This window comes from Sphingobacterium hungaricum (assembly GCF_015210005.1).
GTDB classification, from domain to species: Bacteria; Bacteroidota; Bacteroidia; order Sphingobacteriales; family Sphingobacteriaceae; genus Sphingobacterium; species Sphingobacterium hungaricum.
Genome location: NZ_MU158698.1, coordinates 519,043 through 575,048 on the forward strand (window position 1 = coordinate 519,043; position 56,006 = coordinate 575,048).

Here is a 56,006-nt window from a genome sequence, read left to right on the forward strand (position 1 = left end):
CTTCAACAACTCGCTAAACAGCGAACCTCTTTTGAAGTACAATCCTAATTCTTCTGTATTTTCTGCGTTTATATCAAACATTCCTAGACCTATAGATTAATTGCCGTATTTTTTGCTGACTGCTTTGTTGATGCCTTTTAATTCCGTCACGCTCGCTTCGTTACTTGTTGCAATTCTGTCCGTGTTACTTACTATATCAAAAGTGTTTAAGGCTATTTTCATAGCTTCTTGAGCTGTGTTGAAAGTATTCTGTTGTATTGCATTGAGTGACGCCAATCTAGCATTAGCATTTTGAACCAATTGTGATAAACTATCGTTCTGACGTTTATTGATGTCATAAGTAGCTCGGAAAAGGCCTAATAATTCTGTTCCAGTCTGCTCTGTAATGCGCTCTATTCCTGAAGATGATAGTTGAGATGAGTTGTCTTTATTTGCGAAATCGATTCCCGTTGCTTTCTTCAATTCTTCCCAGTCTTTTTGCGCACCGTCCATCAATGAAGAGTACATTTCCCGAAGCTTATCGATTTCCGTTTGGTCTAATCCATCCTCGCTGTATTGTGCAAAAAGCTCATACCACGGTTGCATCTGTTTTTCAATGCTGTCACGTGAGAATGCTTTAAGGATCGCTTGTTGCATCTGTTTTTCGAAGAAGTCAGTAAAATCTTCAACACTAGTTTTGCCCTGCTCAAACATTGAAACAATGCCCAGAGTTAAGCTTGAGAAAGAAACCCCTGTAAGCTCCTCGCGCATTTGGTTGAGGGCATCTTTCCAAAGCTCATACTGCTCTATGATGTTTTGAACTTGATTAGCAGTGACTTCATCAAATTGACCTTGATCGATTAGTTTTTTAAGGTTGATGATTTCCTCTTCCGTAATATCCTGTATAGATTTCCATTGAAATGTGTAGGCTTTCAAAGTGCCGTTTTTTGATGCATTTATAGCATCTTCCAGCCAAGCAATTTCTAATGAATAATCCTTAGCAAAAGGATTCCATCTGTTTTTTCTTTGCTTCTTTCTCCATTCTTCTAATTGGCGCTCAGCATCTTCAATTGATTTATAACCTCGTAAAGTTTCAGCCAAAGCATCGTTTTGGCGATTCCCGCTATTTGTAAGTATAGCTTTGTCACCAAGTGATTTTATGCTTTCGTTAACCGAATTGTAAGAGTTTCTTACTACGTCAGCATATTTAGTAACTCGTTCGGCGCCATATATATCCTTTATGATTTCTAATTGATACTCTAATGCTCTGGTTATAGAATCAATTTGCTTAATCTGGATATTATTTTGGTATTCTAAATTTTCTTTCTCTTTTTGAATTTTACGATCAATAGAATTTTCCATTGCTTCAACGATTCCGCCAACCATTGAGAAAACCGCCCCGACGATTCCGCCAATTCCTCCGGCAGATGACATTCCTTTACCAACACTTCCTAAAGTATCCCCAATTGATTTAGCCAACTGCCCGACCTGACTAACCATCGACCCAATAGTCTTTAAGCTGTTGCTCATTGATCCGTCGAATTTAGTAGCCATATCAACGAGCGACCCAAAACCCTGAACCAAACTTTCGACAGCCTCATAATTACCTGCTTCAGCATCAGTGATGCCCTTGTCGAAAAAATCCCCGAACAACTTTTTTAGATTAGATTTTTCTTCTTTGGTTGCCTTCTCCATACCATCGATCATTTTCATAATCGATTCTTTACCATTTTTGAAAGCAGACGCTAAAAGCCATTGTGAGGAATCGTCAATTTCTTCAAGTACTTTTTGAAATTCTGGCGAACTTTCAACTAATGCTTGCAAATCCTCCTGCAATCCTTTTTTAAGGATTTCACGTTGTTCATCGCTAGCATATTCTCCTAAGTCGGTGAGCAAGTCGCTATAACGCTTACGTATACGCAATTCAGCCTGTGCAAATGTTTCGGTAGCTTTTAAAGCTTCGGCAAGTCGTTGCCTCCTATCTACTTCCTCCTGTTTAGCAATAGCGTCAAGCATTGCTTTTAAAGCTTTTGCTCTTTCTTCCTGCGCTTGCGTTAGACTACCGCTGGCTCCAGCAAATCCGCCATCGCTTGCGGTTTGTTGGAGTGCAATAATGTCAAGATATTCCTTTTGCAAGCGCTCTTTGTAATCTTTGGCCAATTCCGCTTGCGCGCCAAACATTTCCTTAGCAGACTCAACCCCACTTTGTTTTACGTATGCGTTATACTCGTCATAAATAGCTTTTTGCGCATCAAGTGATGCAACCAATGCAACCGTTTCCTGCCTAGTAGTTGCCTCGCTAATCTCAAAACCTTCTGCTTGAGCCAATCCGCTAGAATTAACCTTCTGTCCTTTATTGCGACTATCACGGTTGAACTTTTCGATTTCCTCACGAATTTTAGCGTACTTATCGCGAATAGATTCGATTTCTTGTTGGTCACGTGAAATAGCGTTTCGGCTTGATTCAGCATTTAGTTGGTCAATCTTCAATTGCAATGAACGCTGGCGCTCAAATGCTTGCTCTTGTTGGCGTTGCAATGCTTCGGCTTCTCGCTTCGCTTTATCGGTTAATGTGGTATCAGGTTCTACAATTCCTGTTGTAGGATTGACAACTGCTTTACCTCCGATTTTAGAGCGCATTTTAGCGAGTTTTTCCGAGCTATAAAGGAAATCATCACGTTTCTTTGCGTTCGTAGAATCAAGCTGATATTCTTTCTTTTTAAGTTCAAAAATTCCTTCTTGATTCTTAAGCATTCGCTCCTGATCGGTAACTGATGCTCTATAAAATTCACGCATTGCCTTATATGGCACAATGCTTTTATCGTTTTGGTTTTCGGTGTCCGAAGCAAGTTTATAGTATTCGCCTAACACGTCAGCTGTCGCGCGGTCGCCTCTATTGCCCGATAAACCGCCCCATCTAACAAAAAATTCTTTCCATGATGTAGAAGTAACGAGTTTTGTTACGCCTTCTAAAATATCAGCGAATGTTCCAATAATAGCAACAGAAGCTTTGCCAATTGCGCCCGAACCGTTCTCAACACTTAGAACTAGATTATCCCACGCAATTCCTATTCGCTGTGTCTGATTTACTAACTTTCCTGATGCTGTTTCAAACTCTTCTTGCAACGCGCCGCTTGCATTTTTAACAGTGTCCATTGCGCGCGCAAGCGTATCGTATCCTGTCGCTAAAGTTCCAATTACACGTGTTTGGCGAATATCTGTGATTCCGTTTTTCTCCAATTGAGCCTGTACGCTTCCACCTGCCTTAAAGATTCCATTTAAACCTTTGATGTAGTCCTGAAATACTCCAGAAGCATCTTCACGGAAACGACGCTGTAATTCAGCAGATGAACCGCCAACAACCTTTAATATATCTGCAACGCCTTTGCCTGAACGTATTGATTTTTCGAATGTGCTTAATGTTTTTTGGAAAGTTGAGCCAACGACTTCCGCTTCAATACCTAGCGATTTCGTAGCGGTTGCATAAGCCAGTACGTCTTGACGTCCAACTCTGTATAATCCTGTATTTTGCGAAATAGCTTCCGCATTGGCTAATATTTCTGATTCAGTTGCAGCGAAGTTATTACCGAGATTTACAATCTCATCGCCAAATGCTTTAACGTTCTGCACCCCCCCATCGACAAGCGTCAACATTCTAGCGATTTCTGCTCCGCCCTTTTCACCCGATATATCCGAAGCGGTTTCTAGCTTAGCTAGCGCCTCGGTGAAGTTCATTATATTATCTGTGCCCTTAACACCCAACTGACCTGCGATAGTCGCGTATTCAAGCAATTTAGCTGTGCTTACCGTTTGAAGGGAACGGGATAATTTGACAATAGCGTCCGCCATCGCTTGCAATTCCAATCCTGCTAATCCAGTTGTTTTACTAACGTTTAGCAAACCGTTGTTGAAGTCGATTACAGTCTGTTTATTCCCTTTGAATAAGGCAAAAAGCGCTGCAAATGCTGTGATTGCTAAACCAATTGGAGACACAAGGAAGCTTAAAATCCCTTTTCCCATTGACATGAAGGCAGCGCCCAATTCTTTTATTGCTCCAGGCTTTCCGGCTAAATCATCAAGCGAAGTTCCGAGTAGGGAAAGCTTCTGATTGATGCTTGCTATTTGCGGACTTACCAATTCTAAAGCATCACCATAATTACCGACATTGCGCTGATGTAAGCCTAATGAAGCATCAATTTTTTTTATGCCCCTATCAAGTACATTTGTTTGTTTGGTTAGCGCATCCGCCTTTTTGGCCAAAGCTTCGTAACCTAAAGAATTCTTGTATCCTTGTCTTTCCAGACGGAACATTTCAGCTAGAACATCTTTTGTTTCTTTACGAACCTTTCCTAAGGCTCTGTTTAGTTTTTCGTATTCACTATTCTCCTGTTCTAGCTGTTTCTTTCTTTTTGCTGCTTCTTTAGATTGTTTAACAGCTTCTCGCTCTGCATCTTTACGAGCCTTTTCCGTGTCTCGAAGAACCTTTTCAGCTTTTCTTTCTTCTTCTGTAGCTTTTCGTCTTTCCTCGGCAGATCTTTTTAACTCTAAACTATATTCAGCTAAATCTTTTCTCCCCTGCTGATATTCAATCCTTTTTTGCTTTTCGGCTTGGATAAGTGATTCGGTCACATTTTTCTTTTCAGCTAAACCAACTTTAGCTTCTTGCTCAATTTGCTTGAGTATATTTAGGTCAGAAATTTCTTTCGATCGTTCTGCACGAAGCTTTTTTATTGTTTCGATTTCAGAAAGCTTGGCATCTCTAAGATTATTGTTCGCTGTGATTCTACCTAATACTTCTGCTTGCTTTGCTGCATTAGAAGTTTCTTTTGCAGTTTCTTTCATCGCTTTGGCTAATCCATTACTGATCGTTTTATTAAGGTCAGCGTTGAACTTTTCAGTCATTTCTGACTGCATTCTAGCGATATTCGCAAGCTTCTTACGCAAATCACTATCATCACCAATAAACTTAAATTTAACATCCGCCATACAGCTTCAAAATTACCTTTAAGGCAGGTTTAGAATGGTTTTATGATTCTGTAAACGAAATAATTACAAAATATTAAGTAATCCATTTGGATAATTTAAATTTTGTATTTACTTTTGGTTTATCAAGACAGCTGGATAGACAGTAAAATTGTTCTTTAACTTAATTCAAAAACCCCAACAGCGAGAAGCGAACGACACGTAGTCGGTTAGGGGTTAAGATAAAAACAACCGTTTCCGAAAGGTGAGTGAATCGAAGCGCAATAAGGCGACCGTAAATGCTCGGTCATGGATGGGCACATCCTGTTAGCCTGAGACGGTTGTTTTAAAAGAAATAAGTACAGCACGGAAAGACGTGCAAATCGTTCTTTATAATAATTAGTACCTCAAATTAAAGCTCGCATTATGCGATAGTATAACTTAGCAGACTGAAACTGCGGTACTATAATCAAGCTTGTGGAAGTGTGTTTACAGGCTTGATTTAAAAAAATAGAAACAACCATAATGCTTAAAACCATAAAGTAGCCTTTAAAGTCTTGGTGAAGCTTGGGTAAATCGTGAGGGAATGAAGAATGATGCCCGACAGGCGTGCCATAAAGTGGTTATATGGTTGTTTAAAAATATAGCAAGGTGGCGGAATAGAGACGCATGAGAGAGTGTAAATTCTAATTTATTAGTCTTTAGTTCAGTACAATAGCTGTTACACATAAGCGAAAGTACATGCAGGTATCAAATCCTGTCCTTGCTTTAAAAATATTTTTCACTCAGCTGAACAAAGTGAATGGGGAAAGCGAGCTGTAGCGAACCCCCTCCAAGCAACCACGGTGCAATAGTGTGGCAAAACAATTGTCCAGCAAGGTTGTAAAATCGTGACAATCGGGAAAGACCGATAATTTGAACAGATGGCGGAATGGTAGACGCTAAAGCAGGTATAAGATCGCGAGCAAGTAAGGCTTCCTGTCCTATAATAGGAAAAAGATAAAACTCATGCAGGTTCGAGTCCTGCTCTGTTCACACCCCTCACAGATAGCAGAATGGTGCTAACCGTGTTGGATTACATATAACTGGAGACGGTTGACTTCATGGACAGGAATAGAGACACGGACATGACCGGACGGGAATCTACTCGGCAACGATGAGTTAGCCAAAAAGAGTGGCAAATCGGAAAAACAATGGTTGGACTGTAAATCCATACCGAACGTTAGCACCTGACAGCCTGGAAAGACAGGCTTTATTAAGTTCATAATTTAGGTTTATAATTGGTTAGGCCGTGGCATTCTCCCCGTTTGTCACGGTTTTTTAAATATCAGTTAATATTAAGAACTACCAACTCAGTTTTTAATATTAAAATCCATTTTAATATTATCAATTAAATCATTTTTCAATTGATTAAAACTTCTCCCTGAAGTAAGATTGCTTAAACGTTCAAAATATATATTAAAATCTTTAAATTCGAAGTCGTTTTTTTTATGAAAATCCCGTTGAAAAGATAGGTCATATACATCTTGAAGCTCCTTTCGGATAAGATTTGTGTTCTCTAAAATATTTTTTGGATAAAATATTGAAGCCTGTTGATTAAATCTTATGAATGTATTTATATCTTTTCTAATTTCCATTGGATTAATACCAGAACTATCTCCTCCATGACCGTAATGAACAATTTTATCTTTTAATTCGTCAATAGAATTTAAAAGTTTCTTATAAATTTCAAGCTTTTCTTTAAATATTCCAGAATAAATTATTTTATGTTGTTCTATTTTTTTGTCAATATCATTTTTAACAAAACTGTAAAAAATTGCATTTGCAATCACTGTAAACGAAGCTGTTATTATCGGAATCCATATATTATCCATATATTAAAATTACAAGTTATTCATTTGATTAATTATCGAATTTATTGCTACTGGAATAATAGCCTTTACTGTTTCAAAGGTTAATGACATTCCACCTTTCTTTGCTATTTCCTTGGTTTTGCCCCAGATGGTATCATCAAGCATTTGTTTTAAGAAACCATGTCCGCTGAAAGATATATCTACTCTACTCCTACCTCCACTAAAAGCTTTTACTTGAAGATAACCTGCTTCCATTAACTTTTTTTGTTGGTACATAACAAAATCATCTGGATACCCCTCAATTTTAGGCATCCAAGTTAGACCGTTAACCCCACCCTCTTTTTCAATCTTTTGCAAAATCAGCCTGCAAAGCTCTATGTCCAATTTCATGATATTATTAAAATTTAAGTGTTTCAATTAATTAGAAAATTCTCTTTTCCAAAATTATTAATACTCTAAAATACAAATAACAGATCAAAATATACCATCCCTCATTTCAATAATCCAAGATTTTAGTTCTATATTCGAAGGTATACGGTTTCCCGTAAAAATAACTTAATTATGTTTTTATATCTTTATGGATTAATCTAAAAAATATATGAAAAGTTTTTTTTTACAAGCACCTGCTTCCGACGGAGGATCAGTAGTAACATTTATAGTAGTTTTTGCGATTGCAATTCTTGTTTTTTTTGTTTTGAGAAATGTTATTCTTTGGTATTACAAGCTTGATGTAATCTCTAGAAACATTGAAGGTCAAACAGAGATATTGAAAGCTATACTTAGAAAAATGGAATCGAAAAATGATGGACACTTTAATGCAAATAATAATCAAAAATCGGAAGGCGTCAATGAATAATTATGTTTTAATTTTTGCTTTTGCTAGCATGTTTTTATTAGCGTTTAACGTTAGGGGACAAGATTACGGAAAAAACGTTAGCGGTGTTTATGTTAAAATAAATGAACAAAACCCCAAAACATACATTGAAGAAGACAGTTTATTTTCATTTAAAGTAAAATATATAGATAATACGTCGGTGACTTTAGAAATTAAGAACAAAACAAATGATGTTGTAGAGCTTGATTTATCGAAAAGTTATTTTATTGTTGGTGGAAATACTACATCAGTATTGCCATCAGGAACACTTCAAAAAGACATAAATCTTCCTGTGCCTAATCAGATTATCGGTCCGTCTGCAAATCTTGTTATAAACTTGATGTCGAGGGACTATCTTTCTTTATTGAACCCACTTATAAGTAACAAAAGAGCTTCTAAAGCTTACAAAGATGGCAATGACTACGCTCGAGAGATATTAACGTTAAGTTTTAAGAACTCTGACAATTCTTATCAAACGAGAGCTTTTAATATTGATACATATTCAAATCATTACGTTGAAAATCAAAAAAGAGCTAATAAAAAGAAAAAATAAAATTTGTACAATCAAAAAATATTTATCATTATCGATGTCGTAGGAGAATGCGAGTTTCTTCTAAAAACTTTATCTAATAAGTTAGGTCAAAATATGTTTACCGAGATAAGTGATGCAATCTATTTGGCTAAGAATTATTTGTTGACGAAATAAATGTTATATAACGTATATTTTATTAAAAACTAACTAAAAATAAGAAAACCCGACAATCAGGGTTTTCTTATTTTACAGCCTTTCGTTATAATTGACTTTTATTAAATCTTTTGGTAAAGGCTTAGGAAGCATTGCGGTTGAGAATCAAAATTCAAGTATATCCAAAGCCGACTCTATTGGAAAGTGATTAAGTTTTCAGATTAATTATTTACCGTAAACGCTACTAACTAAACCATTCTGTATATAGAGCAAGTAATTATTTCTTTCGAATTCATTTGGATGGTTTTTTGGCATGTAATAGTATGCATCAGGAATTAAAGTGCTGAATGAGGCGCTAGTATACAACTTTCCATCCATAACATTATAGTGGATATCTGTAACCATTCGAGGATAAGCATACAAAGGATCCATTATATTTAAAAGATCAAGCTCATACATACAGAAGGTTGAATTGTAATTAATAGAAATAGGTAGCGCTACAGGAACTAAAGTGTGAGGAACTTCATTCATCCCTAAAAATGTTAAACCAATTTGTTTTGCTGCTGGATAAGTTAGATATTTTAAAGGATTTTGTGCTATAAATTCATTATAAAATGATTCGGGGAATTCAAATTCTCCCACTAAGTATTGAACAACTAATAATACATCGTTAGCGGCATAATCTGTATGACCGTGAGGAATATAGGTCACGAAGATTGTTGAATATCCCAAAGAATAAATAGCATTGATAACCGCTAAAGTTTTGTCTGTGCTACTAGGGTACAGTATGTTTACATTTGGATTATTATTGATTAAATTATAAGCTTCAATAATACAATCCAAATGAGTTTTTGATATTGTCGTCAACGATCTTGCTCTTAAGTTGCTGAGTGCATTGCCAAGGATAGGGTAATAACCTGAGGGGACTGGTTTGGGTCCTGAACCCATTTCCGCTACAGGTGAAGTAGGATGTTTTACACAGCTGTTGAAAGCAGTGACTAATGCTTTATATGCAGTTCTAAAGTTACTGATTGAGGTTGCCGAAGTATCATTCGCAAAGGTTAAAAATAAACTTGTGGAATTTATGTGAAAATCATTATGACATGCTATAAGTACGTCATTAGAATTTAAAGATTCTAATGATGTTTTTTCCTCAATTTGACGTTGACTATTCTCGTTGTTGTAAAGGTTAAGTTGACTTCTTTCACACCCATACAATCCAATGAAGATAAAAATAGTGGCTAATAATTTTCTCATAAATTTAGTTTTAATTGTGTAATTTATAAAATCCGTAACAGATTATTAATATGTATATTAAGCTAACGGAGATACTTCCATTTTGTTGGAATCCTTTCACTAAAATAAGAAATAATTACGATAAATTTTATTTCGATGGTAGATTTTTTATTCGGAATTATCCGGACCATCCATTTAAGCCTTCTTTATGTATTATTGAATAACATATATATGAAGAAAAGCCTTACAAATTACTGTAAAGCTTTTCTTATAACACACAATGTCGATATTGAAAGCATTTCATTTGGTTGGCGTCTAATCAGTCGCCAACCTTTTTCGACTAATAAATTATTCTTTTCCATATCTCGAGCTATTCCACTGCCCGAGGAATGACCGCTGTTTCCTTTCATCCAAATCCCTCCCTCCTGCTCAATTGCTATCTTAAGTTCTGGAATGGCATAATCAATACGAAACTGTCGTTCTGTACAAAAGTAAAACTCTGGCCATACTTCTAAATCTAATTCCAATTTGATAAGACGAATGAATGCATCTTGATGATTTTCTTTATTCCGAATATTTCGAGTATCGTTAATATCACCTGTTCGATTTATTTTTGACCGCTTCTTTTTTGGTGTGAGGCGCGATTTTGCTTCTGCAGTTGAAGGATGAAAAAAGCGATCGCCAATCCTGATAAAACCTTTATCAATGATTTCTTTAACGATCGATTTTCCCTGCCCGGGTCTGCCCCATTTTGCCATAAATAATAATTATACTCCCAAACCTTTTTCGAGTCTCATGCCTACATTGAAAAGTGATATTTCGCTGTTACTTGAAAGTGTTTTGGGTGTTGGAATATTGGCTCCTGAATTATCATTGTTGTCGGTGCTGTAATCTGGAATCACCGCGTTATACATCATCATATTTTTCCAGCTTAATTTCCATTTTACATCTTGTTCGCTCCATCCGTAATATTTACAGACGTTGCCGATGATTGCCCATGGGCTGGAGCTTCCAGGATATGGTTTAGATGCTGAAGATCTATTAGAGATCCCGTAATGCCGAAAAAAGTTTCTACGTCTAACCTCCGGTAGACTTCGATTATATAGGTAAGCAGTTCCTCGTTTGAAAATTGATAATTAATTGCATCGATCAGCCATTGTGGGTTTTTTCCAGACTTATTGTTAATTCCCGTTGCTAAGAATTCAATAAACAAAGGAATGTTGTGCTGGATCATCGAGTAGATATCGATATCCTGCTTTGATTTATGAACCTTTAAATCTGTGAGGATCGCAAGCAATTTAAAAACGGTTGCTGGCCATAAATCTGAAAGGTATAATCTTTTGTATTTTGGAAGAATAAAAAGGAATGAAAATAATTTTTGCCACCAAGTAGCATAAGTAATTTTAACCTTTCTAATAAATTTATTTTGATCTGTGATAGTTTGGACTATCTCTTTTTGTATTTCTTTACTCATTTTGGTTAGGGTAAAAAATCCCTACTAACCGCCTAACCTTCGGCTTTCAGGATTATTTAAGATTTCTGTTATTATCCTTCTGGAAGAACTACGTCGATGAATTTGTAACCCCATGGAGAAACAGCTTCACCAGATGCATCTACAGGAGTTGTAGCTTCACCGGAGAAACTAAACGCAAGGAAACCATCCTTTGTAAGCGCATTAGCAAATCCTGCGGACATCGCCAAAGAAGGGGCTTCCCACACCATTTGTTTTCCTTCGAAAGCATTAGATGTCAATCTCGCTGCTAAATAATAGATTTCATCTTGAGTTGGAGCTTTGAATTCAGTTGCGCCGGTAGTAACCAAGCCTTTGAAAAGCAAATTTGCTTTATCAACTGATAAATTCAATGAATTTCCTGCTAAAGATGCTGGATCTGTTTCTCCAGGTAAAACCCAGCGGATACCAGATTTGTCCTCAACACGAATGCGAACTTTTTCTAACGGTGGTACGGTGATATTCACGCTCCCCATTTCTAGATCATCTACTTTTATCCAACCAGCTACTGGCATTGCACCGTTGGCTGCGACAATAGCGAGTTCTAAAGATTTTATACCTGTGACTGCTGCCATAATTTATTTTAATTTGTGGCCTTACTAGGCCAGTTAAATATTCTTGTTAATTTTTGTCTCTACGCAAGTAGAGATACTTTACTTTGAAACCGTAAAACCAGTTCTTTCCGTCAGGAACTATCTCGCCACCGCTATCGAGATGAAGGGTAAAATCAAGGCCTCTGTAATCGTCAACGACTTCCATTAAAGTAGATCCAATTTCTTGCATACGAACGATATTCGGTTGTGTTGAATCAGTTGCAGTCGGATTGCCGCTAGGTTGATTTTTAAGATTTGGAACATGAGTATTAACATTGAAATACCCTTCGGTGACCTGTTCAGCACTAGTAACAATCGTATTAATAACAATATCCTCCTTCTCTGAATTCAAGCGTCTGTTCATTAGCCTAATCTCACCTGTCAATGAAGTATTTGTGATGACATCAGCCATTTCAAGTACATTCTTGATATCGTTCATCGCTTGAACAGCTGTTTTTAGTGTCTTTGTTCCCATAACTACTAAATTGACCCCATCTCAGCAAAGGCTTGCTTTAGCGCGCTATCTAAATTGATATAAGCCCCGCTCAAAACATCGAAGCCCTTTCTCTCTACCCAACTTGAATACTCCATACCAGAAACCAAAACCACTCCCCAGCCTGTCGATTCTCTCAATACATCTAGAGCAACCTGCAAACCTTCTTTTAATCCTGTTGCTTTATCAGTCCCGACTGGACTCTCTTTGAAGCTTTTGTGAACTACTTTACCATCTTTGTAGATGATGAAACCTGTTGAGCTTCTTAGATTGCCGGTATGATCATCGTAGGCTTTTCCATTGCTAATCTTGTTTCGAACCAACTCAACTCCGCGCTCTAATACCGCAGACAGATGTTTGATAACTTCATTATCAATTTCATTCTGCACTTCTTGTGCTAATGCTTTCATGTCTGTGGTGATTTGCAGTCCTATTTTCATCACATTTTTCCTTTACAGTGCAATTGCCCTTGATGAAACCATAGAATTTCTTGCTTAAAAACAATGTATGTTCCCGATTTATCTTTCCCGGTTACTTCTACGCCCGACAAAATAGGCTCTGTCTCCAATGGAAAAGCTATATCAAAACTGTATTGAACCTCAGTTCCATCCTGCTTTCTAAAAAAAGATGTTCCGCGAACAGGAACGAATCGACATTCAACAGTAACATCATTTCCATTTTGATCCTCGTAGGTCAATGTATCTGGATATTGATTTTCTACCATAAGTCTGAAACGCTTGTAATAATCGGAGTATCATCTTCTTCCATTTCGTCAGGCATTCCCCATTTTTTTAGGATTGCCCTTCGAAGCTTTAGCAAACCATCAATACTACGCTGAGTAAGTTGGAAATCTAATTCCTTGACAGATTCTGGTGATAATGCTACGACGAAGATTAGCGCTGCCAAAGCAAGATCAATCCCTTTTCTGCTTTCCTCATTTTGTGGAGTATATTCCTCTTCAGGATTAATATTTTGCTCCAATAGAACCGTCGTTACGGTGTCAGGTTTAACGGGAAAATTAACTTTGCTTAGCAGTGCCTTTCTGTTCGTCATATCTTATCCTTCCTTCACTAAATCGCGTTCTACAAGGCTTTTCAAGCGATCATCTGATAAGTGAGATACATCGTCACCTACGTTATAAACACCTTCACCTTCTTTATTGCCACGGAAAGAGTTGATAACTGTAAACTTACCCTCTGTTTTAGAAGGTTGCGTTTTTCTCGGTTCAGAATTCGCCAATTCACCCTGAAGTTTTTCGACTTGATCTTTTAAATCCTTGTTTTCTGCTTGAATCCTTTCGATTTCAGGCTTCAACTTATCTTTGAAAGATTGGTGCTCAGATTCTAACGTGGCAACATGCTCAGATTTCTTGCTTAACTCTTCTTTCAAGGAAAGAATTTCACTGTCTCTTGCGGTTAAATCTGCTTGAAGTTTATCAACTTGAGCTTCGCGTGCTACTTGAGCTTCGCGTGCTACTTGAGCTTCGGATGCTTGAGTTCCTTCTACTTTAGAAGGAGTAGCCGGAGTAGTTGCTCCGGCTTTCTCATTTTTATTTCCCTTATCCACCTGGTAAAATAGTTTTAAGAATGAAAACTGATTTACTGTTGTTCATTACTGGAGTACAGTAAGCCGTACCTTTAGTAACAACAGTGATAGGATCCTCTAAACCCCAAACTTTGATCAAGACAATGCCTGATTTAGTTTTGGTTGCAACGCCTGCTTGAACGTATTCGTCTGCAGAGGTTGTGTGCTGAGTATTTCCTAACTGTTCCGTTACGGAGAAAGTAACATTTCCTGGCTCCCATCCAGAAACAACAGTTTGAGTACCATCTTTAGATTCTTGAACCATTTCTGATTTCCAAATCTTAAATACTGGCAATCCTTTAGAGCGTAAAGCTCTGTTGATTTCTTCAAGTCCAGGCTCTTGCTGTAAACCAAGCGCATTAGCAACATAAGTTGCTGTGAACTTTTGAATCCCTGCATTTTGAGCTACTAAATCAACAGTTGACTCTTCACACCAAGCAAATTGCGGAACTGGTTTATTGGCCAACTTTGCAGCGGCTTTTACACGTTTCAAATCGCCAACAATGTCAGCAGTAGGATCAGTCCAGTTCTTTGTTGCGTTAATAAAGTTTGATGACGGGATAGCGAAATCTACGTCAGTGACAGTTTGAATACCTTGTTCGTTATTAACTTGAGTAAGCTTATACTTACCAGTAGAAGCAATACGCTTAGCTAACCATTCATTACGAGCCTCGATACCATTACGAGCAAATACTTGATCCTCATAATGCCAATCAAGAACACGTTGCGCAGCTTCTTTACGAGTTGGTCCCGCTGGTAATCTGCGAACTGCATCTTCAAGCTCACGTAATGTGTTAAAATCCGTTTCAACTTTATCTCGAGCAATTTCCAATTTAGGCATATCACCTTCGATCTTAGTCGGTAAATTACGACCAAAACGAGGTGCAGCACTATTAAAGTCGGTGACGGCCGCCATAACTTTTGCTCCAAATTGAGCCTCAAGTCCAGACCATTTTAAAGTTGGCTGAAACTGTAAAGGAAATGCAGTTTGATATTGCAACGCATCGAATGGATACGTTTCAATATAGGCCTGTGCATCAGCTCTACGGAATTCCGGCACTAATTCTTGTACATTTATCATTTTATATGATTGTATGTTTTGTTTTTAATTCTGTTAATTACACGAAGGTGATTCGCGGTAATGCAGTTGCTAAATCCTCAGCAATAGCCTGCAATGCAGTTGGCAAAGCTTTGATACGAACCGTACCGCTAATTACCACACCATTTGCAAACGTATTACCGCCATCAGTAACCTCAGACGCGCGATGAGTCAATCCGATAGGCTTAATAGCACCATCAGTAACCGCTAACACCTCACCAATTCCAGTCGCTGGATCTCGACCAACCAAAGAACCCTCAGGCACATAGCCGTCAGGATAATCTGCTTTAGCAACTTCGAGCATTAATCCACCTGGAAGAGTATCAATGACATTTTCAAAAACTACTTTTTGAAAACCTTGAGTACCTGTTCTTTTTACTCCAATTAAACCCATTTGATTTTTTTTATGCGCTTGCTTTAGCTTTCGCGTCGGCCTCGCGCTGTGCAACAATTTCTTTCATTGCAGGTGACACCTCGTCATCCTTCAATTTGCCACCGCCCGCACTTCTCGCGGGAGCATCATTTCCAAGACCAGCATCACTCGCAGCCTGTACTTCTTCAGCAACGTCTTGTTCCACATCAGCTAAGTAGCTTGTGAAATCTTCATCGGAATCAATCTTTAATCGATCGAAATCACGAAGAGCGCGAGCCTTGAATTTTTCAGGAGCATCTTTTAATTTGGTTTCAAGTTGTTGGCGACGAGTTTGGGTTGTATTGCCTTGTTTAATGGAAGCAAGTTCTGTTTGTAAAGCTTTGTTGCTTTCGATTAATGCAGATGCCCAAGCAGGAACATCATCCGCTGTTTTGGTTTTTCCAGCTTCAGCTGCTGCTGCTTCCTCCGCCTCTTTCTTTGCCTTTTCCGCTTTATCAGCATCTTGCTCAGCAGCCTTACTTTCGGCATTTCGCTTAGCATCATCTAATGATGCTAAGTCCTTGAAGCTTAAAATTTGATCTAGTTTGTCGATTTCACCGTCTATTTCGTCCTCGGTAGATATTAATGCATCTAACTTGTCCGCAAGTCCGTTGATTCTGACGTTTGAAAGATTGACACCCAAAGCGGTTGCCTTCGCTTTCAATTTGGAAATGATTTGTGCTTTTAATGACATGTGTTTTTGGTATTTAGAGTCTAGTCCAGAGAGCTATTCCGTCCAATCCTCGATTAATAACTTTAAACACAAAAGTAATCCGATTAGATTACTATGATGAGATGAATGATTTTGTAATTTTGGAGATTACAGAAAGTAATATATTTTTTTAATTTGTGAATGCTTTTTCATTAAAAAATACTATTTTTATGAAAAAGCCAATTATGAGACCGTTATCAAAAACGACTATTAAGGTTAAACCTCAAAAAGAATTACCTGTAAACGAAAGAAAACCATTTGATTTGATTATCGGAGAAATTTATTATTTTCCCTCAGGTCACAGGAATGTAGTAGAATGCCGATTAATTGAAATATACCAAGAGGGTGAACGAGAAAGAATTACAGTAGAAATTGATGCGCAAGTACAAAGCTTGGCGGGAACACTTAGTCTTTACCCATATGAAATTGGACAAACCCCTGAAGAGGCGTTACAGAATAGAATTACATAATTCAAAAAAAAACAATTATTAATTTATAAGGAATTCAAATACAGCAGAACAATTAAGCGTAGGTAATCTTGTGAAATTAAAAAGTGGAGGTCTCGTAATGACCGTTCAGGGTCTAATAGTAAGTAAAGGTGTAAAATCATTCCGTTGCTCGTAGTTTGTTAATTTTTCTCCAGACTCTTTGGCTAAGCAAGACTAAATCCAAACCTGCAACATACTTGTAACCTTCATTCTATACCGTTTTAAGAAATAAGCTCCACCGCGTTTGGAAATTTGAATATTATCATCCAATGCAAATGACTTGCCGTATCCATCGTAAACAATTCCATCATTGTAATAGAATAAATACCAGTATCCTTTTACTTGATTGCGACATCTTAGAATGCATGGATAAGGCGTTGCAGGATCAAATTTAATAAACCTAGGATTGGTATTAAATCCTAGGTTTTGAAATACTTTGATGTACGTTTGGCCTGACCAACCTTTTCTTCTCACATCCTTGACAACTTTGTCAGCTTCCTCAAAAGACAATCCTGTTAACGTGGAAATAACCGAATGATGATGAAAATCGGAACCGTAATTAATTACCTCAATTTCGTATTTATTTTTCATCTCCGAAAACATCTGCGTCTTCGATTATCTCTTTCTCATCCTCGATCAGCTTTAGTTCCTCCTCAGCATTTTTAGTCAATGGAGAATATTCAATCGCAGTTTTTTGCGATAGTAATTTTGCTCCTCCAGACGCTTTTTGGAGTAAACCAACGGTCTCAGCATCATCATTAATGCGGAATAAAGGAATATCAAACTTGATGCTTAGCGACTGCGCAGCTTTAACTAATGATGTATCGATCGCAGCACAAAATGATTTATTAAGATTAATATCTCGTTGAGTGCTTTGCCCATATTCACCATCGATCTCGTCTTGCGCGGCTAAGTGAGCATCCATGAAAATACGATCGTAAGCCACACCGGATGCAGCGCCCAATCCTTTTAAATCCTCCATTGACATTTGAGGTGTTTGAGTACATGTGAAAATGAAGTTGACTAAAGTATCCAACTCAAGCTTTACGGCCTCTGTTGCTTGTTCCCAAGTCACATATTTAGCATCACCTTTATCACCTTTGATCTGCAATGATTTTCCCTGCTCACCTTTTTCCAGAAATTGAGCACCGACATTACCTGTCATTACAAATACCGGTGATGCATGATAATCGTTGGTATCCCCAAAGTTGGAAACTAAAGTTTCAATGCGACTGATTGAGGCTTGCACTTCTGCCCATACTGGCTCAGGTTTCGAATAATAGATAACTGGAATTTTTCCGTAAGAATGAGCAGTAGCCGATTCCATTATCCAACCGTCACCACTCTCAGACTTCTCACCTGTTCGCTCCTGGCGAAACTTATAAATCATCTTGTCAGAGTAGATATCAAATCGCTTTTCTTTGGTAGTTGCTAGTTGTGCCAAAGTTGACGCATCAGATTCACCTGTGATTTCAGCTAAACTTCTTTTTGACTCATACACACGACCGAAATAAATCATGTTACCGTAATCATCAAATACAGGAAGAAGCTTATCGCCTAGCTTTGGAGATATCACTTTACAACGCATTCTAAAGCTACCTTTTGCTCCAATGCTTGACCAGTACAACGGGTCTACCGGTTCGGAATACCAAAGCTTAGCAACCTGCAGTTCGCTTAGCATGCGTCTAGCAATTTCTTTTTCAAGAAATTCAAGTTTATTATCCTCACGGTTTTTTTTCACCATGGCATACAAACGTTTCTCAGCATCATCAACGGGATTTGCTTCTAACTGCATCTTTCCGACGTTCATGAAGGACACTCTACGCTTAACGATCAATGCCTGAAGAGGAATTCCAATTCGATTTACTTCAATGCGCTCAGTTTTATATTGAGGTTTATTATCTTTACCTAAAATTGGATTACCATCACCATCTTTTTGAACTCGTTTAACCCTTTTCTTTGGCCTAAAGTTTTCGCTAAAAATGTTGTGTTGCGTTACATCATATTCCGCTTCCGCAGTCGCGTAAGTTGGCGCTAATGTAGTCCCAACCGCTTCAACAACAGCGGGCAATACTGGTGCAGGTAAATCTGCTACTTTTGTTTGTTTAGTTTCGTTTGCCATTATTAATTATTTTGCGGTTAGGTACTAGTACTAGAATAAATCAAATATTGAATCGTCAATTTCATGTCCATCAGTCAATCTTCTAAAGATGTATCTTATTGCATCGATAGCATGGTTCCATTTATCAATGGGAATACCTGCCTTTTTATCATTCCAAACGTAATTCCTAAGTTCTTTTTTGATATTTGTGGACCTAGGAGTCACTACGAGAGTATAGTTTGCAATAGCAGTTAATCCAGCAACAACAGAGCCTGGACCCTTCTCGCATTCTTGAATATTTAAACCCAATTCCTGTAAATCAAGAATTAGTCTTCCTTCTTGACTATCACCTATTATCAAATCATCTTGGCCGTGAATTCTCGATTTATTTATCTGATAAATAGCTTCCGTTCCAAGTTGCTTAGTTTCGTAATACTCCTCATCAACATAAATCCGCTTCAATCGCTTATCAACAGCAACCTTGATTAAGGTTGTAGGATCTACTGAGAAACCATAATCTTGACCATAACCATAAGGTAAGCTAAGGTCAAATTCACCTTCCATCCAATCGGTGATAATCACACCTTCTGCAGTGTCAGCCCAGCGTCCAATTACCACATAAGCGTATTTAGTTCTTTGGAAGGCCTTGTGAAATTCCTTTTTGAAAGCCTCTTCATCACCTAAAAGATTTTTCCCAATCAGCTCAGAATTTGCACTTCTAGTTGCTTGAGCAATGCTCTTCTGTTTGATGTTTTCAATCTCATCTAAAAACTTCTGATCAACATTTTTAATGTTATCTAGGTAAGAAGTATGGATATGCAAAACATCGGGGTGTGTACTAATTTGAACATCAATCCCGTCTATTGTCTCAATTCTATGAGTATGCTCAATATATTTTTTGTAAATAAAGTGATCAGAGTTCGTGGGGTTCATTACAAGAATGATTCTATTCTGAATCCCTTTTTTACGAATCGAAAGCCTTAATTTATCGTAATCATCCTCACTCTCCCACTCCTCCATCTCATCGCCCACGAAAGTCGTTAGGCCTTGAATAGATTTTAAATTTGCCGTTTGATTACCAGATGAGGTTTTGATCGGCCTAAACATGATCGCACTTCCCGAAAACTTATTTAGTATTTCAGTTTTAGTGATTTTAAAATGTTTTTGACCACCATCAAGTTGAATCTTTTCAATGAACTCCGGTATAACCGATATATTTGCAGCCGCCATTGTATAGCGACTAAAAAGCATTTTATGGCCTTTCTCATAAGAAAGCCTTTCAATATTCGTGGAAACATTAAATGATTTTCCGGATCCACGACCGCCAGTAACTAGCGTGACCGACTTATCTTTATTTTTGTAAAGAGGTTTATATTTTTTCTGGACTTTTATGCGACTGGTCATTATTCACCCTCCACCTCATCATCTACTTCCTCATCTGAATTCTCCTCAAGCCATTTATCAATCGATATACTTCCATTCATGCTTAAATCAAGATTATCTTTAAATCTTCCATAAATACGAGCCATATTTACAGCCATATCAGCCGCCGAGTAAAATTCTATTTCTGGCCCATATTTTCCATACTTGAAAGATTTAATCCTACCGCCTTCTTTATCTTTTTTAACTTTTACTAAATCAAGTTCAACTTCATCAACTAGTTCAGGATCTGAAAAATCTATGCGATAGGCTTTGGGATTACGCTCAAGTTCAATTTCATAACGAACAATTTCCCGTTGAAGCGATAGAATCATTTTATCAAACTTTTTTTGATCTTCTACGTCGGTGATGGGAACGCGACGGACAAATTCTTTTTCGAAAGATATTTTATCTTCAACTTCTTGAATAACAACAGAAAGAGGCTTTTTAATTCTCTTTCTTCTCTCAACCTTTCTAGTGACTAAGTAATCCTTTATGTCTCCCTTAGCTATATCAGAAATAATTTTTACTGTCTCTTCTGATGAAATAGTCTGTTCCTCAGCAAGTCTCTTAATTTCATCTCTTACCTTAGCGTTTTTTAGCAATCTATTTCCTTCTACAGAAGCACCTGATGCAGAATATCCAGCTTCTCTAGCGGCTTTCGTTTTGTTGAAATTGTTATCGAGATACAATTGACAAAACTTACGCTGCATTTCAGTTAGGGAATCATTAAGTTCACTCACCTCTCACCTCCTTCACGATTGAATCAACTTGATGTTTAAACACCTTGTCGACTTGATAAACTTCCCGAGCGACCTTGATGCGATAAGATGCACTTTGTTGGTTAACTACAAGGTATTTTTTGATAACAAAGCATACTCCGTTTTCAACTTTCTCGCTTAATAGAATTGATTTTGGCGAAAAAATTAAAAGGATTATTGCGGAAAATAGGATTTCAGAATTATTTGTTTTAGGGTTTGGCTTTACTTTTTGGAAAATTTTTTCAATGATTGATTCATCCATTTTGAGAGAAGTCAACTCGTCCCGATAATCCCCGAAAGGAACTTCAGGGTTACGCTGTTGAGCAAGCTTCAAAATAAATTTTTCCATGAAAGCAAAGCTAAATACAAAATTTAAGTAATCCAAATAGATTACAAATATTTTAAAATGGTGAATCATCAGGTGTTTCATTTCCAAAATTCCAGTTCGATTGATGGTTTAGGCTGTTAGCTGGGAGTTCCTTTGGCAAATTTACAAATGAAAAATCTGTAATTACTTCGGGTTCGATGTTGGAAAAGTTTGTGGTTGGACCATGAAAAATCAAATCGATTGTATCGGTTGCGCCATCTCTATTTTTTGCGATTATTGCTTCTGCTCTTCCTGCTGTAGACATTCCATCCTCATCTTCCGTGATGCCGTAGTATTCTGCGCGATAGAGAAACATGACCAAATCAGCATCTTGCTCGATGGATCCTGATTCTCTCAGATCCGATAATTGAGGTCGTTTACTGTTTCCTGGACGCGATTCTACGGCTCGTGATAATTGCGATAATGCTAGAATTGGAATTTGAATTTCTTTGGACAAGATTTTAAGCCCGCGTGAAATTTTGCTTATCTCATCAAATCTCTTTTCCCCCGGAATTGTGATTAGCTGCAGGTAATCGATGAAAACCATTTCGATTCCGTGAAGTCGCTTCATGCGTTTTGCTTTGGCATTTAGCTCAACCAAGGTCAACCCAGGTGTATCGTCCCAGACGATTGGCAATGATAAAATTTCATGTGCCTTACTGTGTATTACAGCCCAATCAACGCCATCTAATTTTGACGGAGTTTTAATTTTCGAAAGCGGAATTCCAGTTTCAAAAGAAAGAATCCTTTGTTGCAATTGCTCTTTTGCCATCTCTAGAGAAAATATTGCTACCGGTTTGCCTGACCGTGCTGCATTTACTGCTTTCTTGAGCATCAATGCTGTTTTACCCATTGCTGGACGTGCAGCGAGAATGATTAAATTTGCCTTTTGCCATCCGCCGGTTGCGGTGTTCATATCCTTGAATCCTGTATCAACGCCAGTTACTTCAAGCTCTCCGAGTGCGCTTTGCCTTTCCATCTCGACGATCATATCACGGAAAGCATCTTCTTGATTTACTTCTTTTCTGGTGATGATATTGTTTATCAATTCATCCCTTTTGGTTTCGTAGAGCGAGATTACATCAAAAATATCCTCTGTTTCATCGTAGCAATTATGGATTGTTTCGGACGAAACTTTGATCAATTCACGTTGCATGTATTTCTGCGCAATGATCCTCGCATGAAATTCGATATTTACCGAAGAAACAACTCGGTCTGTTAGCATGGTGATGTTGTAAGCACCCCCTATTTTCTCCAAATTTCCATCCTTCCGAAGCTTTGCGGTTACGGTTAACAAATCCAATGGCTCGCCTAAAATCGAGATATTTTGAGCCACTCGGTAGATAATTTGATTTGCTTCTTTGTAAAACATTTCTGGATGAAGAATATCTGAAATCATAATCAAAGCATCTTTTTCCAAAAGAATTGCACCCAATACAGCTTCCTCCAAATCGATTGCTTGAGGCGGTAGCTTTCCGTTTCCTAAATTCAAAATATTAGGGTTGTTGTTTGTTTTTCTTTGAGTCATTTCTAAATTTTTATGCTAGGCCGTTTCTTCTTTTTTGAGCTGGCGTGAATGTTGAAGTATCTCGCCATCCGTTATTCAGCCATGCCCATTTTCCGCTATTGTCCGGCGGTGTGCTCGGATTACTGACATCGCTAGGTTTCGGCGAATAACCATCATTCACATCTTTTCCGAGTTCGATTTGTCTTCTGGTCCAGGAATGGCAATGTGATTTCGCTTCGGATTCCTTTGCATGAACTTTACCGTTGCCCTTGCAGAAGATGAAAAACTTAGTTATCCATTTTGGAACGTTTTCTGGATTATCGATACCTAAAGATTTCCCAAAGTCAGCCTGCCATCCTTGGTGGGAAAGCAAAACGATTTCCAGTTCATCCATTGATTTGTATGCACCCCAAGCATCAGGTTTAGGAATAGAAGAATTTTTCAATTCGGGGTCGTCGGGGACGGGAGTTTTTGTGTTTTTTTCGTTTCCCTCTTCTATCCCTATAATATCTCTATCTCTATCTCTATCTCTTTCCGTACTTTCTGTATACAATAACTCAGTTTCTGTATACATTAATCCCGCTAATATTGGTTTTATAGGGATTATTGTATACAATAACTCTTTTAATTTTGGTTTAGTGTTTAAAATATGACTACATAATCCCTCTAAAGTCATTGTCTTTGATTCCCTCCTTTTGTATGCATCGGAAATTGAGTTCATAAATTTTTCACTCCATACGATTTTCGCGCTCCATAAGTCAGCATTAATTTCTCCAAATTCTGCAAGATCATCTAATATTTTTATTAAAATTTCTTCGCTTACAAGGCAGATATTATTTGCTAAATAATGAAAATCCAAGTCATTGTTTAGATCCAAATAATGGAAATCAGTATCCCCTAATTGCTCCAAAATTTTAAACCAGACAGCGTATCCATTATTGCCGTATCTCGATTGCATTACAGACATTTTCTTACCAGTACTGATATAATGCGGGAAGTATTCTACGTTATATTTTATAGGTCTAGCCATTCACCACCTCCTTTGCTACCGCTAAACCTCGAGGGATTAGATTGTGTATATCGAAGTGCCATTCGTAGAGTTGTTGAAACATTTTCATTTCATTTCCGCATTGGTTGAGCCTTTCTTCAATCATTTTATCATCCACCCACGTTTCGGATGCAATAGAAAACATCACTTGATTTGGTTCCAAATCAACCTCGAAATACGTCTTAAATGTAAACTCATCCAGTTGCTGACCTTTTAGACGTAAAATAGCAGTATCGTTCTCTATGTAGTAGTCAAATATTTCATTGCCGGTAGCTTGTGTTTTTAATTTGAATAGTTCAACAATAGGTACAAACCTTTTCCCTTTATGCTCAATCTCTTGCGTTAGCATTGATAGTGGGTATAAGATGGGTTTTATATCGCTCAGATAAACAGTTTTCAAATAACCGTGATGTGTTCCTACGTGAACCGAAATATAATTTTTATAGAATTTTATCTGTTTTATTTTTGATACTCTTCTACCAATAATAGCTTTCGGTTCAGAAATTACCCATTTTTCATGATCGTCATCGAAAATATCAAAAGTTTTGGGCTCTTTTGAGTTGTGTTCTGAAAGTTCTTTAAGATTTGTAATACCTTGATATTCTACATCCAACCCATAAGGCAAATACCCTACTATTTCTTTAAGCTGTAAACTATCCATTATTAACCTCTCTTTCTTCATGGATGTTACCGATGACTTCGTAATTGTAGGTAAGTAGCCCAGATAAAGAATGACCTAACGGGTAAGCGGTGGATTGCTTCCACGTATATTCTCCATCTTCATCTTTAGAAAATACATATTGCCAACACTTCCACCCACAATCAGAATCAGACCATTTTACAAGCCAGTAACTATCTTTTGTTTTTTGAAGCTTATCACCGCCATAAATTTCCTTACCTGACCTTGTGGTTTTTCCTGTGAATTGACCTACTGATTCGGGGGTGACCTCGTAGCAATCATAATGCAATCCATTGGTCTCAATTTCCTGAATACAAGGTTTTAAGCATTTTTCTAAAACTGTGTTAATAGTTGTCATAAATAAGTATCCATGCGCCCAACCTTGACCATCTACCCGAAGTCCTCTAAATTTAATTTGTCTTTCCATAGTTTAAATAGTTGTTGCTGATTTGATTAGATTTCTTAGAATATCATGAAACATACTGCCAGATTCAACATTTCTACCATCGTCTAATGTCAATTGTATAGCCTCCAACATTTCCAGCATTTCGGGTGCGCATGACATTAATTGTGCGTTGGCTCTGGCTTCACCACCCGATGTTTGCGAAGTTGAAGCTAAAAATAACGTTTTATGAAAACCATTATCACACCTTATAATGTTGGTATAATTATCAGTGAATTCCTGCAAATACCACTTTCCTTTTGTTCCTTTAAACTCGCTCATTTGATTGATTATTTTGGTTAATCCTTTGGTTAATTAATCCTAGTTAAAAATTATTTAAATCAATTTGAAGCTCTTTTCCTTTTGAATAGAATAGTTGTGGCATTTCTTTCATTACAGCATCGTAGTCTATATAAACATGCTTAATTAGCAATTTTTCTACTTCCTGCATTTCATCTCCTGAATCGCTTGACCTTTCGTTGTCACATCCCTGACGCTCTACTTCTCGTGAAATAAGTTCGATTAGCCAATCATCATCAACGTTCATGAATGGCTGTAGAGAAGTTATTTCGACATTAACAACTTGGTTGTCCTGCCATTCGCCTATATCTTCTATAAGTTCTTTCAGTTCCTGAATAGTTCCGAAGAAATCAAAGTTTTGGCAGAAAATTGTAGTTTCCTTTGTTATATTTTCCATTTCCTATTATTTTTATTCCCCTTTAGGGGATGTTAAACTAAATATATAATTGGCCTTCAATTTTAGCCTTGGTTTGAATTTCATTTATTAGGACAATCCAATTAATAGAATCGCTATACCCACTCAATTGCACCGAAGAAGCCATACCTTTAATCATGAAGCTAACTTGATTGGGTTTCCTCTCATCAATTTTCATGTTACTGATCAAAGGGAATTTTGAAAGGGAATTAGTATCTGGATGATAAAGAAGAATGTATCTTGATTTATCAAACACCCAACCTAACACTTGGTGCTTCCTTAATGTGTCTGTAGATAAACCAGGCGATAAAAGCTGATTAAATATAGACTTGGTTATTTTTACCTTTTTTAATTCTACTACCATAAGATAAGATTAAAAAAGCCTTATTTAAGGTTAAAGCCCGCCAGCTTACCCCTTAAATAAGGCTATAAATATTTTCCATCGAATGGCGGTTCGAATTATTGTATAGCCAAATGTAAAACAAAAACATAAGTAATCCAAATAGATTACTTATGTTTTATCAAAATAAATTAATACACAACTTCATGTTGCTCTGGAGCGATGTCATAAACATTCTTTTGAACTTCCATAGGTTGTACTTTAGCGTGCTCTAGTTCTAACGCTCTCTTCTCAGCTTCAAGTTTATCCATTATTGAATTGACTAATTCAGAAGGTAGCAAACAGAAGAAAGAGACAACACGATCCATTGACGTGGCTAATTCGAATTCTAGTTCATCAGGCTCTTTAAGGTTGAATTTACCTTTTAGAGAATTCTTAACACCTTGAGCACCTTTGTAAATTTGAGCACTAAAGTTTTTAAGAGTTTGATCCTTTATGTTAGAATCAAATAAATTGTTTCGCCATCGGTTTTCCACCAGCTGGGCGATTGTTCCGATGAATTGCACATCTTTTAATATCGCATACTCTCGCTTTTCGGTTAATTCAGCTCTGATAGTTGGTTTTGGGATTATGATTTGATTCATAAACTAATCGCTTTTTAATTTTCCAGATGCAACAATTAAACCTTTAAGAATGATATCAAATCCTTCTTTAATTTCATTTACCAGATTTTGAAAGTTTTCATCTTCACATTCTGGAAATTCGAATCCTTTAATCCTAGAATAAAGGTTATTGATTTTTTCTTGGTCTGTCATGATTAATCGCAATAAGATCGGTAACAATGTGGGCACCCAGTAATTAATTGAGTGGACGCTTTATCTACAGAAACTCCCGTAAAGAATGATCCTTGTTTCTTTTCTTCATAAATTTGGGATTTACAGGCGTAACATTTTCCATCTAAAGGAGCAAAATGAGGAGAGTTTGTTTTATCACAAAACTCCTTTTGCGATTTTATTGAAAGTGGTATATCGAAATTTTTCATAATTAAAATGGATGTATATTAAAATTATCAATGGTAAGTCCTGCGGTTGCAACTGTAACAGTTTTTAAAGTTGCATCTTCAATTCTTTGTTTAAATATTTTGGCGTCCGAATTCCTATCGGACAGGTGGATGAGCACGATGTTATTTACTGCTCTCAAATCGTTGGCCTTTAATGTTTCAATACAAGTTTCAACGCTCATATGGGATTGAATAACCCGATTTCTTAGAAAGCGATTACCAGCTAACTTTTCAGCAATGATATCTTGGCTGTAATTAGCTTCGATTAAAACATTGTTCAATCCAGGAAATGAATAGTCGCAATAAATAGTATCTGTCAAGAAAAGCGTAGTTCCCATTTCTTCGTGCTTAATCAGAAAGCCACACGGCTCGTTAACATCATGGTGCGTATCGAAAGCAATAATATTGAACGATCCTAATTTGTAAATAGATCCTTTTGTCATCGGATTAAACCTGTGGTGGATAAACCTAAATCCAGCTATTGTTCCGGCAGTAGCATAAACATCAATACCAGCCTTAACAGCATCCTTGACACCTTTGCAATGATCACCATGTTCATGAGTAATAATACAGCCGACAACATTTTCAAGATTGAATTTCAATGCCTGCTTAATCCTTTCGAATCTTACCCCACACTCGACAATAAGGGTTTCCCCTTTATTGTCGGTGAAAAGGTAGCAGTTACCATCACTATTGCTATTTATGATGTGTAGCTTCATTAGAATGCCAATTCTGGCTCATTGTTAACAGAATCAGTTGGATTATGATTTGGCTGTAATGACGATGGATTTTGTGATTCCGAAACAGCGGAACTTTTAGTGTCTTCGATTACAACTGCATCTTCGAACGAAATAGTCTTCTTGTTTGCTTTTTGATTTATTTCAGTTTTCACTTGATGCGATACTTCATCGAAAGCGTCATCGTCTTCCTTTTCGTAAAGCGCACTGTCATCGGACGCTCTAATTAGAAGCTTACAACCCCTATTAATTACAGTTTTAATAGCCATTTGGTCACTGAAGTTTTTGTGAGCACCGCTATTTCCTTTGGAACCGCCTTGCCCCCACGCCATTTTTATCTGGCTAATGTTCATGATCTCAACATCCTTTGTGCCGTCAGATAGTTCGTAGGCGAAATATGCCCCGATAACCTCGCCCCCAATATTTTGGAGCGTCTGCTTGTGTTTTAAAATTCTAGTACGGTAAGGAAAATCCAAGTCCGTTTCAAATTCAAATTCATCACCTTTAAAAATCGCTTTTTGGTTATGATTAACTAAACCACCGTAACGCTTTGCTAAAACTAAATTACCAGTGTACTCTGGAGTGAATTCCAGTTTTGTTCCATAAGCAATAAAATCTCCTTGCTTTTTTAATGGCGATAATCCCCAGACAACCATTTTTAAAAGAGCATTTGCAATACTTTCTTTTGTGCAAGTTGATAATACCGGTTGTTTGTTGGAGTCAACCGTTTCTTGAAGAACTAACCATGCACTTTTTAAAGCATTTTCTGGACTGTAATCTTTTGGGATCCTAAGCTCTCCAGACTCTTGGAATGCTTGAATTTTTGATAGAACAGATGTTGTAATGTTCTTTTCTTCTTGTTGCACTGCTACTGCAGATTGTTGATTTGACATTTTTTTTTATTTTAAAGATTTATAAATACATTGATTAAGTTTCGCCGATGGCCTCGGCATTTTGATTTTATCACACCACATTATTGCTGGGTGATCGCTCGGGTGATTGTAAATACACCCCGAGCATGACACCATTTCAATTATTTCTTTTGGCTTGATAAACTTTTTTGCCATTAGGCTACTCGTAACTTTTCGTCTTGAGGTGATACGATAAGATTTATCGTTTGCGCTGCAGTATCAGGAATTACGGATACAGATTCGCGATTATCCAAAAATACGGGAGCCGTAACACCATAATGGGCAGATAGGGTATTGATAATATCTATCCCAACCAAAATTTTGCCCGCAGTATTCAGGTCTGAGAATGGCACACCATTATATGTAGTACGGCAAGTAGGCTCTTCTCCACCGTTTATTAACGGGTTGAATAATTTGAATTTAGCAAACTTGAACATACCATTTACGCGATTTTCGAGTTCAGTCGATTTGGCCTTCTCGTATTTTTCTGCAGCAAACTCTTGCTTTTCGAGCGATGCTAATTGTTGGGAAAGACTTTTCTCTTGCGCTTTCAGTTCTTTTATGCGCGCATCTGCTTTAGCAATTTGTTCAGACGTGTTAAGTTTCCGTTTTTCACTATCCAAATCAGCATTTACAGTAGCTTTTTTGATTCTCAAATCACCGTAATCAATTGGAGTAGTTTCAAGCTGTCCTTGCAAAGTGGAAATCTCAGAAGTTTTGATTGCAATCGAATCATCCTCCATAACCCGAGATTCAAACGATTTTACTTCAACAGTGTTGGAAGTAATATTTTCAATTCTTTTCTTTGTCTCATTTAAAGAATCTGTAAGGCTTTTTATCGACGTTGAAATTGCTGATTTTGTGATTTCATACTGCTCCAGAGCTTGATTTATTTCTAAATCACGTTTTTCTAAATCACCTTTAAGTCCTTTTCCTTGTGTATTGATGCCTTCTAGCTCCTGGCGCTTGCGTTCATCAAACTTATTTTGGATCTCGGCAATATTATGAGATTCATGCTCGCGACCGCATTCTTTACAAACTGTTTCATTAACATCTAGGGTACGGCCATTAACAGAAGTGAATAATGTTCTAAGGCTTGAAATACGACTATTGATGTCTTGCTTGTCTCGTTCAATCCTAGATAACTGATCGCTATGAGATTTTTCTAACTGATTCAATTGGCTCTCTTGCATGCGTAATTGAGCTTCTAATTGAGAAACTTTCGCTTTATCTTCGTTTACTCCGGAATTAGATTGTGACAACTCAGAATTATAAGCTGATCGATGGCTTGCTTCAATATTTTGGATTTCAAGCTTCAAGGCATGAATCTTATTTTGAACAGCCTGAATCCTTTTGTTTTCGTTCTCGTTTGCTTCGTTTTTGTCGACAATAGCCTGTTCTAATTGATCATATTCATTCTGCAATGTCGCAATTCGCACTTTTACCTCTTCCTCGCTGATTGGCTCCGGCTTTCCGCGATCGGCTTCATCAATACGTGCAGGAATATTCTCTAGCTGTTCTTTAATATTTTTCTTGTCAGAAGAAATTTTTGCCTTGAATTCTGTCAAGGATTTACCGCCCAAGGAATTAAGCAACTCTTGCAACTCAGGGTATTTACCAGTCAAGAAGCTGTCGGTAATTTCACCTGCGATTTCAGAAAGTACTGAACGTTGATCTTGCCATTTCTGAGAATTGAAATATAAAGGATTGGTGATTAGCTTAAACACGTTTTCATTCAAAAGGTCGTTCACTTTTGATTGAAATTCTCCTGCATTCACGGGAACTTCATTCCAGAAATACAAATGTTCGTTTCCGGTAAATTCAGCTACTTCTTCACCACGTTTTTTCGTCCATTTTTCTTTTTGAATGTGTCTAATGGCAATATCTTCTCCGTTTACTTCCAAAATCGCTGATACTTCATTCTCTGTGCGATCTTTTGTTGACCCGACTTCGTTTAGCGGTTTAACATTGAAATCTTTACGATCATTAGAATCTTTTCCGAAAAGCATCCAAGTGAACGCATCGAAAATAGTTGTCTTGCCAGACGCATTGGCGCCATAGATGTTTGTAATAAAATTGAAATCAACTGTTAGGTTCTTAACTCCTTTGAAGTTGATTAATGTTAGAGTTTTGATTAGGATATTCATTGTTTTATGATTTATGATAATAGATTTAATAATTGTTCAAGCTTTTGGTCGTTGTCAACCTTTGGAAGTTCGATATAGTTACCTTTAGTCGTTACTTCAACCTTTTCAAGATTCGAGATCTCGATGACAACATTTCCTTTTTGGATTTTATGATCGACAAAGTGTTCACCTTCATCCTCCCATTCGCACCTTTCAAATCCCAGAGCTATTAGTTTTTCATTTGTCAGCATAATTATTTGTCTAGATTAATTTTTACACCCTTGTCCTTGAAATATTGAGTATTTATATACTCGGCGACTGTTTTTGATGAAGCTAAAGCTTGTATCTCAACACGCTCAATTTGCCACGATTTACCAATTTCCCCTCTTGGAGTTATTAGTCCATCCTTAATCCAATCATCAACTTTTGCCCTTCCATATAATCGATATGCCTCAGACTTATTCATATATGGCTTAATTGCGCCTGTATCAGCTAATGCCTGAGTTGCTCCTAACTTCGCAGCGTCCGTAAGCATATTTCTTAGTTCGTGATCAAATACCGATCTCATTAGGCCTCCTTTTTTATTTCGATAAAACCATTTTCAATATCTACAGAAGTAGTGTAGACGCTTTTCGGGTCAATATGCTTCATCTTTCTTCCGGCAGCCTCGCGAACAGCCTTCGTGTGCGATAGCTCAAATTTTAAAGATTCGCCTTTCTTCATTTTTGAAACATAGCTAGCTACTGATGGCTGAGGCTCTATCTTTATGATACTATTGTTATCCATTTACAATTCCTTTCTGCTGAGCATATACAGCCAGCTGAGCATTATTTTTTAAGCCGGTTTTAGATCGAAGGCTCTGAAGGTGCGAGGAAACTGTTTCTGGAGAAATGAACAAAGTATCTCCAATTTCCTTGTAAGAAAGGGATGAATATTTAAGCACCTCCAATTCCATTTTTGTCAGCACTCCAAAATCAGCTTTAATGGAGCAACACAGTTTTCCTTCAAATCGACATTTTCCTCTTAGACCGCACTCGAAATACTCGGTATGTGTAATTTTACCTTCACCATTGATGTCCGGCTCGTCATCTATTCCGCCAAAACGGCATAAAATATATCTGTAAGTGTACTCTTCTGGAAGAAGGTTTTCCCACAACGCGAGACTTTTAACTGCTTCGGGATGTTTAACAAAATCATCTTCGATAATGTCGATAACTTGTTGAGGGAATTCAGGCCATTTATGAACCTTACCGCCATGTACGCAGTATAGTTCACCTTCATGTTTTATGAACTCTGCACCACCATCTAGCATTCCGGCTATAATTTTTTTCATTTCGTATTTATTAGGGATGTGGTTTATTAACTTAATGTTTACCTTTGTTATGTTCGTATGGTACAAATGTAAATATATTATTTACTATGTCAATATATATTTTACTTACATAATTTAATAATTTTGTAAATGCTTGATTATAAGGGTGAAAAATTTAAGGAATTTTTAAATAAAAATAGAATCGGAGCTACAAAGGCTGCTGAAATCCTTGGAGTTTCAAGACAAAATGTCTATCAATACTTTAAATCTCTATCACTTGGAAGAGAAACTGTAAATAGTATATTGCTAAAATTCGATGTTACTGAAGATGAAATCTTTGGGACTACCAATGATGCCACTATCCGAAATATCCGACAAAATGCTAGGGAAATCGGTGATTTAGCCATCTATGATGACGAAGGAAATAATAAATTTACTGAGATAAGCCCTGGGCGCTATAGAATGGGCGTTGACTTGGTTCCCGAATATGCGCAAGCTGGATACTTAACAGGATATGCTGATAGGGAGTTTATTGAAGAGCTGCCAAAACATTATATTACAGTAGATAAATTTGTAAGGGGAAAATATATGGGTTTTGAAATTTCAGGAGACAGCATGGACAATGGTGATATTAAAGAGGCTATGCCTCATGGGACTATTGCTACTGGCAGGGAAGTAAAAAGAGAGCTTTGGAATAGCAAACTTCACAATCATCAATGGCCAAACTGGATTTTTGTTCATAAAACAGAAGGAATTATCGCGAAACAAATTGCAAATCAATGCCTGGAATCTGGAATTTTGACATTAAAATCTTTAAATCCAGATAAAAAAAGATACCCAGATTTTGAAATTAACATTGATGATTTGGTTCAAATATATAATGTAGTCAAAAGAGAACTAAGGTAAAAATGGCTAGGGTATGGTCAACATCACCTCTGGAACGCAAAGTGTTGGATATTATCAAAAAACACCTTGAGTCAGAACTTAAACAATATGATGGTGTAATTGATGGAGGTATCCATTTAAAATATAAACCCAAAGACATAAGATTAAAGGTGATTGAACTTAACTGTATAGATTACCACAAAGTAAATTCATTAAGTGACATTAAATTCTTCTTTGTAAACATTAATTACCAAGACGAAGATCACGATTTAGTAGAACAAGTGACAGGATATATTTACCGTTTTCTGGACCAATCGATAGTAAGGAATTTACACTTTGAATCAAAAAGAACAGAAATATGTAGAATTTCAAAATACTTGTGGCTCGGGAATAATATGTTCGAATTAACCAACAACAGCATTTATAAAAATAAAAAACACGATGACAGAATTGAATAATGAGGTGGACGTAAATAAACTTGAAGTTCAAGTTGGAAAACGTTTTAAAGAGTTCCGGTTGACTCACAAAATCAAACAGACCGACATAGAAATCATGCAAAAGCAAAACATTTCTAGGATTGAGAATGGCCGGAGGTTACCAAGCCACGAGCTAATGATTTATATGCACATAAAACACAACATGGATTTGAATTGGCTATTAACCGGCGAAAAGCTTTCGAAAAGGAATGTTTCTAATCCGGAAACAATAATCAAATCAAGAGTAACCCGTTAGCCTTCCCTCAGTAGTTTTAGAACACCATTCTGAACATCGTCTATAATCGACCAATCTTTAGCGATGTAGGTATCAGTAATAGTAGTTGATGAGTGGTTAAGTGCAGCAGCCACATCATCCTTACTAAATCGGCACTCGTTACGCGCCAATGTTGCAAATGAATGCCTGGCAGAATAAAAAGTCAAATTTTCTATATTTAATTTCTTTCCAATGCTTTTAAGCGACTCGCTAAGTCGATTGTTTAGCGTTTTTGCAGACTTATATCTTCTTTGAATAAAACCGGCATATTTTATAACAAGATCTCTAGCCTCATCTGGAATGCTTATAGAAATAAAAGCATTATCCTCTCGTTTGGATTCTGTTTTTGAACGATTATAACTTAACCGATCTATCTTTTCATCCGTGAGATTTTCCAATAGATCAACCGAATTGATTCCACATAAGTAAAATGACAGCATATAAAGCCCTCTGGATATCACATCTGATTCATTATCCAAGTCTATATCTCGTATGGATTTTATTTGTGAAACGGTCAAATTTCTGTTTAAGGATTTTTTTGGAACTACCTTATCAAGTTTTCTAAATGGATCATTTGGAATTCTAATTTCTCCAGTATCTTCATCGTTAAACCGGTCGCGCATCAAATTAAATATTACTTGGATATCTATGATGATATTTAATATGGTTCTATTTGAACGAGATCCCCTGGCAACAGCATCACTTCGAATTGGCGTTTTTAAAAAGTCTTGGAAATCGGATAAAAATTTGGATTTAATATCTAAAGGAGACAATCTATCTGATCCAACAAATTCCTTCAACCTTGCGACAGATGATTTACGTTTGATCATAGTGTTAATTCTGCCATTATGTTTTTCGCAATATTCATCAAAGAAAGAGAAGAAATCCATTTCCTCCCCTTTTCGCGTCAAAATTGATTTTATCTGATCAGCGCTCATAATATCAGCACGAACGCCAAGTGTGTTAATTACCTCCCTGAGTCTATTTAACTCTACAGATGCGTATCTGTCAATAAATAACTTTTTTAATCGTAACTTTGTGTCCAAGTCTTCTTTCTTGGCAACTATCGAAGTATCGATGTAAACAGATTTTCCTTTATGTGAAATTCTAATTTTCACATTCCATGATCCACTTTGTTTCTTGTGATGCTTTAATATGGTTGCAGAGATCGAAGCCATAGAGATTGTAAATATTGCTGTAAATTATTTGTAAATTTTATTGACACAAAGTAACAAATAAATCTGCTTTTTTTAGTATCAAAGTTAAAAATACTAAATTTAATAGCAATGTAATTATCAAACAATCAATGGTTTAAGTGTAAAAATAGTTAAAATAAACATTTTTAATGATTAATGTATCCAATCTATCTCTTCGTTATGGCAAACGCGTGCTATTTGAAGATGTTAATTTAAAATTTACTACTGGAAATTGTTATGGTATTATCGGTGCGAACGGTGCTGGTAAATCGACATTTCTAAAAATTATTTCAGGTGAAGTTGACCAAAGTACAGGTTCCGTTTCGTTCACTCCGGGTGAAAGGATGTCTGTACTGAAACAAAACCACTATGAATTTGATGATTTCACAGTTTTAGAAACTGTAATGATGGGTAACCAAGAACTTTATAAAATTATGAAGGAAAAGGATGCCATTTATATGAAAGAAGATTTTTCTGATGCCGACGGCGAACGCGCTGGCGAATTGGAAAGTCTATTTGCGGAAATGGATGGCTGGAATGCAGAAAGCAATGCGGCTACCCTATTGAGCAATCTTGGAATCAAAGAAGAACAGCATTACAAATTAGTTAAAGAATTAGATGGTAACGAAAAAGTAAGGGTTTTATTAGCTCAAGCTTTATTCGGAAAACCGGATATCTTGATTCTGGATGAGCCAACGAATGATTTGGACATCAATACCATTGCTTGGTTAGAAGATTTTCTGGCTAGTTACGAGGCGATTGTATTGGTCGTTTCCCACGACCGTCACTTCTTGGATGCTGTATGTACGCATATCGTCGATATTGATTTCGGCAAAATGTCTATCTATACCGGTAACTATACATTCTGGTATGAATCGTCACAATTGGCTTTGAAACAACGTGCAGACCAGAATAAAAAGACTGAAGATAAAGTTAAAGAGCTACAAGAATTTATTCGTCGCTTTTCAGCGAATGCTTCCAAATCCAAACAAGCGACTTCCCGTAAAAAAGCTTTGGACAAAATTAATCTGGATGAAATTAAGCCTTCCAACCGGAAGTATCCAGCGATTATGTTCAACAACATGAATCGCGAACCGGGAGACCAAATTTTAGCGGTTGAAGGATTAAGCAAAACGGTCAATGGTGAAGTTTACTTCAAAGACATCACTTTTATGATGAATAAAGGCGATAAAATTGCAGTGCTTGGCGAAAATTCATTAATCACTTCTGCATTTTATGAAGTCTTATCCGGAAGAGACAAAGATTTCAGCGGAGATATCAAATGGGGCGTGACGATTACGCATGCCGATATGCCAATTGAAAATGCTTCTTTCTTCGATGGCAAAAATGAAAACTTGGTTGATTGGTTAAGGGAGTACACTACGAACCCAGAAGCTGACGAACAATTCATCCGTAGTTTTCTTGGCAGAATGCTTTTCTCTGGAGAAGAAGTACTTAAAAAATGTTCTGTATTATCCGGAGGAGAAAAAATGCGATGCATGTTTTCAAGAATGATGTTGCAGGGCGCTAATTTCTTAATGCTCGATGAACCGACAAACCATTTGGATTTAGAGTCTATCACGGCATTGAACAATGGCATGAAAGATTTCAAAGGTTCGATTTTGTTTACATCGCGTGACCATGAGTTAACAGAAACGGTTGCGAATCGCATTATCGAGTTGACTCCAAAAGGAATTATTGATAAGTTAATGACGTATGACGAATACATCAATAGCGAAGCAGTTCAAGCGCAACGCGCAGAAATGTATAAGTAATTGACGGAATAGATTTAATTCCAAACTATAATAAATAAATAAGGCTCGACAGGAAATTGTCGAGCCTTATTTGTTAAAAGCCATACATAGAGTAAAAGTTGTCTACTCTAAAACATCTTGAATCTCTTCGTTCTTCTTAAAAATCGACTTCGCAAAGGGACATAGCGCAATTACTTTTAAGCCATTTACACGAGCGTAATCAGCGACTTTAAACACCAGACTTTTCCCAATTCCTCGACCTTTTGATATAGGTTCTACTTCCGTATGCTCAATAACTAATGTATCATCCGATTTCATCGAATAGACAATTTCTCCCAATTGAAAATCGTCATCAACAGCAACAAACGAGCCTTTATTTCCTGAATGTACTTGATTAATTTCCATAGCCTAATTTTTCTAAATAATTTGATAATGACTGTCCTAATAATTCTTCCCAACCCAACTCATAATTCAACCTAGAAAAAGCTTGTCCTGCATGCGCAAAACTTTCAACACCTTCATGCGTCAAACGCACCAGTGTTGCTTCGCCTCGCGGAATTAATTTCCAGGTCAGCAAGGATGTGCCATCACTTTCATTAGGATGAGTCCACGTATGTTGGAACAATTGGTTGTCTACCACTTTCGTAACGGTACATTCATGGAAGAAATCTTTGTCTTTCCCTTTGACAATAAATGAGAAGACCGCTCCTTCTTCTAGCTTAAAATTAGGAATATCGAAATACCATAATTTTAATTTCTCTTTATTTGTCAATGCTTCCCAAATTACGTTTAAAGGTGCATTATAAGTTCTTTCTACATGAATTGATACTGTATTCATTTTCCAACCAATTGTATAGTGAGTTAACAAATAAATATAGCATAAAGTTTTAGTGAAATCTCATTAACTTATTGTTAGTAAGTCATTAAATGAAAAAACACTGCGATTTGCAGTGTTTTTCATTATTTATTTTACTTTGTGTTGATATAAAACCTTGTGAAGCTCATTCAGCTTCGCTTCAGGAATTTTAATCACTTTTCTATCGTAAGTCATCATTCCGTTGGTTTCAACTTCCACATCGGTTGTCTGTGTATAAACGCCGGCTGAAAGACCCATTGGAATTAATTTATTCAAATCACCAATCATTCTAGTGTAGCGCTCCAAAAGCTCTTCTTTGCTTTTGAAACTTTGGTATCCCCAATTGTCCTTTTCTTGCCATGTATGGCCTTCAACAGGCAATCCTAATCCACCAAATTCACCCAAAGCAAGCACTTGCTTATCGCCGAACAAACGAGGGTCAGGAATCGCAGGGTCTGGATAATTGTGAATATCCAAAATATGGCCAGTGTTTAAGAAATTACCACCACTCGCGCTGTTTACCAAGCGAGATGGGTCATAATTAACTGTCCATTCTGTAATTTCTTTTGTTTTAAACTGTCCCCACGCTTCATTGAAAGGAACCCAAATCACGATACTTGGAAAATTATGCAATGCATCCATGATGGATTTCCACTCTTTCTTATAGTATGCTTCCGATTCAGGACTTCTGTCTTTATCTAATTTACCGCCAGAGAATTTTCCCGGTTGCATATCCCATACATTGTCGCCCAAATCTCCGCTAGGCATATCTTGCCATACTAAAATTCCAAGGCTATCGCAATGTCTGTACCAGCGAGCAGGCTCAACTTTGATGTGCTTACGAATCATGTTGAAACCCATCTCTTTTGTTTTGATGATATCAAAAATCAATGCCTCGTCCGAAGGGGCTGTATGCAACCCATCTGGCCACCATCCTTGGTCCAATGGACCATAATGGAAAACAAATTCGTTGTTCAATAACATGCGTTGAATTCCATTTTTATCTTTGCCCATCGAAATTTTTCTCATCGCAAAATAACTTTTAGCTTCATCAACCACTTTACCTTTTCTCAAGACTTTAACTGTTAAGTCATATAATTTAGGATTAGTTGGAGACCACAATTCTGCATTGGGAACAGATAGAGTTAAATCACCGTCCACATCGCTAGAAACTTCAGAGATTTTTGTAGTACCATCAAATGCAGTAACGTGAATTTGATCGCCTGGCAATGCATTTTGGACATTAGCTGAAAAATTCAAGACACCTTTATCAATATCTGGAGTTTGTTTTGTGTTTTCGATAAATGTTTCAGGAACACTTTCTACCCACACTGTTTGCCAGATTCCGGAAACTGGTGTGTACCAAATTCCATGCGGATTGTTGATTTGCTTTCCTCTTGGCTGAGGGCCATCACTTGTTGGATCCCAAACGCGGACTGCAATTGTTTGTTTGTTTCCTTTAACTAATGCGGAAGTAATATCTACAGAAAAAGGGTCGAAACCACCTTCGTGTTCGCCAACCAATTTACCATTCACGTAAATTTCACTTTGCCAATCCACAGCACCGAAATGCAAAATCACTTTCTTTCTTTTGATATCTTTAGAAAGCTCGATGGTATTGTTGTACCATAGGTACTCGTCTTTATTGATTCGTTTTCCTACACCTGATAATGCCGATTCTACAGCAAAAGGCACTAGAATATTGCCATCCCATTTCGTCGGAACTGCAGTTGCATTTTTAGAAGTAATGGCATAGCTCCAGCTACCATTCAGATTTTGCCAATTGTTCGAACGAACAAGCTGAGGTCGTGGGTATTCCGCATGTGGCTTTTTAGGATCCAATGATTCCCCCCACTGCGTTAAAATTTTGTCACCGGCTGGCTTCCAAGGCGTTTGTTGGGCTGAAACAGCACAAATGGAGAGCGCGGCGAATAAGTTTAATAGAATTGTTTTTTTCATCAAAAATTATTTAGATTTAGAAATTAAGTTTATTGCAAATTACGAAATATACCGACAAAATACACTTTCAAATCTGTTCAAAAACATTCTATTTTGTATCATATTTGTCCGCATAACAATTCCAAATCGGTTGATTTTTTATAAAAAAACCTATGTATCTTTGTATAAGATGAATGTAAGTAGTTTATTAGAAAGGGCGCTCAACTTCGAATTTCTGAGCAAAGAGGAAGGTATTTTCTTATACCATGAAGCATCAACAGCTGATTTAGCTTATGTGGCCAATGAATTAAGAAAAATTCAAGTTCCTCACAATAAAGTCACTTGGCAGATTGACCGAAATGTCAATACGACAAACGTCTGCATCGCCAATTGCAAATTCTGCAATTTCTTTCGCAGACCGGGACATGATGAAAGTTATATCACCGACATCGAAACCTACAAGCAGAAAATTGAAGAAACCTTTAAATTCGGAGGAGACCAATTGCTATTGCAAGGAGGCCACCATCCTGACCTAGGTTTGGCTTTCTACAGTGATTTATTCAAACAGTTAAAAGATTTATACCCAGATTTAAAACTTCATTCGTTAGGACCTCCTGAAATTGCACATGTTGCAAAATTGGAAGGCATGTCTCATATAGACGTATTGACCAAATTGAAAGAAGCTGGCTTGGATTCTTTGCCTGGAGCTGGAGCTGAAATATTAAATGACCGTGTCAGACGGTTGATATCGAAAGGAAAATGTGGCGGACAAGAATGGTTAGATGTGATGCGCGCAGCGCATAAAATCAATCTGCCGACATCAGCAACGATGATGTTTGGTCATATCGAAACCATCGATGAACGTTTTGAACATTTGGTTTGGATTCGAGAAGTACAATCTGAAAAGCCAGCAGATGCTTATGGATTTGTCGCCTTTATTCCATGGCCGTTTCAGGATGACGGCACTTTACTAAAACGCTTACGTGGCATCACCAATGATGTGACCGGAGAAGAATACATTCGCATGATTGCGCTTAGCAGAATCATGCTACCAAACGTCAAAAACATCCAAGCTTCATGGTTAACCGTGGGTAAAGCTACTGCTCAATTGTGTTTACACGCTGGCGCGAACGATTTCGGGTCGATTATGATTGAAGAGAATGTAGTTTCTGCCGCAGGAGCTCCTCACCGATTCACGTCCAAATCCATCCAATCAGCGATAACGGAAGCAGGTTTTGAACCGCAGCTGCGTACACAAACTTATAAATTCAGGGAAATTCCTGAATCAATGGTCGAGCAACTTATCGATTACTAAGGAAATTGAAAGCAGCGCTTTTACATATCGAAGCGATACTATTCGCCAATGAAGGTGGTTTAGCGCTGCAAGATGTATTGCACGTGGCAAATCATGCGTTTGATGAAGTAATTTCAAAAAATGAGCTAATCGGCTATCTTGAGCAGATAAAAGAAAAATACGAAGCTGAAGAGCATATTTTCAGCTTGCATGTCTTCAATGGGCATTATCAGTTTTTAACAAAAGAGGAATATCATCCGACCCTACAGCATTTAGAGGCCTATAAGGACAATCGTAAATTAAGTCAGGCTGCATTGGAGACCTTATCCATCATCGCTTATCGACAACCCATTACCAAATTGGAAATCGAAGAAATCCGAGGTGTAAATTGTGATTACTCTGTTCAGAAGCTTTTAGAAAAGAACCTCATCCAAATTCAGGGAAAGGCGGAAACCGTTGGAAAACCCATCCTATATGGGACAAGCCAACAGTTCATGAATCACTTCGGTCTTAAAGATGTTAGCGAACTTCCTCAGCTTAAAGATTTAGTTACAGCCGAAAATAGCATCGGAGAAGCCGAAGAATAATTTTTAACCTCCAATTACAAGGATTTGTAAGTAATTGATTTACAAATATTTTTTTTTCAAAAATAATTTTCTTTTTCTAAGAACTTCTCTAATTTTACTTTAGAAAAACATACACGGTATTTTTATTAAAACAAAACAGATTTATTATGCAAAGTGTTGAAAATGTGGTTTTAGATGAGGAGCAGGTATTCAATTTCAATGGTCCCGAGGATGATTCAGATGACATTTACGAGGATGATTTTGATTTAGAGGAAATCGACTCAAGCGGGGATTTTGACGATGACGACTTTTAATCTAAGCTGAAAGGCAAAATCAATCGTACACAAAAAAGACGGCTTTAAGCCGTCTTTTTCATTTACTTCTTATGTAAAAGTTCGTAGAGGTCAATTATCTTTTTTTGCAAATCGATAACTTCGACTTCTCTAACTTGTAGTAACTTATTCAACTCGATGACTTCATCCTGAAAAAGTCTTTCTTCTTCTACGTCTGAAGTGGAAAGTAGCTGAACAAGTGAAATACCAAATAATTTTGATATTTGGTTTAACCTAGATAAATTGACATCGGTAATACCGGTTTCAATTTTTGAAAAAGCTGGAATGGAAATGTCCAAACGCTTTGCGACATCCTCTTGACTCCACCCCTTTTGGTGCCTAAGTAGTCTGATTTTTTTTCCTAATGCATTCATTGGTAAATTAATTAATTAAACCAAATTTATAAAATAAATATGATATAAAAAAAATATTTTAGGTTATAATTAAATAATTTTTAAAAATTTATCTGCAAAGCTCACCATATTAACCCCACTGTAATTACTAGAACTCATAAATAAAAGGTTGTACCCATTTGATTTAAAGCCTTCTAGGAATTTTTCGAGCTCATTCACATCCGTAATAACTTTGAATGCTTCGTGGTTAAAAATCGGCTGAAGTTTTTCCGTAATATTGCCTAATAATTTATTATTTTCCTTCAAAGCATTTGCGCCTATAAACACCACCGCAAAATCGGATTCCGTCATGCTATTTTGGTATTGTTGCAAAAAATCTTCGTTCAAACTTTCGTAAGCATTCAATTCAATAATCGTCACCAACGCTTGATTCGGGAACTGTTCTTTTACGGCATGGATGCTTGACTTCAATTTACTTGGCGTGTGAGCAAAATCTTGGTATACTACACTTCGTGAATTGCTTGCCACTAATTCCAAATACCGTATCGAGCTTTTGAAATCCTTGATGGATTGATAAAATTCCTCACGAGTAACTCCTAACCATTCACATACGGTGTATGCTCCCGCAATATTCGACAAATTATGCTTTCCGAAGACTTTTAGAGGAACGTCTTCGTTGTTCAAATGCAAATACGTAACACCTTTATTAATGGTATATTCCGGCAGTTTGTAGCCATGACGATTGATTTTGCAATCAGATGTCTGCTCAACGATTTTTTTCAATTTCGCGTTATCCTTATTGTAAATCAGCGTGCCTTTTGGAACGATTGTACTGATAAAGGATTCGAACTGCTTATAATAATCTTCTTCTGAAATAATGGTTCTAAAATTATCCCATTCGACACCACTTATCAAAGCAATATTCGGATTGTAAAATAAAAATTTTGACCGATTATCGATGGAAGAAGCAAAATACTCATCCCCTTCAATCAAAATCAATTCTGCCGAAGGCGTTAATTTTATCAATGAATCAAAACCTTCCAAATGCGCACCGACTAGGTAATCAAAATCACGGTTCAATTTCTTCAGCACGTGCATAATCATGCTCATGATGGTCGTCTTGCCATAAGTTCCGGCAATTACCACGCGGTTTTTAGTAAGGCTCTGCTGATAAACGAATTCTGGGAACGAATAGATTTTAATCTTCAGTTCTTGAGCACGTAATAATTCAGGATTATCGGCTTCGGCATGCATCCCCAAAATCACTGCATCTAAATCCTCAGTGATTCTGTCGGTATCCCAACCTAATGAAGGAGGCAATAAATTGGCATCAGCCAACCTTGAACGCGAAGGCTCCAAGATTTGGTCATCCGACCCAGTTACTTGATGCCCTTGTTCGGCTAATGAAATAGCCAAATTATGCATCACACTCCCACCTATCGCTATAAAATGAATTCGCATCTGCTACTAATTAATAAACTTTGCCGAACACCAATTATCCAGCACCTTTTTTTCCACAAACCTAAGACCCAATTCTTGCGCTTTGGCTTGTAAAATCGCCAAATCTTCGGCTTCATAGAAACCGCTGATGTACAGTTCACCATCTTGATTCAAACATTTTTTGTACGAATCAAATTGATTTAAAAGTATATTTCTGTTAATGTTTGCCAAAATAACATCAAACTTCAAACCTTCAATGACTTCTTTGGAACCCAATGAAGCTTTCATATTCTGAATTCCATTAAGTGCTGTATTTTCCTCTACACTAGCAACACAGATTTCGTCATAATCGACTGCCAAAACTTGCTTTGCTCCTTTTTTCGAGGCCAGAATACCCAAGATACCAGTTCCGCAACCCATATCTAATACATCCTTTTGCGAAAAATTGTTTTCTAAAACAAAAGATAGCATCATCGATGTGGTTTGATGATGGCCTGTTCCAAAAGACATTTTAGGGTCAATGATGATTTCGTAGGGAAATTCTGGTTTGGGTTCGTGGAAAGTTGCACGAACGTAACATTGCCCGTCAACTACGATTGGATTAAAGTTGCTTTCCCATAATGTATTCCAGTTTTGGTCTTCCAAATCCTGGATTGCATAATCAATAGAATAGCCTTCCGACTCTTGCAATAAAATAGTCTCTAAACTTTGAATAGACAGATTTCCTGTCGGAATGTATCCGACGAAGCCATTTTCTGCATCTTCAAATGTATCAAATCCGACTTCAGCCAAAGACGCTATAAGCAAATCTTTCTGCCATTCTTCAATAGAAGAAGTCGTAAAGGTAACTGCGGAATATTTCACTCGAATTAAGAATTAAAAACTTTTACGATTTCTATGAAATCGCGCGATTTCAATGATGCACCGCCAATTAGGCCACCATCAATATCTTTTTGAGAGAACAAACTTTGAGCATTCCCTGGGTTTGCACTTCCACCGTATAAAATAGATGTATCGTCAGCAATAGCTTGTGTATACTGCTTTGCAATTTCTTCTCTAATGTAAGCATGAACTTCCTGTGCTTGTTCAGGAGACGCCGTTAATCCAGTTCCGATAGCCCAAACAGGCTCATAAGCAATAATTACGTTTTTAAATTCTTCTTCGGAAAGATGAAAAACTCCCTCTTGCAATTGTTGTTTCAGCACTGCAAAAAATTCACCTGACTCACGCTCTTCTTTCGTTTCACCGATACAGAAGATTGGCTTCAAGCCATGTTTTAATGATGCATTAACTTTTTCAGCTAATAAAGCATTCGTTTCGCCGAAATAAGCTCTGCGCTCTGAATGCCCTAAAATGACATGCGTAACACCAACGGATTTTAATTGGGCTCCTGAAATTTCGCCCGTGTAAGCTCCAGATTCTGCTTGATGCATATTTTGAGCACCAACATGTACATTCGTTACTGTATTAGACAGTTTGCTTAAACTTGAAAGATGGATGAATGGGCTACAAACCACAATTTCTTGATTTCCTACCACTTCATCTTTGACCATATTGACGATTTCTGAGAACAAGCTCAATCCATCTTCGTAACCTAGATTCATTTTCCAGTTTCCAGCAACAATGTTTTTACGCATAATTATTATTTTAGTGTTGATTTAAATTCTTTTCTATTTTCTTTAGCCTGCTCAAATACAGCCTTTAAAATTAATGTTTTTTCTTCGTTTAGAAAATTTCCAGTAGCTTTTCCTCTTCTTTCCAACATGTTGACAAATTTTTGCCAGTCGTAAAGTTCGTCTTTTTGATTGGTCAGCCAAGTAAAATCTGACACAAATCTTGGTACATATTCCAAAAGAGCCAACTGAACCCCAGCGCCAATTACCGTACCTGTTGTAAATGAAGACTGTATACCGCAAAATGAAAAATCTCCCATAATCATTCCGCATTTCAGCAAATGGGTGTCGCGGAAATTTTGTTCCGTATAGGAATACAATGTAACGGTTTTCCAGTCATTTCTTAAATTCGAATTCGTCGAGCCCGCGCCGAAGTTACAATACTGACCGATTACCGCACAACCCAAATAGCCATCGTGCCCTTTTGCAGAATCTCCCCAGATTACCGTGTTATTCACTTCTCCAGCAATGGTGCTTCCATTCCCAACCGTAACATTCGGATAAATCTTACTTCCCATCTTTACCTTTGAACCCTCTCCTATTGCAATCGGGCCTTTTAGAAAAGAGCCCTCTTCAATCACGGCATTTTTGCCGATGTAAATCGGTCCGCTTGTCGTGTTTAAGGAACAATTCTCCATCGAAACGTTCTCCTCGACAAACAAATCATTGCCTAGCACCACATTCGTCGCGGAAATGTCTTTTGAACTACGAGCGTTGGTAATCAATTCGAAATCGAGCTTTATTTGCTCAGCATTATACAAGAAAATATGTTCGGGATGTTCTATTCTTTTTACTTCCCCTTCAAAATCTACCTTTGTGAAAGAATCCAACAGATTCTCAGCATTAGGAAATTCCTTTCTATCTGTCCGATATGCAAGCCATTCGTTTTGGAAAACTAGAACTTCCGAAATCTTTAACTGGGTTAATGCTTCCACGAATTCAGGACTAGGCAAAAAATCAGCACGGATAACCAAAAATTCATTGCTTTGTGAATTTGGAGCAATAAATGCGTTTTGAAGGTAATCTTCTGTCAAAAATGAGCTGTTTGTTTGAAATAATCTACTCCATTTTTCATCTAATGTCAAAATCCCAACCCGCAGATTACCAACGGGTCTTGTCGCAACAAGAGGCAATAAATTTGAACGCCAAGGCGCTCGGTCAAACAAAACAATCTCTACGGACATAACGATAAAACTACGCAAAAAATCCCGATAAGCTAAGCGTATCGGGATTTTCATCTACTTTTAAAAAGTAATTATTTTTTGTTGTAACGAGTACGGAATTTATCAATACGTCCCGCTGTATCAACTAACTTCATTTTACCAGTGTAGAATGGGTGTGAAGTGTGAGAAATCTCTAATTTCACCAATGGATATTCATTGCCATCTTCCCAAGTAATCGTTTCTCTGGTATCAACACAAGATTTAGTAATAAAAGAATATTCATTAGACATATCTTTAAAAACTACTAATCTATAATTTGATGGATGTAAATCTTTTTTCATTTTATATTGTAATTACGTATATTCAACAATCGAGGTGCAAAGATAATTTATTTTTGTATCATTTACAAAATATTAAAAAAATTAAGTTTTCAAACTTTGCTTAGCCCCTCTATTTGCAAATCGCAGGTTTAAATATAACAATATATTTTAAATTTCACCAACAAAACAACCTTGTTAAGCAGTTAATTTCCTATTTTTGCAACTTATTTTATTAGGTAAAAATCATGAGTACTGTATTATCTGAACAGGAACAACAACGCAGGCAAAATCTTCAAGCCATCAAAGATTTGGGCATAAACCCTTTTCCAGCTGATGAATTTAAGGTTAATGCGAACGCAAAAGACATTTTAGAAAACTACGATAGAGATAAGTTAAATTATAAGAACATTCAATTGGCGGGCCGTATTATGAGCCGTCGAGTAATGGGTAATGCTTCCTTTATCGAATTGCAAGATGCTACGGGCAGAATTCAAGCCTATGTAAAGCGCGATGATATTTGTCCTGGAGAAGATAAGACGTTATACAACACGGTTTTCAAGAAACTTTTGGATATCGGCGATATCATCGCTGTGGAAGGTTATGTATTCACAACCCAAACAGGTTCAATCTGTATCCACGTAGAAAAATTGCATTTGCTGACAAAAGCATTACGCCCTTTACCAGTCGTAAAAGAAGCTGATGGAAAAACCTTCGATGCATTTACTGACCCTGAACAACGCTATAGAATGCGTTATGTGGATTTGATTGTCAATCCTCAAATCAAAGAAACTTTTGTTAAAAGAACAAAACTATATACGGCAATGCGCCAGTTTTTTAACGAAGCTGGATATATGGAAGTCGAAACGCCGGTTTTGCAATCCATCCCTGGAGGTGCTTTAGCGAGACCATTTAGTACGCACCACAATGCATTGGACATTCCATTGTATTTGCGCATCGCGAATGAATTGTATTTGAAAAGACTGATTGTCGGTGGTTTTGAAGGTGTTTATGAATTCTCGAAGAACTTCAGAAATGAAGGAATGGACAGAACACACAACCCAGAATTTACCGTAATGGAAATCTATGTAGCTTATAAAGACTACAATTGGATGATGGACTTTACTGAGCGTTTGTTGGAATACTGTGCGACTGAAGTCAATGGTACGACAAAAGCAGTATTCAACGACCAAGAAATAGATTTTAAAGCGCCTTTCCCTCGGGTTTCCATGACTGAAGCCATCAAAAAGTTTACTGGCTTTGACATTACTGGAAAATCAGAAGATGAGATTCGCAAAGGAGCGCTGGAAATGGGAATTCCTGTCAACGAAACAATGGGAAAAGGAAAACTAATCGATGAGATTTTTGGCGAGAAATGTGAAGGTAATTTTATCCAGCCGACATTTATTACGGATTATCCGGTAGAAATGTCTCCATTGACCAAAAAGCATCGGGAGCATCCTGAGTTGACGGAGCGTTTTGAGTTAATGGTTTGTGGTAAAGAAGTTGCCAATGCGTACTCAGAATTAAATGACCCAATCGACCAACGCGAACGTTTTGAAGAACAATTGAAATTATCTGAAAAAGGAGATGACGAAGCGATGTTCATTGACCAGGATTTCTTAAGAGCGTTGGAATATGGCATGCCTCCAACTTCAGGATTAGGAATTGGAATGGACCGCTTGATTATGTTCCTGACGAATAATCCTTCAATCCAAGAAGTATTGTTTTTCCCTCAAATGAGACCTGAGAAAATTGCTAAATTGGATTCTATTGAAGATTACGTCACGGCCGGAATTCCATTGGAATGGGTTCCAGCAATCCAAAAAATGGGCTTCAACACAGTTGCATCTTTAAGAGAGGCAAATCCGAATAAGGTTTTCAATGATTTGGGCGGAATGCGCAAAAAATTAAAATTAGACTTAACGATGCCGAGTAAAGACGAAGTTCTAGCTTGGTTCAACTAAATAAACAAGGAATAGAAGATGGCGCTTTATGAAAATAAATCGCCATTTTTTCTACATGCAATTATTGCCGATAGCCATTATAAACCTCATGGCTGTTGGGTTAAAAAAAGATGAAGGTTTTGTTTTTGCAACTGATAACAATGAAAAAATTACTTTTCTTATTCTTATTGCTTTCTTCCAATGCATTCGCTCAGCGCAATTTAAACATTGAAGAAACAGTCTTTGGCCCAAGAACCTATGCCGTACAAAATCTGCTGAGTACCGCATGGATTCCTGAAAGCAATACCTTCACCTATTTAGATGCGACTTACCAAAACTTGATGCAACGCTCTGCTACATCTTCGTGGAAAGAAGAAGTATTAATTAGCAAAGCTGATTTGGAGAAAATTCTCAAAGAAAAATTTTCTGGCAAAGAGATTTCTTTGCGCATATTTCCTTACGATTATAATTGGCTGGACAAGCAGACTATCAAGTTTACGGTAGAAACTGAAGAGTCGACTTACTATGTCCATTATGCTACGGATACAAAAACAATCAGCAATTTTATAGAAGCAACGAATAAAGGCACGAATCAAGAGCTGACTTCAGACTATTCTAAAGTGGCTTACTTAGTCGGTCAGAATATTTCAATCGTCGACAAGCAAGGTCAAGTGACAGAAGTAACTTCGGATACCATCGACGGAATTGTTAACGGTTCGGACTACACCCATCGTCAAGAATTTGGCATCAATAAAGGAATGTGGTGGAATGAACAAAATGATAAACTAGTTTATTATCGCAAGGACGAGACAATGGTTACAAACTATCCGTTAATCCAATGGGAAGAACGCGTGGCTACGGTGAAAAACGTCCGCTATCCGATGGCGGGAATGAAAAGCGAGGAAGTAACTTTGGTGATTTATGATACGAAGACAAAGCAAAAAATTACGTTGCAAACCGGCGAACCAAAAGAACAATACCTTACTGCTGTTAATTGGGACCCTTCTGGCGAATTTATTTATGTTGGTGTTTTAAATAGAGAACAAAATCATTTAAAATTAAATCAATATGCGGCTAAGGATGGTTCATTTGTAAAAACTTTATTTGAAGAGAAATCCACGACATGGGTAGAGCCTCAACATCCTTTGGTTTTCTCTCCGAAAAACAAAAATGAATTTATTTATCAGTCGGATAGAGATGGATTTAATCAGCTTTACTTATTCAATACGGACGGTAAACTACTTAAATCATTAGGATTTGAACAGACGGTGGTTTCTGATTTTATTGGCTTCACAGCTAAAGGAGAAAGCGTGCTGTATTCGGGAGTTACCAACAACGGCTTAGATAGACAGTTATTTGAAGTCAATCTAAAAACAGCGAAAACAAAACAGCTGACAAAAGATTCAGGAACCCACTCTGCGAAATTGAATACGACTGGCACTTACATTTTGGACCAGTACAGCAATTTGACAACGCCAAATAACATTCAGGTTCTCGATGTTAAAAAAGGAACTTCTACCGAAATCTTGAAAGCTGGAAATCCATTTGTAGGAAAGATTAACAATCCGAAAATTGAATTTGTAGAACTACAGTCTGCTGATGGCGTAACGCCATTAACTGGTCGCATCATTTATCCAAGCGATTTCGACCCGAACAAAACATATCCGGTTATGTATTACTTATATGGCGGTTCACATTCGCAATTGGTGACTAATCGTTGGTTAGGTGGAGCAGGATATTTCGATATCTACATGGCACAGCAAGGATATATCGTTTTCAGTATGGATAATCGCGGTACGGATGCACGCGGAAAAGCTTTCGCATCGGCTACACATCGTCAATTGGGTCAGGCAGAAATGCAAGACCAATTGAAAGGGATTGATTTTCTGAAAAGCAAGTCTTTCGTAGACCAATCTAAAATGGGAATTTTCGGATGGAGCTTCGGCGGATTTATGACGACCTCCTTTATGGTTCATCATCCAGATATCTTTAAGGTGGCCGTCGCTGGTGGACCCGTAATCGATTGGAAATACTATGAAGTGATGTATGGCGAACGCTACATGGATACACCGCAAGAAAATCCGGAAGGATACAAATTGACTTCCCTAGAGGACAAAGCGGATAAACTAAAAGGCCGTCTTTTGATTATTCATGGCGCACAAGACCCAGTTGTTGTTCAGCAAAATAGCATGCAATTTATTCAAGGCGCTATCAAAGCCGGCAAGCAAGTCGATTATTTCTTGTATCCATCGCACGAACATAATGTATCTGGAAAAGAGCGTGTTCACATGTACCAGAAGATTGCTGATTATTTTGGGGATGCTTTACGCGGTAAGCTATAAGCTTTAGGCAAATTTATTTAGAAAAAAAAAGCATTTAAAACCCTAATCCTAAGTCAATGATGTTGACTTAGGATTAGGGTTTGTTGTTTGTTATTCATTTATGGAGAAGCTGAATCAGTATTTCTTTTCCTAGACTTTTTGGAGTAATTGAATGGAAATTATTTAACCAATAATTTACTATACCTAAAACCAAATATATCTTTTTTTTAAAAGGCTGTTTTTCAGTCAACTAAATTCCTGCAAAAATTTTAAAATCTAAACGCTTTCATATATATTTGATTTACAATCGAATATCGAAAGACATAAAAATATTGGCAAATTAGAATTTTAACAAAAATCGATTTTTAGATTCCAAGAATAAATATCATTTACGAACATATTATTCAAATGAAACATCAGAAACTTTTAGCATTCATATTTTCAATCCTTCTGTCGCCAGCTGTGTTTGCTCAAACCAACCTACCAATTGTAAAAGCAAATTCAACACGTGTGGATATTAGAGAGGATAATGAATTAAATAGAAATGTGTGGAAAATTGAACCAAACTTGAAACTAGATATCTTTTCGACTTCTGCTAAAGATGTTACTTTTTATACAGATATTGATTCAATAGCATTCAAAATTGAGCCTAAAAAAGAATACGATTTCATTATCTTATTAAATGGTAAAGATACGGCAAGAACCCAAATAAAACATATCCCATCGAGGCTCGATATTTTAAAAGAAGCAGAAAAATACGACTATTCAGACAATCGATTTTTCCCAAAATTCGAATATGAATCGCTCGATAATCCCGATCTCCAAAAATTAAGGCAAGATTTTAAATTAGATTCTATCGCTGGAAAAGGGTCAGAACTGTCTCAAATTTTTAATTTATTGCACTGGTTGCACGATTTAATTAAACACGATGGTAGTTTGGAAAATCCAACTTCCAAAAATGCTATTGATTTAATAGAAGTATGCAAGATTGAAAATAGAGGCTTGAATTGCAGGATGTTGGCAACTATTTTAAACGAATGCTATTTATCGATGGGAATTAAGTCAAGACATATAACATGCATGCCTAAAGAAATGCAGTTTGATGAATGCCATGTTATCAATTCCGTTTACAGCAAAGAGTTACGAAAGTGGATTTGGATAGACCCAACTTTTGATGCCTATGTTATGGACGAAAAAGGAAACCTCTTGGGGATACAAGAAGTAAGAGAAAAATTGATTAACGGAGAGCCCTTGGTTCTTAATGCAGACGCGAATTGGAACAGGGAACATTTACAAACAAAGCAGGAATACCTCAATAAATATATGGCAAAAAATTTGTATCGCTTGGAAGCAATCTTATTTAGCACGTATAATACAGAAACAAAGATGAGCAGTAAAGAGCTAACATACGTTGAGTTATTGCCATTAGATGGATTAAACCAAACCCCACAAAAGAAAGAACAAACAAACAATTCTACTGGAATGAAATATACATTTTATAAAACTAATAATCCAGAGTTGTTTTGGGCAAAGCCTGAATAGGTTTTTAAAAAAGTATATGGATTTATCCGAAATAATGCCCTAGCGTACATTGATAAATTAGTCCAGAAATTAAATTTTATCTACTCTTGCTAATCTTTAGTTGAAAGATAGTTATCCATTGGAATAAAAAGGTTTTGTATAGGTATTTTGCTTATATTGAAAATTTACAAAGTAATTCGACATAAATATATAAAGTATATGAAAGCGTTCAATCTTTTCGTGATATGTTCACTTATTATTTGCTCATCGTGCAAAAAGGATAGTCCCAATTCTAACACAAGCGTTCTAAAACTAGAATTTGTAGCCGGTTCAACTATTCAAAATAGTTCATCGAGCACCGATGAAGTGATTGCTACGTTGAATATCAAATCCTACAATGCGCATACTGGTGAGCTTATATTTGACAATATAGGTCGAGAACAATTAGAAGAAGCGATAGCGCAAGGGTCTAAAGTAAATGTGTATGCTACTGGGGATTCTCCCCTGTTCACACTAAAGGTTGCTTCCTCTTTGCTTAGCGTTCTTTACAATGAACCTGTCCTTTATTATTCATTAATTGACAACAGCATGATTGATGGGGCGACCACTGAAAAAAACAAATGGTACATCTTAAGCGGATACTCAACCGGTAAAATATTAGCATCAGAAACTATTACAAATCCTGAGCAATTAGCGAATTTTAAAAAAATAGAAGCTAATTGGGATTTATTTATTGATGAGTTGAAACGGACAGGCAGATACATTAATTAGATGACAAACTGCCATCATCAAGCAGTAATTTGTGCTTAATTCTAATCGATTTCAGCATTAGTTAATTTTAATTTTTTTTTATATAAATGCTTTTGTTTATCAAAGCATAGGCACAAAGAAAGAATGTTAAATTGATTAACTATATATTTTTGTTTCCCAATTAGGAAATTTTGTATCTTTGATTAACTGTATAATGAATCCAAATTTAATGTTGATTTTTTGCCAGAAGCAGTTGAATTTCTGAATAATCTCGATGCTAAAACTAGAGAAAAAATTTATTATAACATTCGGAAAGCTCAGTACATAAACGATAAAGAACTTTTTAAAAAAATCAGTGACTTTATTTGGGAATTTAGAACGTTGTACGAAGGCAAGAACTATCGGCTTTTTGCATTTTGGGACAAAATAGACAGAAAAGAAACGTTAGTGGTAGCAACACACGGAATTTTAAAAAAGACTCAAAAGGCGCAGGCAAAAGAACTTAAAAAAGCTGAAGAGATAAGAAAACATTATTTAGAGAATAAGGCAAAGTAATTTTTTATGGAAAACATCAAATTTAAAACTGTTCCGCTAGATTCAATGATTGACAAACATATTGGCAAGCGAGGGACTGACGACAGAGAACGATTTGAAAATGAGTTAAGAATAGAGTTATTAGGACAGGCAATCAAGAGAGCTAGACAGGAAAGAAATCTTACCCAAGAACAATTAGGCGAACTAGTTGGAGTTCAGAAAGCTCAAATCTCAAAAATTGAAAATAGCGTCAAAAATGCAAGGCTTGAAACTATATTAAAAGTTTTTAATGCCTTGGGTGCGAAAGTGAATTTTAACGTAGAATTAGACAGTAAAAGTTTAGTTTATTAAAAGACCTCTCGATTTGTCGAATGCCTGGTCACAATCTACTCAGCTCCCTTCTCTTTACTCCATCCATTTGGATACATAATGCTAAGTAAAACGGCTATTAGCAAAAAATTAAATTCCATCCCGTTTCTTCCACCTCCTACTACAAACCAGCCTTCTTGAAAATGTATCATCGCAATACCGGCGATTAAAATTAGTATAGTAATGATGCAGATGGGCTTTACCCATTTGTTCATCATCAACAGAATTGCACAGGCGATATGCGACAATTTAATCAGCCAGGCCAGGTACAATCCAATGGGTTCAAATCCTTGTGAATTAAGATACCCATTTCCAAAATCATTTACAGAACCTGTGACAAGTGATGGAATGCTATGTGCCAGCATAATCACTGCAACCGCAATACGCAAAATCAATGTATTCATATAAAATACTTTTACAAATTCCGACAGGAAAGGGCTTAGTGGTTTTCTTTATTCATGAAATAATGAGCTCAAGCTTAATCCCTAACTATCTGTCAAAACGAATTGACAATCAATTTAGGAAATAATTAACTGTATTGCAATTATTTATCCTAAAAAACCAATAAAGAAAAAAGCGAGTATCTATTCGAAATACTCGCCAATTTATTAAACCGCTCAATTAATCTTCACGGCTTCCGTCATCCGCCATCCGAACCATTTTAGGCTCAAATGTAGCAACAACATCCACCAGCTCCGTTTGAGCAGACATGACTTTGTGAATGTCTTTATAAGCCATCGGAGCTTCATCCAAACCTGCACCAATCAAAGTGACGTTATGGTCTTTCAGAATCGCTTTCATATCCGCTTTTGCGATAGTTTTAAAAGCTTGCGAACGGCTCATTTGACGACCAGCACCATGCGAAGCCGAATTAATCGAACTGACTTCTCCTTTTCCTCGCACCAAAAATCCTGGTGCCGTCATGCTTCCTGGGATAATTCCCATCACGCCTTTTCCGGCAGGGGTCGCTCCTTTCCGATGTACAATGACTTCTTCCCCGTCCAAGGTTTCTTTCCATGCAAAGTTGTGGTGGTTTTCGACTTTCGCAAGCACTTTTGCTCCAATGGCTTTTGTCAGGCGCTTATGAATAACCTCATGGCAAGCAGAAGCATAATCTCCTGCCAAATTCATGGCAATCCAATATTCTTGGCCTTCCGCAGTATTCAAGTCCAAATAAGCCAAATTAACAGCCTCTTTTGGAAGTTTGCAGATGCTTTTCGCCAATTTTGTGTATTGGTCTGCAATTGTTGCTCCCAGACCCCGAGAACCCGAATGTGTCAATAAAGCCACATACCGTCCTTTGTCTATATTCAGAACCCCATCTCGCTCCGCAAAATCGATAATTCCGAATTCAACAAAATGATTTCCGCCTCCAGAAGTACCTAATTGTGCCCAAGCTTTGCCATGCAATCGCTTAAGAAAGTCCGTAGAATTAAATGCTTCATCTTCCAGAACTTCATGGTCTGCACGTTCCTTGTCTTTAAAATTTTGTCCCGCACCAAACTTGGTATGGGCAATCAATTCACGTTTGTAAAAGGCGTCTTTTCCGAAATAATGTTTCTCTGGAATATCGAAAATGCTCAAAGCCATTCGACAACCAATATCAACGCCTACGCCGTAAGGAATAATCGCATTTCGAGTCGCTAAAACTCCACCTATAGGCAAACCATAACCTTGGTGCGCATCGGGCATCAACGAACCAGCCAGCGTGACTGGAAGTTTCATTGCGATATCCATTTGATCAGTTGCACCTTGCTCGATATAATCTGCTCCAAAAACTGTATAATTTTTCGAATTTTCAACCAAAGGAATGGTTTCATCGGAATTTATTTTATTTTCATAAAGAATTGCAGTTGCTAAATCTTTGAAAATTTCATCATCCAAAAAGCTTTCTGGATATTTTTTTACTTTCCTTACTAATGCCAACACTTCGCTTCCATCTTTCTCAGCAAAGTTATTTTCTATGATTTCAAGCGCCATTCCAAGGATTTTTCCTTCTGAAAAACCAACGTGTAAGAGGTGCTTTCCTGTTATTTTATCTTT

General features: G+C 37.1%; 67 protein-coding genes and 1 tRNA gene (2 of these 68 only partly in view). 18 read left to right on the plus strand and 50 right to left on the minus strand.

Going from position 1 to position 56,006, the window contains the following annotated elements; translation table 11 throughout:
- Positions 1–81, minus strand: partial view of a hypothetical protein gene (locus C4F49_RS05390; protein ID WP_196934857.1) — the beginning only. It extends 435 nt beyond the left edge of the window; the window shows 81 of its 516 coding nt (coding positions 1–81); it begins with the start codon at positions 79–81; its stop codon lies beyond the left edge, outside the window.
- 15 nt (positions 82–96) lie between these two features.
- Complete coding sequence (locus C4F49_RS05395) at positions 97–4,965, minus strand: phage tail tape measure protein (RefSeq protein WP_196934858.1); 4,869 nt, start codon at positions 4,963–4,965, stop codon at positions 97–99.
- 893 nt (positions 4,966–5,858) lie between these two features.
- Between C4F49_RS05395 and C4F49_RS05400 the strand changes: the two genes are divergently transcribed.
- Positions 5,859–5,976, plus strand: a tRNA-OTHER gene (locus C4F49_RS05400).
- A gap of 317 nt (positions 5,977–6,293) precedes the next feature.
- On the opposite strand, the gene C4F49_RS05405 is transcribed toward C4F49_RS05400, so the two are convergent.
- Both C4F49_RS05405 and C4F49_RS05410 read right to left on the minus strand, forming a co-directional pair.
- Positions 6,294–6,815 carry a hypothetical protein gene (locus C4F49_RS05405; RefSeq protein WP_196934859.1) on the minus strand — a complete coding sequence of 174 codons (522 nt, stop codon included), beginning with the start codon at positions 6,813–6,815 and terminating at the stop codon, positions 6,294–6,296.
- A gap of 9 nt (positions 6,816–6,824) precedes the next feature.
- Positions 6,825–7,184 (minus strand): DUF2513 domain-containing protein, encoded by a 360-nt coding sequence (locus C4F49_RS05410; protein WP_196934860.1) that lies wholly within the window; start codon positions 7,182–7,184, stop codon positions 6,825–6,827.
- A gap of 208 nt (positions 7,185–7,392) precedes the next feature.
- Between C4F49_RS05410 and C4F49_RS05415 the strand changes: the two genes are divergently transcribed.
- The gene (locus C4F49_RS05415) at positions 7,393–7,650 is read left to right on the plus strand and encodes a hypothetical protein (protein WP_196934861.1); all 258 of its coding nucleotides are present in this window, start codon (positions 7,393–7,395) and stop codon (positions 7,648–7,650) included.
- Positions 7,643–8,221 (plus strand): hypothetical protein, encoded by a 579-nt coding sequence (locus C4F49_RS05420; RefSeq protein WP_196934862.1) that lies wholly within the window; start codon positions 7,643–7,645, stop codon positions 8,219–8,221. The genes C4F49_RS05415 and C4F49_RS05420 overlap by 8 nt, the downstream gene beginning before the upstream one ends.
- A 357-nt stretch (positions 8,222–8,578) precedes the next feature.
- Here C4F49_RS05420 and C4F49_RS05425 read toward each other — a convergent pair whose 3' ends face one another.
- The 13 genes from C4F49_RS05425 to C4F49_RS05485 all read right to left on the minus strand — a co-directional run bounded on the left by C4F49_RS05425 (position 8,579) and on the right by C4F49_RS05485 (position 15,974).
- Positions 8,579–9,610: a hypothetical protein gene (locus C4F49_RS05425; protein ID WP_196934863.1), complete on the minus strand. Its 1,032-nt coding sequence runs from the start codon at positions 9,608–9,610 to the stop codon at positions 8,579–8,581.
- A 230-nt stretch (positions 9,611–9,840) separates the two neighbouring features.
- Complete coding sequence (locus C4F49_RS05430) at positions 9,841–10,347, minus strand: PDDEXK family nuclease (protein WP_196934864.1); 507 nt, start codon at positions 10,345–10,347, stop codon at positions 9,841–9,843.
- 9 nt (positions 10,348–10,356) lie between these two features.
- Positions 10,357–10,509, minus strand: a complete 153-nt coding sequence (locus tag C4F49_RS05435) for a hypothetical protein (protein ID WP_196934865.1) — start codon at positions 10,507–10,509, stop codon at positions 10,357–10,359.
- A 23-nt stretch (positions 10,510–10,532) separates the two neighbouring features.
- Positions 10,533–11,063: a hypothetical protein gene (locus C4F49_RS05440; RefSeq protein WP_196934866.1), complete on the minus strand. Its 531-nt coding sequence runs from the start codon at positions 11,061–11,063 to the stop codon at positions 10,533–10,535.
- 71 nt (positions 11,064–11,134) lie between these two features.
- The gene (locus C4F49_RS05445) at positions 11,135–11,674 is read right to left on the minus strand and encodes a hypothetical protein (RefSeq protein ID WP_196934867.1); all 540 of its coding nucleotides are present in this window, start codon (positions 11,672–11,674) and stop codon (positions 11,135–11,137) included.
- 46 nt (positions 11,675–11,720) lie between these two features.
- Positions 11,721–12,167: a hypothetical protein gene (locus tag C4F49_RS05450; protein ID WP_196934868.1), complete on the minus strand. Its 447-nt coding sequence runs from the start codon at positions 12,165–12,167 to the stop codon at positions 11,721–11,723.
- Positions 12,168–12,172: 5 nt separating this feature from the next.
- Positions 12,173–12,625 (minus strand): hypothetical protein, encoded by a 453-nt coding sequence (locus C4F49_RS05455; RefSeq protein ID WP_231388215.1) that lies wholly within the window; start codon positions 12,623–12,625, stop codon positions 12,173–12,175.
- The gene (locus C4F49_RS05460) at positions 12,625–12,909 is read right to left on the minus strand and encodes a hypothetical protein (RefSeq protein WP_196934870.1); all 285 of its coding nucleotides are present in this window, start codon (positions 12,907–12,909) and stop codon (positions 12,625–12,627) included. The genes C4F49_RS05455 and C4F49_RS05460 overlap by 1 nt, the downstream gene beginning before the upstream one ends.
- Positions 12,903–13,238: a DUF6706 family protein gene (locus tag C4F49_RS05465; protein ID WP_196934871.1), complete on the minus strand. Its 336-nt coding sequence runs from the start codon at positions 13,236–13,238 to the stop codon at positions 12,903–12,905. Before C4F49_RS05465 ends, C4F49_RS05460 begins: the two co-directional genes overlap by 7 nt.
- A 3-nt stretch (positions 13,239–13,241) precedes the next feature.
- On the minus strand, positions 13,242–13,751 hold the full coding sequence (locus C4F49_RS05470; RefSeq protein WP_196934872.1) for a hypothetical protein: 510 nt from the start codon (positions 13,749–13,751) through the stop codon (positions 13,242–13,244).
- Positions 13,744–14,850 (minus strand): major capsid protein, encoded by a 1,107-nt coding sequence (locus tag C4F49_RS05475; RefSeq protein ID WP_196934873.1) that lies wholly within the window; start codon positions 14,848–14,850, stop codon positions 13,744–13,746. Before C4F49_RS05475 ends, C4F49_RS05470 begins: the two co-directional genes overlap by 8 nt.
- A gap of 37 nt (positions 14,851–14,887) precedes the next feature.
- Entirely contained in the window at positions 14,888–15,262 is a 375-nt protein-coding gene (locus C4F49_RS05480) for a hypothetical protein (RefSeq protein WP_196934874.1), read from the minus strand.
- A gap of 10 nt (positions 15,263–15,272) precedes the next feature.
- Entirely contained in the window at positions 15,273–15,974 is a 702-nt protein-coding gene (locus tag C4F49_RS05485; protein WP_196934875.1) for a hypothetical protein, read from the minus strand.
- A 188-nt stretch (positions 15,975–16,162) separates the two neighbouring features.
- Between C4F49_RS05485 and C4F49_RS05490 the strand changes: the two genes are divergently transcribed.
- Complete coding sequence (locus tag C4F49_RS05490; protein ID WP_196934876.1) at positions 16,163–16,462, plus strand: hypothetical protein; 300 nt, start codon at positions 16,163–16,165, stop codon at positions 16,460–16,462.
- 25 nt (positions 16,463–16,487) lie between these two features.
- Positions 16,488–16,616 carry a DUF2158 domain-containing protein gene (locus tag C4F49_RS18150; protein WP_196937210.1) on the plus strand — a complete coding sequence of 43 codons (129 nt, stop codon included), beginning with the start codon at positions 16,488–16,490 and terminating at the stop codon, positions 16,614–16,616.
- 38 nt (positions 16,617–16,654) lie between these two features.
- Here C4F49_RS18150 and C4F49_RS05500 read toward each other — a convergent pair whose 3' ends face one another.
- The 21 genes from C4F49_RS05500 to C4F49_RS05600 all read right to left on the minus strand — a co-directional run bounded on the left by C4F49_RS05500 (position 16,655) and on the right by C4F49_RS05600 (position 32,026).
- A complete protein-coding gene (locus C4F49_RS05500; protein ID WP_196934877.1) occupies positions 16,655–17,071 on the minus strand; it encodes a hypothetical protein in 417 nt (138 codons plus the stop codon).
- Positions 17,061–18,602 (minus strand): phage portal protein, encoded by a 1,542-nt coding sequence (locus C4F49_RS05505; protein WP_196934878.1) that lies wholly within the window; start codon positions 18,600–18,602, stop codon positions 17,061–17,063. Before C4F49_RS05505 ends, C4F49_RS05500 begins: the two co-directional genes overlap by 11 nt.
- Before the next feature lie 30 nt (positions 18,603–18,632).
- A complete protein-coding gene (locus C4F49_RS05510) occupies positions 18,633–19,985 on the minus strand; it encodes a PBSX family phage terminase large subunit (protein ID WP_196934879.1) in 1,353 nt (450 codons plus the stop codon).
- Positions 19,985–20,713 carry a terminase small subunit gene (locus tag C4F49_RS05515; protein ID WP_196934880.1) on the minus strand — a complete coding sequence of 243 codons (729 nt, stop codon included), beginning with the start codon at positions 20,711–20,713 and terminating at the stop codon, positions 19,985–19,987. Before C4F49_RS05515 ends, C4F49_RS05510 begins: the two co-directional genes overlap by 1 nt.
- 22 nt (positions 20,714–20,735) lie before the next feature.
- The gene (locus C4F49_RS05520; RefSeq protein WP_196934881.1) at positions 20,736–21,110 is read right to left on the minus strand and encodes a hypothetical protein; all 375 of its coding nucleotides are present in this window, start codon (positions 21,108–21,110) and stop codon (positions 20,736–20,738) included.
- Positions 21,111–21,162: 52 nt separating this feature from the next.
- On the minus strand, positions 21,163–22,656 hold the full coding sequence (dnaB, locus tag C4F49_RS05525) for a replicative DNA helicase (RefSeq protein WP_196934882.1): 1,494 nt from the start codon (positions 22,654–22,656) through the stop codon (positions 21,163–21,165).
- Between the two features lie 10 nt (positions 22,657–22,666).
- Positions 22,667–23,665, minus strand: coding sequence for a DUF7833 domain-containing protein (locus C4F49_RS05530; RefSeq protein WP_196934883.1), 999 nt, complete (start codon positions 23,663–23,665; stop codon positions 22,667–22,669).
- Positions 23,658–24,344, minus strand: a complete 687-nt coding sequence (locus tag C4F49_RS05535; RefSeq protein ID WP_196934884.1) for a hypothetical protein — start codon at positions 24,342–24,344, stop codon at positions 23,658–23,660. The genes C4F49_RS05530 and C4F49_RS05535 overlap by 8 nt, the downstream gene beginning before the upstream one ends.
- The gene (locus C4F49_RS05540) at positions 24,337–24,789 is read right to left on the minus strand and encodes a YopX family protein (RefSeq protein ID WP_196934885.1); all 453 of its coding nucleotides are present in this window, start codon (positions 24,787–24,789) and stop codon (positions 24,337–24,339) included. Before C4F49_RS05540 ends, C4F49_RS05535 begins: the two co-directional genes overlap by 8 nt.
- Before the next feature lie 3 nt (positions 24,790–24,792).
- A complete protein-coding gene (locus tag C4F49_RS05545; RefSeq protein WP_196934886.1) occupies positions 24,793–25,086 on the minus strand; it encodes a hypothetical protein in 294 nt (97 codons plus the stop codon).
- A 43-nt stretch (positions 25,087–25,129) separates the two neighbouring features.
- The gene (locus C4F49_RS05550; protein WP_196934887.1) at positions 25,130–25,501 is read right to left on the minus strand and encodes a hypothetical protein; all 372 of its coding nucleotides are present in this window, start codon (positions 25,499–25,501) and stop codon (positions 25,130–25,132) included.
- Between the two features lie 37 nt (positions 25,502–25,538).
- Positions 25,539–25,883: a hypothetical protein gene (locus tag C4F49_RS05555; protein ID WP_196934888.1), complete on the minus strand. Its 345-nt coding sequence runs from the start codon at positions 25,881–25,883 to the stop codon at positions 25,539–25,541.
- A 167-nt stretch (positions 25,884–26,050) separates the two neighbouring features.
- Positions 26,051–26,503 (minus strand): hypothetical protein, encoded by a 453-nt coding sequence (locus tag C4F49_RS05560; RefSeq protein WP_196934889.1) that lies wholly within the window; start codon positions 26,501–26,503, stop codon positions 26,051–26,053.
- Positions 26,504–26,506: 3 nt separating this feature from the next.
- Complete coding sequence (locus C4F49_RS05565) at positions 26,507–26,674, minus strand: hypothetical protein (protein WP_196934890.1); 168 nt, start codon at positions 26,672–26,674, stop codon at positions 26,507–26,509.
- A 229-nt stretch (positions 26,675–26,903) separates the two neighbouring features.
- Positions 26,904–27,638, minus strand: coding sequence for an MBL fold metallo-hydrolase (locus C4F49_RS05570; protein WP_196934891.1), 735 nt, complete (start codon positions 27,636–27,638; stop codon positions 26,904–26,906).
- A complete protein-coding gene (locus tag C4F49_RS05575) occupies positions 27,638–28,549 on the minus strand; it encodes a RecT family recombinase (protein ID WP_196934892.1) in 912 nt (303 codons plus the stop codon). Before C4F49_RS05575 ends, C4F49_RS05570 begins: the two co-directional genes overlap by 1 nt.
- A 173-nt stretch (positions 28,550–28,722) precedes the next feature.
- On the minus strand, positions 28,723–30,714 hold the full coding sequence (locus tag C4F49_RS05580; protein ID WP_196934893.1) for an AAA family ATPase: 1,992 nt from the start codon (positions 30,712–30,714) through the stop codon (positions 28,723–28,725).
- A gap of 11 nt (positions 30,715–30,725) precedes the next feature.
- Positions 30,726–30,944 carry a hypothetical protein gene (locus C4F49_RS05585; protein WP_196934894.1) on the minus strand — a complete coding sequence of 73 codons (219 nt, stop codon included), beginning with the start codon at positions 30,942–30,944 and terminating at the stop codon, positions 30,726–30,728.
- 2 nt (positions 30,945–30,946) lie between these two features.
- Entirely contained in the window at positions 30,947–31,261 is a 315-nt protein-coding gene (locus C4F49_RS05590; protein WP_196934895.1) for a hypothetical protein, read from the minus strand.
- On the minus strand, positions 31,261–31,479 hold the full coding sequence (locus C4F49_RS05595; protein WP_196934896.1) for a hypothetical protein: 219 nt from the start codon (positions 31,477–31,479) through the stop codon (positions 31,261–31,263). The genes C4F49_RS05590 and C4F49_RS05595 overlap by 1 nt, the downstream gene beginning before the upstream one ends.
- On the minus strand, positions 31,472–32,026 hold the full coding sequence (locus tag C4F49_RS05600) for a helix-turn-helix transcriptional regulator (RefSeq protein ID WP_196934897.1): 555 nt from the start codon (positions 32,024–32,026) through the stop codon (positions 31,472–31,474). Before C4F49_RS05600 ends, C4F49_RS05595 begins: the two co-directional genes overlap by 8 nt.
- A gap of 129 nt (positions 32,027–32,155) precedes the next feature.
- Here C4F49_RS05600 and C4F49_RS05605 point away from each other — a divergent pair, with 129 nt between their 5' ends.
- The 3 genes from C4F49_RS05605 to C4F49_RS05615 are packed head-to-tail and all read left to right on the plus strand — an operon-like array spanning position 32,156 to position 33,622.
- Positions 32,156–32,911 carry an arginine N-succinyltransferase gene (locus tag C4F49_RS05605; protein ID WP_196934898.1) on the plus strand — a complete coding sequence of 252 codons (756 nt, stop codon included), beginning with the start codon at positions 32,156–32,158 and terminating at the stop codon, positions 32,909–32,911.
- Between the two features lie 2 nt (positions 32,912–32,913).
- On the plus strand, positions 32,914–33,348 hold the full coding sequence (locus C4F49_RS05610) for a hypothetical protein (RefSeq protein WP_196934899.1): 435 nt from the start codon (positions 32,914–32,916) through the stop codon (positions 33,346–33,348).
- Positions 33,332–33,622, plus strand: coding sequence for a helix-turn-helix domain-containing protein (locus C4F49_RS05615; protein ID WP_196934900.1), 291 nt, complete (start codon positions 33,332–33,334; stop codon positions 33,620–33,622). Before C4F49_RS05610 ends, C4F49_RS05615 begins: the two co-directional genes overlap by 17 nt.
- On the opposite strand, the gene C4F49_RS05620 is transcribed toward C4F49_RS05615, so the two are convergent.
- Positions 33,619–34,818 carry a tyrosine-type recombinase/integrase gene (locus C4F49_RS05620; RefSeq protein WP_196934901.1) on the minus strand — a complete coding sequence of 400 codons (1,200 nt, stop codon included), beginning with the start codon at positions 34,816–34,818 and terminating at the stop codon, positions 33,619–33,621. The genes C4F49_RS05615 and C4F49_RS05620 overlap by 4 nt on opposite strands.
- A gap of 167 nt (positions 34,819–34,985) precedes the next feature.
- Here C4F49_RS05620 and C4F49_RS05625 point away from each other — a divergent pair, with 167 nt between their 5' ends.
- Entirely contained in the window at positions 34,986–36,611 is a 1,626-nt protein-coding gene (locus C4F49_RS05625) for an ABC-F family ATP-binding cassette domain-containing protein (RefSeq protein ID WP_196934902.1), read from the plus strand.
- Positions 36,612–36,713: 102 nt separating this feature from the next.
- On the opposite strand, the gene C4F49_RS05630 is transcribed toward C4F49_RS05625, so the two are convergent.
- The 3 genes from C4F49_RS05630 to C4F49_RS05640 form a co-directional block, all read right to left on the minus strand.
- On the minus strand, positions 36,714–36,995 hold the full coding sequence (locus C4F49_RS05630; protein WP_196934903.1) for a GNAT family N-acetyltransferase: 282 nt from the start codon (positions 36,993–36,995) through the stop codon (positions 36,714–36,716).
- Complete coding sequence (locus C4F49_RS05635) at positions 36,985–37,428, minus strand: SRPBCC family protein (RefSeq protein ID WP_196934904.1); 444 nt, start codon at positions 37,426–37,428, stop codon at positions 36,985–36,987. Before C4F49_RS05635 ends, C4F49_RS05630 begins: the two co-directional genes overlap by 11 nt.
- 126 nt (positions 37,429–37,554) lie before the next feature.
- Positions 37,555–39,405 carry a glycoside hydrolase family 2 protein gene (locus C4F49_RS05640; protein ID WP_196934905.1) on the minus strand — a complete coding sequence of 617 codons (1,851 nt, stop codon included), beginning with the start codon at positions 39,403–39,405 and terminating at the stop codon, positions 37,555–37,557.
- 169 nt (positions 39,406–39,574) lie between these two features.
- On the opposite strand from C4F49_RS05640, the gene C4F49_RS05645 reads away from it, so the two are divergent.
- The 3 genes from C4F49_RS05645 (at position 39,575) to C4F49_RS05655 (ending at position 41,558) form a co-directional block, all read left to right on the plus strand.
- On the plus strand, positions 39,575–40,699 hold the full coding sequence (locus C4F49_RS05645) for a CofH family radical SAM protein (protein ID WP_196934906.1): 1,125 nt from the start codon (positions 39,575–39,577) through the stop codon (positions 40,697–40,699).
- Positions 40,700–40,704: 5 nt separating this feature from the next.
- Positions 40,705–41,265 carry an SMC-Scp complex subunit ScpB gene (scpB, locus tag C4F49_RS05650; RefSeq protein WP_196934907.1) on the plus strand — a complete coding sequence of 187 codons (561 nt, stop codon included), beginning with the start codon at positions 40,705–40,707 and terminating at the stop codon, positions 41,263–41,265.
- 146 nt (positions 41,266–41,411) lie between these two features.
- Positions 41,412–41,558, plus strand: coding sequence for a hypothetical protein (locus C4F49_RS05655; RefSeq protein ID WP_196934908.1), 147 nt, complete (start codon positions 41,412–41,414; stop codon positions 41,556–41,558).
- 62 nt (positions 41,559–41,620) lie between these two features.
- On the opposite strand, the gene C4F49_RS05660 is transcribed toward C4F49_RS05655, so the two are convergent.
- From C4F49_RS05660 to C4F49_RS05685, 6 genes are all read right to left on the minus strand, one after another.
- Positions 41,621–41,950, minus strand: coding sequence for a helix-turn-helix domain-containing protein (locus C4F49_RS05660; RefSeq protein WP_196934909.1), 330 nt, complete (start codon positions 41,948–41,950; stop codon positions 41,621–41,623).
- A gap of 69 nt (positions 41,951–42,019) precedes the next feature.
- Positions 42,020–43,390, minus strand: a complete 1,371-nt coding sequence (locus C4F49_RS05665) for a Mur ligase family protein (protein ID WP_196934910.1) — start codon at positions 43,388–43,390, stop codon at positions 42,020–42,022.
- 6 nt (positions 43,391–43,396) lie between these two features.
- The gene (prmA, locus tag C4F49_RS05670) at positions 43,397–44,233 is read right to left on the minus strand and encodes a 50S ribosomal protein L11 methyltransferase (protein WP_196934911.1); all 837 of its coding nucleotides are present in this window, start codon (positions 44,231–44,233) and stop codon (positions 43,397–43,399) included.
- A 5-nt stretch (positions 44,234–44,238) separates the two neighbouring features.
- A complete protein-coding gene (gene tpiA, locus C4F49_RS05675; protein WP_196934912.1) occupies positions 44,239–45,006 on the minus strand; it encodes a triose-phosphate isomerase in 768 nt (255 codons plus the stop codon).
- Positions 45,007–45,011: 5 nt separating this feature from the next.
- Positions 45,012–46,280, minus strand: a complete 1,269-nt coding sequence (locus tag C4F49_RS05680) for a putative sugar nucleotidyl transferase (protein ID WP_196934913.1) — start codon at positions 46,278–46,280, stop codon at positions 45,012–45,014.
- A gap of 17 nt (positions 46,281–46,297) precedes the next feature.
- Complete coding sequence (locus C4F49_RS05685; protein ID WP_196934914.1) at positions 46,298–46,546, minus strand: type B 50S ribosomal protein L31; 249 nt, start codon at positions 46,544–46,546, stop codon at positions 46,298–46,300.
- 224 nt (positions 46,547–46,770) lie between these two features.
- On the opposite strand from C4F49_RS05685, the gene lysS reads away from it, so the two are divergent.
- The 6 genes from lysS (at position 46,771) to C4F49_RS05715 (ending at position 53,945) form a co-directional block, all read left to right on the plus strand.
- On the plus strand, positions 46,771–48,489 hold the full coding sequence (gene lysS / locus C4F49_RS05690) for a lysine--tRNA ligase (protein WP_196934915.1): 1,719 nt from the start codon (positions 46,771–46,773) through the stop codon (positions 48,487–48,489).
- A 140-nt stretch (positions 48,490–48,629) separates the two neighbouring features.
- Positions 48,630–50,810: a S9 family peptidase gene (locus C4F49_RS05695; protein ID WP_196934916.1), complete on the plus strand. Its 2,181-nt coding sequence runs from the start codon at positions 48,630–48,632 to the stop codon at positions 50,808–50,810.
- 387 nt (positions 50,811–51,197) lie between these two features.
- Complete coding sequence (locus C4F49_RS05700) at positions 51,198–52,331, plus strand: transglutaminase domain-containing protein (RefSeq protein WP_196934917.1); 1,134 nt, start codon at positions 51,198–51,200, stop codon at positions 52,329–52,331.
- A gap of 198 nt (positions 52,332–52,529) precedes the next feature.
- Positions 52,530–53,081 carry a hypothetical protein gene (locus tag C4F49_RS05705; protein WP_196934918.1) on the plus strand — a complete coding sequence of 184 codons (552 nt, stop codon included), beginning with the start codon at positions 52,530–52,532 and terminating at the stop codon, positions 53,079–53,081.
- Positions 53,082–53,300: 219 nt separating this feature from the next.
- Entirely contained in the window at positions 53,301–53,615 is a 315-nt protein-coding gene (locus C4F49_RS05710; protein ID WP_231388216.1) for a type II toxin-antitoxin system RelE/ParE family toxin, read from the plus strand.
- 6 nt (positions 53,616–53,621) lie between these two features.
- Positions 53,622–53,945: a helix-turn-helix domain-containing protein gene (locus tag C4F49_RS05715; protein ID WP_196934919.1), complete on the plus strand. Its 324-nt coding sequence runs from the start codon at positions 53,622–53,624 to the stop codon at positions 53,943–53,945.
- Positions 53,946–53,980: 35 nt separating this feature from the next.
- On the opposite strand, the gene C4F49_RS05720 is transcribed toward C4F49_RS05715, so the two are convergent.
- Both C4F49_RS05720 and C4F49_RS05725 read right to left on the minus strand, forming a co-directional pair.
- Positions 53,981–54,367 (minus strand): DoxX family protein, encoded by a 387-nt coding sequence (locus tag C4F49_RS05720; RefSeq protein ID WP_196934920.1) that lies wholly within the window; start codon positions 54,365–54,367, stop codon positions 53,981–53,983.
- A gap of 217 nt (positions 54,368–54,584) precedes the next feature.
- Positions 54,585–56,006, minus strand: partial view of an RtcB family protein gene (locus C4F49_RS05725; RefSeq protein ID WP_196934921.1) — the 3' portion only. 3 nt of this gene lie beyond the right edge of the window; the window shows 1,422 of its 1,425 coding nt (coding positions 4–1,425); the start codon falls outside the window, past its right edge; it ends in the stop codon at positions 54,585–54,587.

Bases quoted from the DNA above. Each gene is read 5' to 3' on its own strand.
- C4F49_RS05405 (WP_196934859.1), bottom strand. From the start codon at position 6,815: ATGGATAATATATGGATTCCGATAATAACAGCTTCGTTTACAGTGATT.
- C4F49_RS05425 (WP_196934863.1), bottom strand. From the start codon at position 9,610: ATGAGAAAATTATTAGCCACTATTTTTATCTTCATTGGATTGTATGGG.
- C4F49_RS05630 (WP_196934903.1), bottom strand. From the start codon at position 36,995: ATGGAAATTAATCAAGTACATTCAGGAAATAAAGGCTCGTTTGTTGCT.
- C4F49_RS05515 (WP_196934880.1), bottom strand. From the start codon at position 20,713: ATGCAGCGTAAGTTTTGTCAATTGTATCTCGATAACAATTTCAACAAA.
- C4F49_RS05435 (WP_196934865.1), bottom strand. From the start codon at position 10,509: ATGATGATGTATAACGCGGTGATTCCAGATTACAGCACCGACAACAAT.
- C4F49_RS05705 (WP_196934918.1), top strand. From the start codon at position 52,530: ATGAAAGCGTTCAATCTTTTCGTGATATGTTCACTTATTATTTGCTCA.
- C4F49_RS05680 (WP_196934913.1), bottom strand. From the start codon at position 46,280: ATGAAAATCCCGATACGCTTAGCTTATCGGGATTTTTTGCGTAGTTTT.
- C4F49_RS05455 (WP_231388215.1), bottom strand. From the start codon at position 12,625: ATGAAAATAGGACTGCAAATCACCACAGACATGAAAGCATTAGCACAA.
- C4F49_RS05505 (WP_196934878.1), bottom strand. From the start codon at position 18,602: ATGGCAAACGAAACTAAACAAACAAAAGTAGCAGATTTACCTGCACCA.
- C4F49_RS05460 (WP_196934870.1), bottom strand. From the start codon at position 12,909: ATGGTAGAAAATCAATATCCAGATACATTGACCTACGAGGATCAAAAT.
- C4F49_RS05420 (WP_196934862.1), top strand. From the start codon at position 7,643: ATGAATAATTATGTTTTAATTTTTGCTTTTGCTAGCATGTTTTTATTA.
- C4F49_RS05545 (WP_196934886.1), bottom strand. From the start codon at position 25,086: ATGAGCGAGTTTAAAGGAACAAAAGGAAAGTGGTATTTGCAGGAATTC.
- C4F49_RS05415 (WP_196934861.1), top strand. From the start codon at position 7,393: ATGAAAAGTTTTTTTTTACAAGCACCTGCTTCCGACGGAGGATCAGTA.
- C4F49_RS05685 (WP_196934914.1), bottom strand. From the start codon at position 46,546: ATGAAAAAAGATTTACATCCATCAAATTATAGATTAGTAGTTTTTAAA.
- C4F49_RS05570 (WP_196934891.1), bottom strand. From the start codon at position 27,638: ATGAAGCTACACATCATAAATAGCAATAGTGATGGTAACTGCTACCTT.
- C4F49_RS05540 (WP_196934885.1), bottom strand. From the start codon at position 24,789: ATGGAAAGACAAATTAAATTTAGAGGACTTCGGGTAGATGGTCAAGGT.
- C4F49_RS05595 (WP_196934896.1), bottom strand. From the start codon at position 31,479: ATGGATAACAATAGTATCATAAAGATAGAGCCTCAGCCATCAGTAGCT.
- C4F49_RS05625 (WP_196934902.1), top strand. From the start codon at position 34,986: ATGATTAATGTATCCAATCTATCTCTTCGTTATGGCAAACGCGTGCTA.
- C4F49_RS05600 (WP_196934897.1), bottom strand. From the start codon at position 32,026: ATGAAAAAAATTATAGCCGGAATGCTAGATGGTGGTGCAGAGTTCATA.
- C4F49_RS05655 (WP_196934908.1), top strand. From the start codon at position 41,412: ATGCAAAGTGTTGAAAATGTGGTTTTAGATGAGGAGCAGGTATTCAAT.
- C4F49_RS05620 (WP_196934901.1), bottom strand. From the start codon at position 34,818: ATGGCTTCGATCTCTGCAACCATATTAAAGCATCACAAGAAACAAAGT.
- C4F49_RS05565 (WP_196934890.1), bottom strand. From the start codon at position 26,674: ATGACAGACCAAGAAAAAATCAATAACCTTTATTCTAGGATTAAAGGA.
- C4F49_RS05475 (WP_196934873.1), bottom strand. From the start codon at position 14,850: ATGATAAATGTACAAGAATTAGTGCCGGAATTCCGTAGAGCTGATGCA.
- C4F49_RS05585 (WP_196934894.1), bottom strand. From the start codon at position 30,944: ATGCTGACAAATGAAAAACTAATAGCTCTGGGATTTGAAAGGTGCGAA.
- C4F49_RS05530 (WP_196934883.1), bottom strand. From the start codon at position 23,665: ATGGCTAGACCTATAAAATATAACGTAGAATACTTCCCGCATTATATC.
- C4F49_RS05580 (WP_196934893.1), bottom strand. From the start codon at position 30,714: ATGAATATCCTAATCAAAACTCTAACATTAATCAACTTCAAAGGAGTT.
- C4F49_RS05635 (WP_196934904.1), bottom strand. From the start codon at position 37,428: ATGAATACAGTATCAATTCATGTAGAAAGAACTTATAATGCACCTTTA.
- C4F49_RS05615 (WP_196934900.1), top strand. From the start codon at position 33,332: ATGACAGAATTGAATAATGAGGTGGACGTAAATAAACTTGAAGTTCAA.
- dnaB (WP_196934882.1), bottom strand. From the start codon at position 22,656: ATGACTCAAAGAAAAACAAACAACAACCCTAATATTTTGAATTTAGGA.
- C4F49_RS05450 (WP_196934868.1), bottom strand. From the start codon at position 12,167: ATGGGAACAAAGACACTAAAAACAGCTGTTCAAGCGATGAACGATATC.
- C4F49_RS05665 (WP_196934910.1), bottom strand. From the start codon at position 43,390: ATGCGAATTCATTTTATAGCGATAGGTGGGAGTGTGATGCATAATTTG.
- C4F49_RS05535 (WP_196934884.1), bottom strand. From the start codon at position 24,344: ATGGATAGTTTACAGCTTAAAGAAATAGTAGGGTATTTGCCTTATGGG.
- C4F49_RS05490 (WP_196934876.1), top strand. From the start codon at position 16,163: ATGAAAAAGCCAATTATGAGACCGTTATCAAAAACGACTATTAAGGTT.
- C4F49_RS05715 (WP_196934919.1), top strand. From the start codon at position 53,622: ATGGAAAACATCAAATTTAAAACTGTTCCGCTAGATTCAATGATTGAC.
- tpiA (WP_196934912.1), bottom strand. From the start codon at position 45,006: ATGCGTAAAAACATTGTTGCTGGAAACTGGAAAATGAATCTAGGTTAC.
- C4F49_RS05445 (WP_196934867.1), bottom strand. From the start codon at position 11,674: ATGGCAGCAGTCACAGGTATAAAATCTTTAGAACTCGCTATTGTCGCA.
- C4F49_RS05410 (WP_196934860.1), bottom strand. From the start codon at position 7,184: ATGAAATTGGACATAGAGCTTTGCAGGCTGATTTTGCAAAAGATTGAA.
- C4F49_RS05695 (WP_196934916.1), top strand. From the start codon at position 48,630: ATGAAAAAATTACTTTTCTTATTCTTATTGCTTTCTTCCAATGCATTC.
- C4F49_RS05660 (WP_196934909.1), bottom strand. From the start codon at position 41,950: ATGAATGCATTAGGAAAAAAAATCAGACTACTTAGGCACCAAAAGGGG.
- C4F49_RS05560 (WP_196934889.1), bottom strand. From the start codon at position 26,503: ATGAATCAAATCATAATCCCAAAACCAACTATCAGAGCTGAATTAACC.
- C4F49_RS05610 (WP_196934899.1), top strand. From the start codon at position 32,914: ATGGCTAGGGTATGGTCAACATCACCTCTGGAACGCAAAGTGTTGGAT.
- C4F49_RS05440 (WP_196934866.1), bottom strand. From the start codon at position 11,063: ATGAGTAAAGAAATACAAAAAGAGATAGTCCAAACTATCACAGATCAA.
- C4F49_RS05485 (WP_196934875.1), bottom strand. From the start codon at position 15,974: ATGTCATTAAAAGCACAAATCATTTCCAAATTGAAAGCGAAGGCAACC.
- lysS (WP_196934915.1), top strand. From the start codon at position 46,771: ATGAGTACTGTATTATCTGAACAGGAACAACAACGCAGGCAAAATCTT.
- C4F49_RS05500 (WP_196934877.1), bottom strand. From the start codon at position 17,071: ATGAAAAATAAATACGAAATTGAGGTAATTAATTACGGTTCCGATTTT.
- C4F49_RS05480 (WP_196934874.1), bottom strand. From the start codon at position 15,262: ATGGGTTTAATTGGAGTAAAAAGAACAGGTACTCAAGGTTTTCAAAAA.
- C4F49_RS05555 (WP_196934888.1), bottom strand. From the start codon at position 25,883: ATGGTAGTAGAATTAAAAAAGGTAAAAATAACCAAGTCTATATTTAAT.
- C4F49_RS05465 (WP_196934871.1), bottom strand. From the start codon at position 13,238: ATGACGAACAGAAAGGCACTGCTAAGCAAAGTTAATTTTCCCGTTAAA.
- C4F49_RS05510 (WP_196934879.1), bottom strand. From the start codon at position 19,985: ATGACCAGTCGCATAAAAGTCCAGAAAAAATATAAACCTCTTTACAAA.
- C4F49_RS05645 (WP_196934906.1), top strand. From the start codon at position 39,575: ATGAATGTAAGTAGTTTATTAGAAAGGGCGCTCAACTTCGAATTTCTG.
- C4F49_RS05605 (WP_196934898.1), top strand. From the start codon at position 32,156: ATGCTTGATTATAAGGGTGAAAAATTTAAGGAATTTTTAAATAAAAAT.
- C4F49_RS05395 (WP_196934858.1), bottom strand. From the start codon at position 4,965: ATGGCGGATGTTAAATTTAAGTTTATTGGTGATGATAGTGATTTGCGT.
- C4F49_RS05720 (WP_196934920.1), bottom strand. From the start codon at position 54,367: ATGAATACATTGATTTTGCGTATTGCGGTTGCAGTGATTATGCTGGCA.
- C4F49_RS05550 (WP_196934887.1), bottom strand. From the start codon at position 25,501: ATGGAAAATATAACAAAGGAAACTACAATTTTCTGCCAAAACTTTGAT.
- C4F49_RS05430 (WP_196934864.1), bottom strand. From the start codon at position 10,347: ATGGCAAAATGGGGCAGACCCGGGCAGGGAAAATCGATCGTTAAAGAA.
- C4F49_RS05520 (WP_196934881.1), bottom strand. From the start codon at position 21,110: ATGGAAAAATTTATTTTGAAGCTTGCTCAACAGCGTAACCCTGAAGTT.
- C4F49_RS05640 (WP_196934905.1), bottom strand. From the start codon at position 39,405: ATGAAAAAAACAATTCTATTAAACTTATTCGCCGCGCTCTCCATTTGT.
- C4F49_RS05590 (WP_196934895.1), bottom strand. From the start codon at position 31,261: ATGAGATCGGTATTTGATCACGAACTAAGAAATATGCTTACGGACGCT.
- C4F49_RS05575 (WP_196934892.1), bottom strand. From the start codon at position 28,549: ATGTCAAATCAACAATCTGCAGTAGCAGTGCAACAAGAAGAAAAGAAC.
- C4F49_RS05700 (WP_196934917.1), top strand. From the start codon at position 51,198: ATGAAACATCAGAAACTTTTAGCATTCATATTTTCAATCCTTCTGTCG.